Raw genomic sequence first — 57,671 nt, forward strand, 5'->3', positions numbered from 1 at the left:
GAATCAACTGAAGAAAGTGAATTACAAGTTTTAGATTTGTATGAAGAGTTTATGGTTGAATACTTCAATAATCAATTTACTGTAGATGAATTACGAGAAGGTTTAGATGCTAGACATTATCAAGAAACTTTAACACATGCATACAATAGTGCGTTGGGAAACCCTACGGTAGAAGTGAAAGTAACACAGAAGTAGATGACGATGAAGATGAAGAATTAAATCATGATGAAGTATTAAGAATCATTGATAAAAATATAGGAATGATAGCGAAATACTTTAATATTAGCCCGATGGATATTATGGAAGGTGATTATCATTTCTATATTCATCAGTTCAATTTAGCAACTGAAGATGAATATGAAGAAAAATCAGAACCAAAATCGAAAAAACAAAAAATAGAAAAAGTAGACAGCCTATTCGAAGCGTTCGGAAGTAACTGAGCCGAATAGGCTCTTTTTTTATGGAAAGGAGAGTGAAATATGGATGAAATAGCTGGTAAAGCCGTCGTCAAAGTTGGTTTAGATGATACTCAGATTAAGCAAGGATTGACTAATTTAAATGCTAAAATGAAGCTTGCAGATGAAACGTGGAAATCTTCTTTAGCTACTTTTAATAAATCAGATCGTTCAATAGAAAAATTAACAACAAGTATTAAAGGTATGACTGATAAATTAAAAGTACAAGAAGAGATTGTAGAAGCTCATAAAAATCGAGTAGCTAAACTGACAGCTGAATACGGTGAGAACCATACTAAAGTGCTTAAAGCGAGTGCCGACTTGAAAAAACAAGAAGGTATATATGGAAATTTGCAACGATCTATTAAAGAGATGAACAATGAAGTTAAATTGAATACGCAAAAAATGAAAGAGAATGCTATTCAACAAAAGGTTGTTTCTGGCCAACAAGAAAAGTTGATGAAAAATACAACTATGATGGAGAAAAAACAAGCCTCACTTTCATCTCAATTGAAACTCGTTGATGTTGAGTGGCGTAACAATGTTGCAGCTATGCAACGAACAGGAAAATCTATAGACGTTGCTAAAGCAAATTTAGATGGGCTTAATAAAAAGTATGAACTTCAGAGAAAAGTAGTTATCCAACACTCTAAAGAACTACGAGATTTAACAAAAGTTTATGGAGAAAATGATGATCGTGTAGTTAGGGCGACTGCTGCGCTTAAAGAGCAAATGGGCGTCTTTAAAGAAATGAAAGGAAACATCAATAATGTTACACGTGAGATTCAAGAACTCAATCGTGCCGAACAGATAAATAATAATCCGTGGACTCAACGCACTAAAGATTTACAAGCATACAGTGATAGAATGCAAGCCATTGGAGATAAAGCGACTGGGATAGGTCAAACTATGACAATTGGTGTTACAGCACCAGTAGCTTTAGGAATGGGATTTGCTATTAAGAAATCTATGGAATTTGAGACATCGATGTCTGAAGTACAAGCTTTAACTCAAGCTACTGGTAAAGATTTTCAAAGACTTAAAAACTATGCAATTGAACTGGGTGAGAGTACAGCATTCAGTGGTAAAGAAGCAGCAGACGGAATGGCTGTTTTAGGTCAAGCCGGTTTTAAAACAAATCAAATTATTGATGCAATGCCAGGATTGTTAGATTTAGCAGCTGCTTCTAAAATGAGTTTAGCAGATAGTGCTGATATTGTAGTGTCTTCATTAAATTCATTTCAGTTGAAAGCTAAAGAGTCAGGAAGAGCTACAGATGTTCTAACTATGGCTGGGGCAGAAACCAATGCTTCACTTAAAGATATGGGTGAAGCAATGAAATATGTTGGTCCGGTAGCGGGCTCACTTGGATATACCTTAGAAGATACTTCAGGAGCTATTGGTTTACTTTCTAACTATGCGATAAAAGGATCACAAGCAGGTACTTCATTGCGTATGGGATTAATGCGAATGAATGCGCCAGGTAAGAAGTTAGCGAAAGAAATGGATAATATGGGCATTAAAGTTCATGACTCATCCGGAAAAATGAAAAATATGGCTGGCATCATAGATGAATTACAGACTTCTATGGCAGGAATGTCTAAAGAAGAACAAGCAGCTTTAATTACACGTATAGTCGGTGTTGAAGCTTCAACTGCTTGGATTGCTTTAATGCAAAAATCACCAGCAGAAATAGATAAATTCACAAAATCATTAAGTAATTCTAATGGATATGCAAAAGAATTTGCTAAAACCATGCGTGATAATCTATCCGGTGATTGGGATAACTTTACTGGTGGATTAGAGACGTTTGCATCGAAAATATATGATGACTACACACCAGCACTACGAGGCATTGTAAAAGCTGGAGATTCATTAGTACAGACAATTAGTGAAGCACCTAAACCTATAAGAATGTTAGCAACAGGCATGGCAATATTAGCAGCGGCGACGGGTCCAGTATTAATTGGATTCGGAATGGTGGCAAATGGTGCATCTGCAGCAAGTAGAGGTTTATCTGTATTAACAGGAAGATATGCGATCAACACGGCAGCAGCTGAAACAAATGCTGCAGCAAACATAGCCACAGGTACTACTTTCGGCAAACAAGGGAAATTATTAGGTGGTGTAACTGGACTTTTCACTAAGTTTGGTAAAGCATCTGGAACAGCTGCAACATCCACAGGATTACTTGCTAGAGCAGGTGGATTACTAGGTAATGGTCTTAAGTTGATGACTGGACCTGTTGGTATTACTTTGGCAGCAGTTACTGCTTTATATGGTGGGTTTAAACTGGCATATAAACATGTTGATTGGTTCAGAGAAGGCGTTGATAATACTGGAAAGTTGCTTGAAGAAATTGCTGGAAGCATTGATTTTCAGTGGGCTAAGGATATGGGTACTACTTTTAAGATTGGTGCTGGATATGCAAGAGATTTAGCAGGAGGTCTTGGTGATGTAATTAAAAAGGAAATTGAAATGGCACCAGGCACTCAGTTAATTAAGTCAGGATTTGGTGTAATTAATGATGCTGTTTCTAAAGCTACTGATAAAGTATCTATCTATGGAAATGGAGTTAGTAAATCTACAGAAAAAGCTTTAAAAGGATATACTAATTTATCTGATAAGGCAAAGTTGGAATTAGAAAAACTAAGATCGTCTCATAAAATTATAGGTGATAAACAGTATAATGACCTCGTTAATATTTATGAAAAAATGACGAATACAGCTGTTAATAAAATTAAACAACGACAAACAAGAGAAGTCAGTGGATTGAAGAAATTGTTTGCAGAAACGAAAGGTTTAAAAGCGGCAGAAGAAAATAAAATTTTAGCAGATATAAAATCAAGAAATAATAAAGAAATACAAGATGTAAAAGATCTTGAAAGAAAAAAGAACGCAATTATTGCAAAAGCTCATAAAGAAAAGCGAGCTCTAACAAATATTGAAGAAAGTAGAATTGTGGTTCTTCAGCAGCAAATGGATAGAAAAGTTGTGGCATCTTTAAGTAAGAGTGAGAAAGAACAACGAATCATTTTAGGTAGATTAAGGGATAACAAAAAAGCATTATCAATTCAAGCTGCTGCCGAAGTCATCAAAGCATCAGCTAAAGAACGAGACAAGACAATAAGTGACGCAAAGAAGAAAAAGAAAAGTATTATCGATGAAGCAATTTATCAAAGAGATGTTACGAAAAAAATTTCTAAGGATCAAGCTGATAAAATCATCAAAGATGCAGAGAGACAGTATAAAGGTTCAGTAAAAAATGCGAAAGAACAACATAAAAAAGTTGTTGATGAAGCGGCAAGACAAAATAAAGGCGTTAAACGCGAGATAGACTCACAAACAGGTCATGTATTAAGTAAGTGGCAAAAATTAAAACGTCAAACAGGACCAATTCTAACAGGTATAAAAGTTGCTACTGTCAAATCATATGAAGATGCAAAAAAAGGTGTTGCAAAATGGATTGGGCAAACTGCATTAGATACCTTAAAACGCTGGAATGGCATAAAAAAATCTACTATAGGTGTAACAGAATCGATACGTAAATCAACAGTAAAAAAATACGAAGATTTAAAGTCAGGTACTGTTAAATGGCTAGGAGTAGCATCTACACAAATGTCTAGTAAGTGGGGTTCTATTAAGAAAAATACAACTTCATTAGCTGAGGGTGTACGTAAAGTTGCAGTTGATAAGTTTGAGCAAATGTACAAAAAATCTACTGGTTGGGTTACTTCTATTGGTACATTCATAGACAAAGCTAAATCAGGTATATCTGCAAAAGCGAGTCGACTTGGTGAAAGTATTTCTAAAGCTGCAATCGGTGGCCTTAATAAGATGATTGATGGTGTGAACTGGGTAGCTAATAAGTTGGGAATGGATAAACTTCCACATATCAAGTATTCAACAGGTACAATTGGTAAAAAACCTCTTTACGATACAAGAAGTGGTGGACATCCTGGCGGTTTAGCAACTGTAGCTGATAAAGGACCAGGGAACGGTAAGGGTGTTCGTGAATTAGTGCAATTCCCAGACGGACGCACAGCGTTGTTTGAAAAAGAAACGACGTTTAATATGCCGAAAGGTACTCATGTTTATAGTAATAAAGAAACTGAGCCAATTTTAAAAGGTATCAAATATTCAACAGGTACAAAAAAGAAAAATTTAGTTGAACAAATTGGAGATGCAGCGAACTGGACTAAACACACAGCTTATGGCGTTGCTGCTAAAACAGGCGCAAATGCATTTACTAATTCATCTAAACTTGTGGGTGGCAAGAAAACAGCGAATGCTTTAAAATCTACTGCAAAAGTTGGAGAAAGTGTCGAAGACATTATGAAATATGCAGCTGATCCAAATAAGTTAGTAGACTTTATACTAAAAAAATTCGGTGTAGATTTTTCTTCAATCAAAGCATTACCAAAACAGATATTAGATAGTCAGTTTAAGAAGATTAAAAAAGGTGTAGCAGATAAATTCAGCGAATGGTTTGCAGCTCAAGATGGTGGTGAAGGTGGCGATGGTCGTTACATCGATTTATCTCATGGTATCAACTTCGGATTCATGCCATCAGCAGCACAAGCAATGGCCGCAGGATATCCATTCCCACGCCGACATTTAGGTCTTGATATTGACTATCCGTATGGAACAAAAGTTTACAGTACGGTTAGCGGTACGGCTACAGGAGCATCGGGTTGGAACGGTGGATTTGGTCAAAATGTAACGATTAAGTCAGGAATTTTAGAAGTTATTTTTGGCCATTTAAGTAAATTAGCATTCCAAGGCACTAAACAGGTTAAACCAGGTGATTTCTTAGGACTTTCAGGTGGTGACCCAGCACGTCAAGGTGTAAACGCTGGTAGTTCATCAGGAGCCCATTTACACTATGAAATGCGTAAAAATGGAGTAGCATTTGACCCGACCAACTGGTTGAAACAAAATAACGGTGTTCGTAAAGGTGCAAGTAGTGGACCATCTGGTGTAAGTGGCAACGCTTCTTCATGGGCATCAGTAATTCGTAAAGCTGCTGCACAAATGAATGAAAGAATTACAAATGCAGATGTAAATGCAATTGTTGCACAAATTCATAGAGAATCTGGTGGTAATCAAACCATTGTGCAAGGCAATATCGGTGACATTAACAACTTAAGAGGAACACCAGCACGAGGACTACTTCAATATGTACCAAGCACATTTGCTAATTATGCGGTTAAAGGTCACACAAATATTAATAGTGGCTATGACCAATTATTAGCCTTCTTTAATAATAGAAATTGGCGTGCTAATAATCCTGCTGGAAGAAGTGGATGGAGTCCGAATGGGGCTAGAAAATATGCTGATGGTGGAATCATCAAGAAGCCTCACTACGGTTTAGTTGGTGAAGATGGACCAGAAGCAATTATTCCATTAGATCCTAAAAAGAAAACTAGAGCTCAACAATTATTAGCTTATGCGAATGGCGTAGTTAATAAAGATGGTCGTAATTACGTAAAAGAACCACCAAAAACACATACGGTTAAATCTGGTGATACATTATGGGGAATCTCACAAGCAAATAAGATGACTGTAAGTATGTTAAAACAACTAAACAATTTGAAGTCAAATCTTATTTTCCCTAAACAGATTCTTAAATTAAGTACTGGTGCTTATAAATTAGTGGGAGCAATCAAGGAACATGCTACTGCTATCAAGCAATCAATCACTAAAAAACCAACAACAGTTAAACCTAAAGTTCAAATGACCTCAATCACTGGTGTAGTAAGTAAGTTTGCTGATGGTTTAATTCGTTCAGGTACAATCTTTAAAGACTTAAAAACATCGAAAACTGATTTAGCGTTCGGTAAATTCTTAGAGTCTAAACTAAAAGGATTAAACTCTAGTAATGTCAAAACGGTCATGACAAATGTTTCGGACATTAAGAAGAAACTAACTGAAATTGATAAGAAAAATGACAAACTAATCAAAACTAACACAGCAAAGATTAAATCAGCGACTGTTAAAAACTTTGACGAACAATTAAAGATAGATAATTATAAAGCTGAGAAAGCATTGAACGGTAAAAAAGGTACGATCACTGTTAAAACTAGAATTGCTGCAAGAGATACGACGATGATTGATAGAAATCTTGCTAAATCTAAGTTAAATAAAGCAGCACATGAAAAGGATTTAAAAACATTACATGCTTATGAAGATAAGCTTCTTAAAAAACGTGCTACTTTAAAGACTAAGAAAGAAAAAGAAAACAATGCTAAGTTATTAGCTAGCACTAAAAAGCGTATAGCTGATGAACAAAAGCAACGTGATAAAGAAGTAGCAAACATCAAGAAGTATGAAGCACAACGTGCAGATGCTTTAAAACTTAAGTACAAAACAGAAAAGAAATATGTAGCAGGTCGTTCTGCATCAGCGTTAGATAAATTAATCAATACATCTACTAATAACATTGGTAAGAATAATACGTTGATTAAAAACCTTAAGTCAGAAAATGCATTGTATGCTAAACAATCAGCAACTCTAAATAAAATTAAAGGTGCTGAAATACTTAAATCTGATGTACTTAAAAAGATTGCTGCAAGACGTGAGCAACTTGTAAAAATGATGGAAGCTCTGAAAAAGAAAGAAACATCATTAAAAGAAGAAAAACAAGGCTTTGCTGATAGTATTAGTGAGAACTTACAATCATATGCTGGTTTTGGTGGCGCAAGAGGACATACTGCTCGTGATTTTGTAAGCTGGATGCGTTACAGATTAGGTAAAATGCGTACATTTGCTTCTAATGTTCAAAAACTTAAAGGAATGGGCTTAGATCCTAAACTTATTCGTGAAATGTTAGCAGGTGGAATTGAGAATGCTATACCTAAAGTTGAAGCTTTAGTTAAAGGTGGCGGCGGATATATCAGTCAGATTAACTCACTTCAAAAAGAAATTGATGGAGTAGTTAAGTCGATTAGTACTGAGCAATCAACTAGCTTATTTGCAGATGAATTAGCAAGTAATAAACGTCGTCAAGATGTCGTTACTAAAGCTATGAAAGATAATGAAGTAAGACTTGATAAATTTAGAAGTGGTAAAGATAAAGTCATCAGTATGAAATCATATACTGATTTAGAAAATAAAACTTCTAAATATAAGTATCAAGCTAAGCCATTACCTAAGAAAACAACAACTAGCAAAACACTTGCAACATCAGGTAAGTATAAAGTTAAATCTGGTGATAGCTTATGGTTAATCGCTAATAAGTATAAGACTACTGTAGATAACCTTAAGAAATTAAACGGTTTAAAATCTAATCTTATACATCCTAACCAGACTTTAAAAGTACCTGGTGCAGCAAAGTCTCAAAAAGTTGTTAATCTTGAAGCAGCTAAGAAGAAACGTGAAGACGAATCAACTAAATTAATCGTTAATACTGCCAAGAAATTGAATGTGGTTGGTAAAAACGATAAATATGCTGCTCAACTTCAAAAAGAGATTGCTGACATTAGAAAAACTACAACTAAGAAAGATGATGCACTTGTAACGAAGTTAGAAAAAGAGATGAAAGAGAATAAAGCATTAACAAAAGAAATGGTAAATCTTTTATCTCAAATCCTTAATAAGCCAACTAATGTTATTTTAGATGGTCAGAAAGTAAGTAAGACTGTAGAAAAGAATATCGTTACAAAAGCTAAGACTACAGCTAGAAAGACAGTAACACCTAAACCAAAAACACCAGTTAGGAGGAAAGCTTAATGAGTAATAATATAAGGGTTGGATTTTACTTCAATGATAAGCATAGTAGTGATTTTGATATAAGAATCGCTGGTGTGCTTTCACCTCCTCCAGAAATTAAGAAAATAACAGATAGCGTTCCTCATATGAATGGTGAGTACGATTTTACTTTCGTGTATGGTGCACCCAAATATAACAATCGGCACATTGATGTCGATTGTTTTATTTTATGTGATCATAATCAAAACATGGCTCAGACAGAAAATGAAATAATAAATTGGTTATATGGTACACCTTTTATAAAGTTGACCTTTGACCACCAGGAGAACAGAGAATATACTGCAAAACTTGAAAGTATAAGCTTTGATGAACCTGATTATAATATGAGAAAACTCTCATTCAAATTACAGTTTGAAGCTAAGCCTTTCGCATGGGATGTAGTCCTCGAGAAAGAGGTGTTGTAGTTGTATACAGTCAAAGTTTGGAACATGAATGAAGATCCAAAATATATTTGGGACTATCGTAAATCAGATAATCTGATGAAAAGTAGTACTTTAGATAAAGAGTTGGAAGCTGTTGACCAATTTAATTTTGAGTTGATTGATAGTGACATTAAGCTGAAGTCGTTTGTATCATTTGTTGAAGTGAAAAATGAAGTTAAGAATAATGTAGTATTCCGTGGACGTATAATGACACCAACAACACAAATGAATGAGGATGGAACATATAATACATCTTATACTTCAGAAGGTGCAATGGCATATCTTGATGACTTCATCCCATCTAGTGATATGAAAACAGACTTAACGCCACAACAACGATTTACTGAATTAATCAATATTCACAATAGTTTATTAGGTGCTGATACTTATAAGAGAATCAATATTGGTACTGTATCGGTTACGCCAAAGATACCTGAATCTGAAACTGCTGAATATGATGATACTGCTTATTTCATATTAGATCCTGAGAAATCTATTCTTACTCACATTAGAGAATTGATATTAGGGGTATACGGTGGTGAAATCGTATTAAGATATGAAGCTGATGGTAATTATATAGATTGGGTTGATAAAATCGGTAGCAAGAAATCAACTGAATTAAAAGTTGGAAAGAACATGAAGTCATTCCAGCGACAGATTGACCCGACAGAAGTAATCACAAGATTGATTCCGTTAGGCTCATCTGAACCAACAGCGTGGGAAGGTAGTAAACGATTAGAGATAATTGAAGACCCAAGAAGTGGCGGAAAGAACTATATAGATATACCGGAACTCATAGCATTGTATGGTATTCAGACAGGTGTAGCAATATTCGATGACGAATACACCCCAGACACTCTGTATGACCGTGGAATGAAAGAGAAGATAGAAATTATGAAGAAGTATGCAAAGATGACAACTGAAATTCAGTTGTTAGATTTGTTTACGATTGGTTTAGATCCAGATGATTTTGAGCGTGGGAATTTCTATCATACGATATTACCTCGTTATAGTATTGATGAAGATTTGAGAGTTGTAGGAACATCATTTGATGTTATTCACCCACAAAATAAATCGTGTCGAATCGGTGATAAAGATCTAGGAATATTAGATGTGTCTGATATTAATACATTGAATATTATTAATGAAGCTGTTCCACCCATGCTGGATAAAACAGTCAGCGAAATCAGACAGGAAATAGAATCAGCTGAAAGTGAGGCTGTAAAAAGTGCCGATGATTTAGCTAGGCAAAGAGTTGAACAGTTCAAAAGAGATTCATTCGAGCCTTTTAAATTGTCTATTCCTGATGTTATGAACACAAAATTATCAGACTTCAAAAAAGGTGAACTAGGAACAATCATCAACAATACGATTACCACTAATGGTCAATCTATCACTAACGATGTAGTGAATAAGATTAATAGCAGTACAAATGTAATTCGTAGTGATGCTATCGTAGTGGACGCTGCAATGATTAATAAAATAGCTGCTGACCAGACTTTCACAGATAAGCTAGTCGCAACTGATGCATTCATAAGAAATATAATGGCGTCAAACATAGTATCTGAAAAGATTAAGGCGACTGATATTGATGCTAGTCAATTAAATTTGTATTCTATCGCTGATGGAACCGGGAAAATCCCTGGCGCTATTACTATTACTAGGCCAGATGGTGCGAAGTCTGTAATCAATGGTTTACAACAGTTTGGGTTATCGATATGGCGTTATCATCCGCAATTTGTTAATTCTAAGGTAAATATTTCAGGTGTTTATTTTACAACTACTTCAACTGATTTAGTTACTTTTGATGCTTTTGCTTTCAAACATGATAGCCGTTTTGTAAAAATAAGATTAGAAGCATATACAAGTTCTAGTAATGGTTATGGGATTCTAAATGTTGAAGGTTTTTCAGGAACTAATTTTCAGAGAGGTTTGACTATTTGGGGTAGCGAAAAACAAACGTATGAACTAGTTATCGATGCTGGTATACCTACAGGCGAATTGAAGTACTTTTACTTGAGGTTTTCATCTTATAGCGCCAGCTATACTATGAACGCGCGTGAAATTATTATTTATCAGGAGGGATAACATATGTGGGCTATAGGAATTAAAAACGGAATGGTAACTACGGGTGGATTAAATTTAGTGATTGACGGAACGTTTACAGAATTTATTCCAGTCCCTGAAAATGTAGCTAGACAAATTTGGAAGTTAGAATACTTAGGAGAAGGTAAATATAAAGTTAAAGAAGGGCAGATATTATTATCAGTAGAAGAATTAAATTATCAACGTGATAATGAATTTAATATTGAAGAGCCTGCACCAATTGAAAAGATTAACATTATCGAACCAATCGAACAAAACGAACTGCAACAACTAAATAAAAAAGAAGATGAAGTCGTATCTGAATAAGATGCGGCTTTTTAATTTAAAGGAGGGTATCAATGGATATTAATAGTATCAAAACGAAAATTAAACAGCACAAGCACATAACCCTTAAACAGAAAGATAATACATCACCTATTGAACTATATCTATGTGGTAATGACGGAAAAGTAATGAGCACGTTAAGCGGACAGGCAACAGTAACTTTACTTGATACAGTGGATAAAGTAGTAAGAGCCACGATCAACGCAAATGTTTCTGGTGGTAGTATCTCATTTGTTGTCACACAACATTTAAAAGCAAATCCACACAATTTAGAAATTACGATTGATGGTCGTAAATTTCCCTCAGATGGTGAGTTTACTATTCAAGTTGCATCAACACATGATATGGCCGAACTAAATATTATTAGTGGTATAACTAAAGAACAGATTATTAATAATTTAACAAGCGATGTAAAAGTATATTTAAGTCCAATCGTAACGGGATATATGAGTGAGAACGCATCATTATTTAAAGGCGAACCATTTAGATACACCGACTTTACATCTACTCAATTGGCAGCATTAAAAGGAGCAAAGGGTGATACCGGCGCACCTGGTGCTAAAGGTGAACCATTTAAGTATAGTGACTTTACAGTAGAACAATTGAATAATCTAAAAGGCGATAAAGGAGATACAGGTATACAGGGGCCGCCTGGTGAAAAAGGGGACGGACTTCAAATTGATGGTGTTGTTGCTACAGTTGATGAATTGCCTACAGGGACTACTAAAAACACTTACTTAGTAGGCACTACACTTTATTTTAGAAACTCTGGCAGTTCTACGTGGGTTAAAGGTCCAGATATAAAGGGAGTAGACGGTAAAGCCGGAACTGTGGTGACAGTAGCGAATGGTTATCTAGTTTTGGATGGTGTACAAACTAATACTAAATTAGATTACAATCCTGACTTCACAACGTTTAATAATCATATTAACGATAATATTAAACATATTACTGCTGCTGAACGTACAGCATGGAGTGGTAAAGCGAATGCAACGCATACACATGTAATTAGTGATGTTACAAATCTTCAATCAGCGTTAGATGGCAAAGCATCTGCCGAACACAGTCACGATACTGTATATAGCAAATTAGGACACACACACGCTATTTCAGAAGTAACAGATTTACAATCAGCATTAGATGGTAAATTAACTAAAGCACAAGCTGATACGTTATATGCGCCTATAGGCTCATCAACAGGTACACCAACCGCACCATACAATGTTTTAACTTACATTGATGTCGTTGCAAAATTCGGATTGAAAGATACTTCATTAGCTGAGAATGCATCATTTGATAACTATGACGGTATCAAAGCGTGGGCTAACCATGTAAATAACAATAGTGGCTATGATTATTACGTTGATCCACGCGTAAAAGAAATTCGTTCGCGTAGATACAGACAAGTAGACAATGAACAAAACACGTTAGCGGGTACACCGGACGACATCATTTGGAAGGGTAAAAACTTCCGCATTTTCGGTAACGGTGTAAAATTCGTATCAATGCCGACGGAAGGGTTTCAGCGTGGTTTTGATTATATTGTCGGTGATTACTACCGTTCAAAAAATTGTCATTTAAATTTATTTAAATTTGTTGGTTGTGAAAGTTTCAGCATTGAAGGGTTGATAGTTGACGGTGAAAGCCAAAATATCACGTTCCCGACAACAGCAACACAACAAGAAAACGCCAATATTAAATATAACGGCAAGACTTTAGCAGAAACACATGGACACATGGCTGAATTTACAGGTTGTCGATTCTTTGATGTGAAACGTTCAAAATTCTTAAATGCATCTGTAGACTGTGTAAACATCTCATCACTTATGAATATGTCTACATTTAAAGCTAAACATACAGACTTCTTCACGTTCGATGAATGTGTATTTTCTGGTGGTGGAAGATTATCGTTCGCAATGATTGGTGGTACTAACTTTGAAATCACTCGAAGTGAGTTCACTAATGCCGGTACAATTAAGAACTCACAAGGTAAGCAAATCTTCTACAGTCCAGCAATGGGATTAGACATTGAACCACATTTCAGTGAGATTGCAGGAGATAACGACACAGCAAGTAAGTGGCGCTCAGACAAATGGAATGGTCATGCGAAGATACGACAATGTCTATTTGATAACAACGCCGGTGGTGGTGTAGCGAATACATCAACAATGCTTACGAAATTCTTAATATTTGAACAGAACGTATTTAAACCTGGTACTGCTGGTAAAGGTAACTACTACATGATTAACTCATCGTTACGTGGATGTAAATTCATTGATAATGATTTTAGAGGTGGCATGACAGATGGTAACTATGCGAAGATTATTCCTTTCGGCGCAGGATTGGTAAATGAACAGACTGGTGTTATTAACGGTGAACCATCAAATGCAACAACTGAATTCATCGGTAATAGCTTTGAAAAGTGTGATTTCTGGACAAATTACGATGGAACACAGACATATAATGATGTCAACGCTGGGCAGTACGGTTTACACAGAGTATTCTTTGAACGTAATAACTTCTTAGACTGTTTAGTTCAATATAAAAACAGACGACAATTCACATTCATTAACAACGTGTTTAACTGGTCATCATCAGAAAGTAAGACGACACAGTTATTAATGCGTAACAGTATATTGAAAGATAATATCTTCAAATCTGATAAATCGGGAGCAATCACATTTGATTTCGGTAGTGGCGATCAATTATCAGTCATCGAAAATCTAATGGCACAAGTTGGTAAGTTTACGATTGTTAGCACATCTAAAGCTACTAAAGTTAAGACACGAAACGATGAAAACTTGGACATCTACTATCAGACACCTTTAATGGATTATCTACTTGCTAACGGTGGCACAGGTGGTACACCAACACAACCAACTGATACGACACCACCTAACGCACCGACAGTAAATACGGTATACGCTAACAGCACAACAATAACAGGTACTGCTGAGGCGAATAGTACCGTATTATTCACAGGTGGATTTACAGGTCAAACAACTGCAAATAGTAGTGGTTCATTTACGATTGTTGCAAGTGGTTTAGTAGCAGGTCAGACAATCACAGTCAAAGCAAGAGATGCAGCAGGAAACATTTCAACAGGAACGACTGTAACGATTCAAGCAGCGCCATCTAGTGATACGACTAAACCAGTAATTAATGATGTAGGAAACTTCACAACATACTTATTAATTACAGTAAGTGAACCAAGTACAGTAACTGTAACAAGACCAAACGGCACATCATCTACTGTAAATACTGAAATCGCAGGTTCGACTCATGTAGCGGAATATAATTACACTTCACAAGATACATCAGGAACATATAAATTTATAGCTAGAGATGCTGCAGGTAATGTGAGCACTGAATTTAGCGCAAGTTTACCAGGATATACTACAACTACACCAACAACAGGAAACTTATGGCCTACAACATCATTTAACTTCACAGGTAAAACGATTCCACAAGCCGGAGGTAGCGCTAGTAAGTTAGCTGTAAACTCAGCGTTCACAGTATCTAATAACGAGGCTCACACGTTAGATATGACTGGTAGTGGAGATACAATCACATTTAATACTGTGGCTGATAGAACGAAATGGGGATTCTTTACATTAGAACCTAACACGCAATACACAATCAGAGTGAAAGCAAGTGATACAATCGCTAATGCATCAGACTTAGTGACAATGATTGGTGTAGGCAACTACATCTGGCCGAACCCACGCGTGGTGGATATTACATTTACTACAGATAGTGCTGGTAAGTGGGGTTATGACTTTAACGGTGTGACTTATGGTAATGCAACATCGTCATTTGTATTCCATCGCTCTAACGGTGGTAAGGCTTCTGTTACGACATATAAAATATGGTTAAATAAAGGTTCTGCAAGTACAGCGACATGGTCCTCATAAATTTATGACACCTCATAATGAGGTGTCTAATTAAATTTAGAACACACATTCTCTTATCATTTTCTTTTGGATAGAGTATATTTAAAAGAAAAATTAAGGGGATATTTGAATGGATCAATTTGTAAGAATGCCTGGTTATTGTGATATATGCGGTAGAGTTTATCAACCAAATGGAATAGGTCTTGCAGGTGATGTTCGAGATGCAAATTTCGGTAATATCATTTTAGGAACTTGCCCAGTAGATGGTGGTGTAATTAGAGGGATACCTGGGCGTTATGATTTGATAGATGGAATATTGAATGTTAAAGCAACTTCGAATATTAAAGAATTAAATGCAATAATTAAAGTTTTAAAGAATGTTAAAGCTTATGAAAGCATTGAAGATGTAGAGCGAAAACTAAGTGTGGTTGGTGAGGATTACTCGCTGGTAATTGATTTTATAAAATCGATAATAGCACACCCACATATAAAGAATATTCATATTGCTATAAATATAGTATTGGGTTTAATTGCAATAGCTGGTTTTGGATTGCAAGTTAAAGATGAACTCACAGAATCAACTACCGACAAAAATACTACTGAATTAGTTAAGATAGAAAAAGAAAAATTAAAAGAAAAAAAGAAACAAACAAAAATTTTGGAAAATATTCAATGTAATAATGACGAAAAAAGAATGCCGCATTTAGAGAGAAAATCTAAAATTAAAGAAAAAAAGAAATCAAAATATAAAAAAGGAAGAAAGTAGGTTATTTCATGTTGATATTTTTAATGATAATGATGATCTTAATATTTTTTTCTTCAACTTTATTTAGCATTGGCCAAAATGCAAGGATACGAAAACTAGAAGAAAAATTAAAAACAAAATAATATCCAACCTCTAACTTTAATTAGTTAGGGGTTTTTATTATACAAAAATTTAAATTACAGGAGTGATGGAATGCATATAGACGCAGATGGTATAAGTTTTGAACACTTATCAATATTAAAATTTTATTTATTAGGTACGGATTTAAGAATGATTTACATTTTATTAGCGTTTATGACGTTTGATATTATGACAGGCGTTTTTAAAGCGTGGCAACAGCATAATTTATGGAGTAGAAAATCTATGTTTGGTTATTCAAGAAAACTATTAATTTTCGGAATAGTTATTATGGCTAATCTAATGGATCAAATACTTGAGCTAAACGGAGTATTGTCGATTGCTACAATTCTTTATTACATAGGAAATGAAGGATTAAGTATAGTGGAGAACCTTGTGATATTAGGAGTACCAGTTCCTGAATTTTTAGCAGAAAAATTAGCAATATTAGCTAATGGTAAACGTTCAATCACTACTGATATTAAAGAAGAGTTTAGCACTAAAAATTCACCTGATTTACCTGGAGGCGAATTAGAAGTAAAGGTAAAAGTTGAACCGGAAGAAATTAAGAATATGAATAATAACTATGGTCCGGAGGTATACAAAAATGGCAGATAAACCAATCATGAAATATAAGATTCAAACAAAATACGTTGGAGCCCCAAAATATCGTTATAGAACTGGTAAACCGACGTGCGTTGTTTTGCATGATACAGGTAATGATCGCAGTAATATAAATGGTGAAATTTCATGGATGTCTAGAAACATAAATGCTGCTTTTGTTCATGCATGGGCAGATGGCGATAATATCATTGAAACAGCCGATACTAACTTTTTGTGTTGGGGAGCTGGCCCAGGAATCAATAGTGATGCGTTACAAATTGAATTAGTACACGAGCACACTAAAGAACGTTTCTTTGAGTCTGTAGATAGATGGATTTTTTGGGCAGCGTATCAGTTATACTATTATGATATTAAACCGTCCGATGCAACTGATGACGGTGTAGGAACTATTTGGACTCATGAAGCAGTATCAAAATTCAAAGGACGTACAGATCATGTGGACCCTATGCCATATATTAAATTGCGTTCGAAGGCGTTAGGATATGAGATAACTTGGAAGATGATTTATCTAAAGTTAGTAGAATATTATAACGTTCTTGAAGCTGGTGGAGATACATCTGAGATTGAACGAATTGATGAACCTATTAAAACTAAAACTACTTCAGTTAAATCGACTAAAACTGAGAAAATACCTAACTCAATCAAAGTAGAGAACACAAAATGGCTTAGCACTATTGCGAAAGAATATAATGTTTCGCTAGACCATCTTATAAAAATTAATAGATTCAAAAAGAATGAGCGTATCAAAAAAGGTACGCTTATTTATTTAGTCAAAAATACTAGTGATGAAAAGAAATCGCCTAAATCTACTTACAAAGTAAAAGAGAATGATACATTGTGGGGCATAGCAAAGAAACATAATCTTTCATTAGAAGAGATTAAAGCGTTAAATAATTTAAAAACTAATATAATTTTTGAAAATCAAATCCTGAAGATTAAAAAAGATAAAGTAATTAAAAAGAAAGCACCTATTAAATCAAATAAATTAGTAGGACTAAAAACTAAAGAAGAAATGTTAGCATTCGCAAATGCTTCTGTAGGACACTATTTCGATTACGATGGAGCCTTTAAATTTCAGTGTTTTGATTGGGCTAACGCCTATTGGCACCAAATGTTTAAACATGGTTTTACTGGCATGCAGGCAGCAAATATTCCACAAAATAATATGGCTCAACTATTAAAAGAAGGTAAAGTATATAAATTTGGTGGAGATATAAAAATGGAAGAAGGGGACCTTCCAATTTGGGATTGGGACCCTAATAGCACAGAAGACTTTGGTCATGTAGCAGTTGCAATAAAAGTTGGAACTACAGGTATGACGGTTGTAGAACAAAACGTAGATGGCACAGCAAGTAAACCAGTGAACATTAGAACGTGTAATTTTAATGGTGTAGCGTGGTTTATTAGACCGAACTTTAAATAAATATGTATTTAGCCACAAGATATAAACCCTTACTGTTTTGATAGCAGTAAGGGTTATTTTTTATTTGTCACAAATTAGAAAAGATGTTATATTATTTTTAGATATGGTAGACGAGTATTCATATTCGTTAACTTTCCACCCTGTAATACCTTTTGGTGTTGCAGGGCTATTTTTATGGCTAAATAGCCGAATTATATTAACTTCGTTCATTTTACCGAATCAAATAACCTCGACAATATATTTAAATTCCAACTTCCTTTTCTCTCTTGTATAACAATCAAACACTTCTACTAATTTCTCGTGTTCAATTATCTTTTCAATTACAACATCAAATTCATGTATTTGATGATCTTCAAAGTATTTAACGATACAAGCTGATGGAAAGATTGCATAGTGATGTATTTTGATATTTATCTCTATCAACTGTTCATCAGATAAGTAGGGCATATATTGATACATCTGAGATTTAATTTGTCTTCTTACATCTTCATATTGCTGTGGCATCGTAGCAAATGGGGCCCACTTAATCATGCCGCGTCCTTTCGGAATATTACGTTCCAAGTACTGTGGTGGAATATTTTTATAATTAGTTTCATTTAACATACTGTTAGGGACTTGTGGGTGGATTGGATTAAGATTATGGCACTTCATTTTCTATCATTACTTTCTTGTATGATGCAATATACCTTATCAGGATCATTGTCTATTCCGTTTTCAATCGTGATATTGATTGGTAATAAAGAAAATTCACGCTGATTTGACTCTGTAATTAAATCATCTTTATATAACATATGATAGATTTTAGTTTTTGGAACAATTTCATCAACCTCTTTTAAACCAAACTTTCTTTCTTGATATTGATCTTTAATAATTGAATAAATAGTTTCATCAATAATTGTACATTCTAAACAGTTCACGTTAATCATCTCCTTTCAAATATTATAGAACATATGTTCGTATTATTTCAAGGTACTTATGATTAAATTAATTAATGGATAAAGTAAAAATCACTTCAAAGAATATTGAAGTGATTAAGTACCGTGCCCGCATAATTTAAAAAGTTCCACCAAAGTTCCACCAGTTTCATACTAAAACATACTATAATATGCTAAGTTGATAAAAAATAGAGAAAAATAAAAAACGCTACACCCCTTGATAATAAAGGGATTGTAGCGTTTGATGATTAATAAGATATAATCTATCTTATTAACGAGAATAGTACTCAACGATTAATTGTTCGTTAATTTCAGCAGATAATTCGCTACGTTCTGGAACGCGTACGAAAGTACCTTCTAATTTTTCTGCATCGAAAGTTAAGTATTCAGGAACATGGTTAGATAATTCAACTGACTCAACGATGATGTTTAATTTTTGTGATTTTTCACGAACTGAAATCACTTGACCAGGTTTTAATTGGTATGATGGGATATCTACGCGAGCGCCATCTACCATGATGTGACCGTGGTTAACTAATTGACGTGCTTGACGACGTGTACGTGCTAAACCTAATTGGTATACTACTGCATCTAAACGAGATGCTAAAAGTGCCATGAAGTTAGCACCGTGAATACCTTTCATTTTACCAGCACGGTCAAAGATTGTGCGGAATTGACGTTCGTTGATTCCATACATGTAACGTAATTTTTGTTTTTCTTGTAATTGTAAACCATACTCAGATAATTTTTTACGTTGGTTAGGACCGTGTTGTCCTGGTGCGTAAGGGCGTCTTTCTAATTCTTTACCAGTGCCGCTTAAAGAAATTCCTAAACGACGAGATTTTTTCCAAGTTGAACCTGTAAAACGAGCCATAATGTGACTCCTCCTCTTATTTTGTTTTTTATGTAAAAAACAAAAATATGATAAATGCTTAAGTCGATATGGTGTCATTCCGTGTCTTCGCCTTATAGCTTCAGTTACACAACACGCCAACATAGGGGACACTATAGAGCGCCTTAATATTTATCTGCTATCTTCGTTTATTCACATAGATGTTATTATAACATGTTAATATGTATTGTCAATAACGAATTAAACTAATTTTGATACGTGTTTCTCAAGTATTGATACGAAATTTTCTAAGCCTGCCTGATCTTCAGCAGTAAAGCGATCTTTAATTGGCGCATCGATATCCAGCACGCCAAAGACACTATCGTTGATGATGATCGGTACAACGATTTCAGATTGACTTGCCGCATCACATGCGATATGACCAGGAAATGCATGGACATCTTCGATACGCATCGTTTTTTGTTCGCTCACTGCAGTACCACAAACACCTTTTCCGACAGGGATTGTTACACATGCTGGTTTACCCTGGAAAGGTCCAAGTTGTAATTGACCATTTTTCATCGTGTAGAATCCAACCCAGTTTACGTCAGTAAGAAATTCATTGAGCAGTGCACTCGCATTTGCCAGATGACTTACAATATCATCTTCTCCTTCAAGCAAAGCATCAAGCATTTGATTGAGCGTTTTATAATTATTGATATGACTAATTTCAAACATACTATCACTCCATTTTTAAAATTCTTATTGTTAGTATTCATTAGTGTAACGAATTTGAGAACTTTTCACAATTAATTGTTTTTGTAATACCTATTTTACGTTATAATAGGTAAGAGTACTTTGGAAGGAATGAAAATTGATGATATATGCCATAGTTGGAATAATCGTATTAATACTAATTGTTATTGGTATTTTGTTTTATTTAAGAAATCAAAAAAGAGCAAGTGTTGAGCGTGTTGAAGCAAGAAAAAATGAAATCAAAAATTTACCGTTCCAGGATGAACTCGTAAAAGTGAAAGTTTTAAATTTATCAGGTCAGGCAAATAACCGTTTTGATAAATGGAAAAAAGAATGGCAGACTGTTTTAAATGAAGATATTAAAGCTTGTGAGTTAACTATAAATGATGCGGATGAAGCGCTTGATAAATTTAAGTTTAAAGAAAGTGAAGAGAAGGTTGCAGAAACCCATCATTTACTGGATCAGATTGAAAAGAAATATCAGCATTTTACTGAAGAGATTAATAATTATCTATCTTCAACAAAAGAAGATGATAGAAAGTATGATGACTGTAAGATTATTTATAGAGAAGCTAAACGTGATGTGTTAGCGAACCGTCATCAATTTGGAGAAGCTGCTGATCCGCTGGAAGCTCAAATTGAAACGTATGCACCAAAAATTGAAGTATATGAAGGTTTAGTTGCAGCGGGAAATTATGATGATGCACATGAACATATTACTGCGCTACATAATGAAATGACACGTTTAAAAGAAGATATGGAAGATATCCCATTACTTATTCGTGATGTCCAAAAAGAATTGCCGGGACAGTTTCAGGATATTCGTTTCGGATGTCGTGATCTGAAGATTGAAGGTTACAATTTAGAGCATGTTAAAGTGGATAGTAATCTACAAACATTAAAAGGTAAGCTTAATTTAGTAGAACCATTAATCGCAAGACTACAATTAAATGAAGCAGAAGCGATTATTAATGAAATCAATGACTCACTTGATGAAATGTTAGAGTTAATCGAATATGAAGTGAAGGCTAAGAATAACGTAGAGACAACGAAAGAAAGCATTACCGATCAGTTATTCCATGCAAAAGATATGAATTATACTTTACGCACTGAAATTGAATACGTAAAAGAAAGCTATTATATCAATGAAGAAGATATTCAAAAAGTTCGTCAGTATGATAATGAGATTCAAAGTTTAATTACAGTTTATGATGAAATCTTAACTGAAACAGCTAAATCGAGTATTCGCTATACTGAAGTTGAAGATAATCTGAAATATATCGATGATCATGTGAAAGTTATCAACGATAACCAGGATAAGATTCAGCAGCATTTAACAAATTTACGAGAAGATGAGCAGGAAGCGCAAAAGAACATATTAAAGATTCAGGCTAAGAAAGAAGAGATTTATCGCCGATTACTTGCATCGAACTTATCAAGCGTACCTGAACGTTTTATTATCATGAAGAATGAAATTGATATTGAAACACGTGAAGTGCACCAACTATTCAATAAACGTCCGATGAATGTGACACAAGTCCGTGATAAAGTAAACAAAGTATTAATTACGATGAATACATTTGAAGCAGAAGCGGTTGACGTCTTAGAAAATGCGAAGTATGCTGAGAAATTGATACAGTATGGTAATCGATACAGAAAAGAAAGACCAGATGTAAACAAAGATTTAAACGAAGCAGAGCGATTATTTAGTAACAACCGATATAAGCGTGCGGTAGAGATTGCAGAAGCTGCGATTGAGCGTGTTGAACCTGGTGTTACGGAAAAGATTGAAGCAAGTGTATTAAATCAAAGACAATAATAAAGCATTAAAAGACTTGAATTCGTTCAAGTCTTTTATTCATTGAGGTGAATTTATGAATTATTTAGATAATTGTGCAACAACAAAACCAGATCCGGAAGTATTAAATACTTTCAATACAGTCAATACGAAATATTTCTATAATCCAAGCAGTCCTCACGGCAAAGGTATAGAAGCGAGTAAATTACTTGAATCCGCTCGAGATCAGATTAAATCATTATTAGGATTAACCCATCAATCAGTTATTTTTACGAGTGGTGCAACAGAATCAAATAATCTAGTGATAACTGGTATGGCACGCAGTAAGAAACAGTTTGGAAAGACAATCATCACTTCTAAACTTGAACATCCATCAGTGTTAGAAACAGTAAGAGCACTGGAAGAAGAAGGTTTCAATATTAAATATGTTCAGTTTAATGATGATGCCACGCTTGATTTAGTCCATTTTAAATCGATACTTGATCAGGATGTCATTATGGTTTGTTTAATGCATGTTAATAACGTGATGGGTGCAATTTTACCGATAAAAGAGATACATGATATTATTCAGGAATATCCAAAGATTCATTTTCATGTAGACTGTGTTCAGTCCTTTGGTAAACTGCCAATCGATGCTGAACTGATGGATAGTTTTGTATTAAGTGGTCATAAATTTAATGGCCTAAAAGGTCAAGGGATATTGGTGTTTGATCAACTCGTAACAATTACTCATACATTGTTCGGCGGTGGTCAGGAATATGGTTTTAGAAGCGGCACAGTAAATGTTGCAAGTGACGTATCTTTGGCAAAAGCGATGCGTATCGCTTTAAATGAACAAGATGATAATTTTGAACGTATGAAAGCATTTAAAAATACTCTAGAATCTAAAGTGAGTCAGTATCCTTGCATTCGTGTAAATTCAGTAAAAGACGGTGCACCGCATGTTGTTAATATTTCATTTGTCGGAGTAAAAGGTGAAGTTATCGTCAATAGTTTTTCGAAACATGGTATTATGATATCTACAACGAGTGCCTGTTCATCAAAGCGAGCAAAGTTAAATGAAACATTAACTGCACTCCATGTACCAGAAGATGCGATTACTGGAAGTGTACGTATTTCTTTTGATAAATATACGACTCAGGCACACATTGAAGCATTTTTGAAAGCATTTGAATTGATCTATGAAGAGATGAAGGAGCTATTAAAACGATGAAATTTGATCATATTTTAGTAAGATATGGTGAACTGACATTAAAATCAGGTAACCGTAACACATTTGTTAACCAGTTAAAAAGTAATATAAAATATGCTTTAATCCCTTTAGAAGGATATAAAGTATTAGCGAATAGAGATAGAATGTATGTTGAAGTAACAGAAGATGCGAACGTTGAAGAGATTATGCGTCGTATTTCTAAAGTATTTGGTGTGCACTCAGTAAGTCCTGTCGTTAAAGTAGAAAAAGATATCGAAGCAATTAAAGAAGCGGCTGTTGTATTAGCTAAAGATATTGATGAACCAGGCAAAACATTTAAAGTGGATGCGAAACGTTCTGACAAAGGGTTTCCGTATGAAACGTTTGATTTACAACAAATTCTAGGTGGAGAGATATTAAAGCACATCGAACATTTAACTGTAAAAGTGAAAGATCCAGATTACAAGCTATTAGTAGAAATTCGTCGTGATGCAGCATACCTTTACTCACGCGTTATTAAAGGCGCAGGTGGATTGCCGGTTGGTACAGGTGGAAAGACATTATTAATGTTATCTGGAGGTATCGATTCACCGGTTGCAGGAATTGAAGTGATGCGTCGCGGCGTTACAATTGAAGCAATACATTTTCATTCTCCACCATTTACGAGTGAAGAAGCGAAGCAAAAGGTTATAGATTTAACTCAGATTATGGCGGAAACTGCCGGTGAAATTAAACTTCATCTCGTACCGTTTACTGATATTCAGAAGATGATTCATAAGACAGTGCCTGAGAATTTAACGATGACCTCAACGCGCCGTATGATGATGCGTATCGCTGATCAATTTGCCCGTCAAATTGATGCGAAAGCACTTGTCAACGGAGAAAATTTAGGACAGGTAGCTTCTCAAACATTAGGCAGTATGTATGCCATTAACGCGGTTACAAACCTACCGATTCTACGCCCTTTATTAACGTATGATAAAGAAGAAATCGTAATTAAAGCGAAAGAAATTGGTACGTATGAAACGTCTATCTTACCATTTGAAGATTGCTGTACAATATTTACACCGAAAAATCCTAAGACTAATCCTAGACTAGACAAAGTTGAAAGCTTTGAAAGTAAAGTTGATTTTGATGCAATGATCAAAACTGCGATTGAAGGTATAGAGACAATCACACTTTCAAAAAATAATCAAAAAACAGAAAGTGACTTCTCTGACCTTTTATAAGGAGGTAGTTTGATGTTAGATAAAAATGTTGTAATTGCTCATCGTGGAGCGAGTGCCTATGCACCTGAGCATAGTTATGCATCCTATGATTTAAGTCACTTTGATATGCACGCAGACTATATTGAGCTGGATGTACAGATGACCCTGGACGGAGAAATTATCGTGATGCATGATGAAACGATTGAACGGACAGGACTCACGCAAGGAACAATCAAAGAAATGACACTTGAAGAGATTAAGCGTATACACATCGGCCAATGGTTTAATGACAAATTTCCTGAACTTGCACGTGATTATTATGCCGAACAGACTGTCCCGACATTACGAGAAGTGTTTATGCGTTATGGACTAGCGAACTATTATATAGAAACAAAAGCGCCAGATATTTATCCAGGTATGGAAGAACAATTGACGATGATTCTAGAAGATTTTAATTTGTTAACGGAAGAGCGAATGGCGAATTACCAAACTGTCATTCAGTCGTTTAGTCTGGAAAGTTTGATAAAGATGAATCAGTTAAAGCAAGGCATCCCATTACTCTTGTTATGTAAGAAAGGCATGCTGCGTGATATGAGTGATGATGATCTCAAGAAGATTCATCAGTTTGTTTATGCGGTTGGTCCTAACTATAAAGATTTAGATCAAGCGTTAATTGAACGTATGCACAGAATCGGCTTTCTTGTCTTCCCATACACTTTAAATGATGAAGTGGATATGGAGCGACTTATCAATGAAGGCATTGACGGTGCATTTACGAATTATCCGGACTTACTTAGAAAGCAATTTCGAATGGATAATGGAGAAGTGTTTGAAAGTTAATGTGAAAAAGCTAGCGACTTTATTTGTCGCTAGCTTTTTTGATACTTAATTAAAGAATGCTTCTCGCTTGAGTTCTATCCATTCATCAGCTTCGGGGTTCTGTTCAACAAGCTGATTTACAAGTATGTCATGCCAGATAAAGTTCTGCATTAAATAAATTTGTTGTGGATCAATTGAGTAATAAGCTTGTGACTGAATATTTAGATCACTCCCATAAATCATCTCGCCTTGATCATTGATGATAATAAACCATTGTTTATCTTCGATTGTATCTGTATAACTTGTGTGTCTATGGACAAAAAGTTGGTTGTTTTTGTGGTTAAAAGTGTGATTATCATTGAAGATAATACCTTTTATAGCAATATTTCTGTCTTTTAATAAATCTTCAATATTGCTGAGTGTACCTGGCCATAAAGAAACATATAGTATTTCTTTCGTATTGTTGATAATCTCTTTTACTTTCTGGATAATATCTTCTTTTGTTTGGTAAGTCTTTATAATAATATCTTCTGGTGTAACTGTATTAATATTGTTTAAATTAGTCTGTAAGTCATTCATCGTATTTTCATATTCATGTCGTTTACGATCAATAAAAGTTTGATATGGGAGTGCTACATAATAGATTTGTTCAGCTTCATCAATTTTTGTAACAATTTCTTTTTCAATTAATTTATCAAGCGTATCGTATATTCTGGCACGTGGTACTGCAGAGAGTTTACTGATTTGATAACCGTTTGCTTTACCTAATTTGATACATGCTAAGTAGCATTTTGCTTCATAGCTACTTAATCCAAGATGCATCATTTGTTTAATAATATCTTGTTCCAAAAAAACACCTCTTTACGTCATTTTAATTTTGTTTTATAGTTACTATTATAGTAGTAACTAAAGGAGCATTCAATGTGGATATTCAAATTTTACTCATTTTAATTATTTTCGGATTTTTAGCTGCATTTATCGATTCCGTGGTAGGTGGCGGGGGACTGATTAGTATTCCTGCATTACTCGCCACAGGTATGCCGCCATCTATGGCATTAGGCACTAATAAACTCGCATCATCATTTGGATCATTTACGTCTGCGATTTCATTTATCCGTTCCCGTAAAGTGAATTTTAATATTGTTGCAAAACTGTTTCCGTTATCATTTATTTTATCTATTATTGGTGCATTTGTTGCAACAAAGCTGCCGCCAGAATATTTAAAGCCACTTGCAATCATTATGTTATCACTCGTATTAATTTACACGTTATTTAAAAAAGATTGGGGCGATATTTCAACGTATCATAAACTTACAAAGAAAAAACTGATATTATTTATTATCATCATTGGTTTAATTGGATTTTATGATGGTTTTTTAGGCGGGGGAACTGGTAGTTTCCTGCTGTTTGTCTTTTTGATTATCGGATTTGACTTTTTAAGTGCTGCAGGAAACGCGAAGGTCTTAAACTTTGCGAGTAACTTAGGTGCGTTATTATTATTTATTGTATTAGGGCAAGTCAATTTTACATATGGACTAAGCATGGGCGCTGCGATGATTGCTGGTAGTTATGTTGGTAGCCAGTTTGCCATTAGAAAAGGTGTATCATATGTTAAAGTACTATTTGTATGTGTGACTGTATTATTAATCGGTAAAAATATATTTGATTATATTAAGGAATACCTATAGGTGACTATTAGGTATTCTTTTTTGTAAAGAATCTTAAAATTACCTTAAAAGCGAATGGATATTCTTCTCTGCTATTAATAATCTGTTATGATTAAGTAGAATAAAAATATTGGAGGATGAATTGATGAGTAAAAGAGTTATTGCAATGATTATTGCGGCAGTTTTATTTATTTTGGGAACATCTGTAAGTTTCTTTACAAGTGCTGTAACAACGAATTTTTCGAAATCATTTGAAGAAGCTACAAGTATGAAAAGTGATGAACTAAGTACTACAGTACTTGAAGGTACAGATGGATCTAACCAAATTGCACGTGTTGAAGTAGACGGTGTAATCCAGGATACTGGGGTTCCAGGTTTGTTTGATGAAGCAGGATACAACCATACGAAGACATTACAGACATTAGAACAAATTAAAGACGATGACAATATTAAAGGTCTGATGCTTGTAGTGAACTCACCAGGTGGTGGCGTGTATGAAAGCGCTGAAATTCATGACGCAGTAGAAGCTATAAAAAAATCAGGTAAAAAAGTGTATGTTACGATGAAAAATATGGCTGCTTCTGGTGGATATTATATTTCTGCACCAGCTGACAAAATTTATGCTTCAAGTGAAACAATTACGGGTTCTCTTGGTGTAATTATGCAGTCTATGAATTATAAAGAATTAGCTGATAAATATGGTGTTAAATTTAATACGATTAAAAGTGGGCCACATAAAGATATTATGAGTCCGACAAAAGAGATGGATGAAGAAGAGCGCAAGATTTTACAGAGCTTTGTTGACGAAAGTTATAATGCATTCGTAAAAGTAATCAGTGATGGTCGAAATATTGATACTGCACAAGTGAAAAAAATAGCTGATGGCCGAATTTATTCTGGATTACAAGCTAAGAAACTAAATTTAATTGATGAAATCGGTATGGAAAAAGATGCATTAAAAGCAATGAAAGCAGATTTGAAAGCGAAGCATGCAGAAGTCATCGAATTTAATGCGGATGATTCATTTTTCGGTAAAGATTTCTTTGCAGCAAATACATTCGTTAAACAATTCATGGGACAAAGTGATGTTGATCGTGTTCAACAAATCCTGTCAAAACGTCAAGGTTTAGAGCCGATGTATTTATATGGGGAGTAGGTGAGGAAAATGACAGAACATTTTAATGAAAGTAATACAGTCCGTCAATATTCTCCAGTCGATAGTGGTCAATATGTAAGCGAAAGAGCTAGCGGTACATATACGCATAAGCGTAAACTTGAAGATGAAATTTTAGCGTTGACCCATGCGGGATTCGGTATTCGTCTAATAGCATATCTTATTGATATCATCCTCATTTCAAGTATTAAAGGGATTATCATTGGACCGATCGTTGGACTAGGCGGATTACAGGATACTTATTTTGGCATACGATTATTCTCGGTAGAAAATATTTTAAGTGCGATCATTTATTTCAGCTATTTTGTATTGATGACTTACTGCTTTAGAGCGACTTTAGGTAAGATGATACTTGGACTAAAAGTGTTAAGTTTGAAAGAGGAAAAGCTTTCTATCGGTACAGTACTTACAAGAGAATTATTCGGTCGATATATTAGTAATTTCTTTTGGTCACTGCTTTATCTTGTTGTATTATTCAATCCGAAGAAACGTGGGATTCACGATTTACTGAGTGATACATTTGTTGTAAGAGAAGATAAGGAGCCAATCAGACAATTTATTTTAAATGAAGGCGTCCGTTAAAATAATGCTTTTAGTTTTATAATTTGTCCTGTTCATGGTAAATTATTAAGTGAATAACACTTAAGGAGGAAGACAAATGACTCAAGTAACTTTTAAAAATAACCCGGTAACATTATTAGGTGAGCAAGTAACTGTAGGTACAGCAGCGCCTGATTTTTCAGTATTAGATACAGATTTAAATGTTAAGACACTAGCTGACTTTGAAGGTAAGAAAAAATTAATCTCAGTTATCCCTTCAATTGATACTGGTGTATGTGAACAACAAACACGTAAATTCAACGAAGAAGCTAGTAGCATTGATAATGCAGTTGTAATCACTATCTCAGCTGACTTACCATTCGCTCAAAAGAAATGGTGTGCAGCGAACGGTTTAGATAACGTCGTTACATTAAGTGACCATAAAGATTTATCATTTGGTACAAACTACGGTGTAGTGATGGAAGAATTACGTTTATTAGCACGCTCTGTATTCGTATTAAACGATGCTAATGAAGTAGTTTACACTGAAATCGTTTCAGAAGGAACGAACCATCCCGATTATGATAAAGCAATCGAAGCTTTAAAATCAATCTAATTTACAATAATAATGTATAGATGCTGCCCCGAGTGGGCAGTTTTTATTTGAAAGGAAACAATGATGATAGAAGAATTATTTAAACTTATAGACGATAAAGCCAAAGCTTTTCAGAAAGAAAATGGACACAGTTTCATTGAGAATTTAGGTCTCGCACTTGAAGATATTTATATGAATGAACGTGAAACTTTAGAACGTAGTACGGTTATTGACCGACGTAAAGCATTTCAATTCAGCTATTTAAGCATGTTAAAAGAAGAGATGATTCAACCAAATCATCAGATGACACCGGACAGTATTGGTTATTTAGTAGCATATGTCATTCGTTTATTTATGCAGGATAATAAAGAACTAAAGATGCTTGATCTGACGAGTGGTACTGGACACCTTTCAGCGACAATACATGAACAAAATCCGGAAACGACATTTGATCACGTATTAGTAGAAGTAGATCCTGTATTATCAAGATTAAGTGTACATTTAGCGAACTTTTTAGAAGTGCCGATGGATGTTTTCCCGCAAGATGCCATCATGCCATTACCAGAAGGTGATTTTGATATAGCTGTAGGAGATTTTCCGATTGGTTATTATCCGGTTGATGAGCGCAGTCATCAAATGAAGCTTGGCTTTAAAGAAGGACATAGCTATAGCCATCATCTTCTAATCGAACAAGCGATTGCTTCATTAAAACCAGGAGGTCTTGCATTTTTAATCGTTCCAAGCATGTTGTTTGAAGGTGATAATGTAGAACAGCTTCAAAAATTTATTGCTACAGAAACAGTTATGCAGGCATTTTTAAATTTTCCAACCAGTCTATTTAAGTCAGAAAATTTGCGCAAAAGTTTATTAGTGCTTGAGAATAAAAAGGTGACAGATTCAAAGCCAGTGGAAGTTTTGCTGGCCAATATACCGGATTTTAAAGATGAAAGAAAAATGAAAGCCTTTTTAGATGAACTTGATACATGGTATTCAGAAAATCGTAATAAATAATTACTGTATTATTGTTGCTTTAAACCTGTATTAATGATTAAATAAGAGTGTTAAAAATTATTTAGGAGGATTTTCATGAAGAAAATTATGGCAATTAATGCCGGGAGCTCGTCTTTAAAATTTCAATTATTCGAAATGCCATCAGAAAAAGTACTAACTAAAGGTTTAGTAGAAAGAATCGGATTGAAAAATTCAGTATTTACAATTACGGTTGATGGTGAAAAACGTACAAGAACTCTAGATATTAAAGATCATGAAGAAGCTGTTGATATGATGTTAGCACGCATGATTCATTACGATATTATTAAAAGTGTCAATGAATTAGATGGAACAGGACATCGTGTTGTTCAAGGTGGAGATTTATTCCCGACTTCAGCATTAGTGAATCGTGACGTAGAAGAAAAAATCGCAAAGTTAATTGAACTTGCGCCATTACACAACGCAGCAAACTTAATGGGTATTCAGGCTTTCAGAAGAATGTTACCAGATATTCCACATGTTGCAGTATTTGATACTTCATTCCACTCAACAATGCCTGAAAAAGCATTCTTATATAGCTTGCCATACCAATATTATAAAGCACATAAAGTACGTAAATATGGTGCGCATGGTACAAGTCATAAATATGTAGCACAACGTGCAGCAGAAATGATGGATAGAAAACCTGAAGAAGGTTTAAAGATTATCTCTTGTCACATCGGTAACGGTGGATCAATTACAGCAGTAAAAGATGGTAAATCTGTAGATACTTCTATGGGCTTCACACCACTTGCTGGTATTACGATGGGTACTCGTACAGGTGATATTGACGTTGCTACAATTCCTTATTTAATGGAAAAATTGCATAAATCAGCTGAAGAATTATTAAATGTATATAATAAAGAGTCTGGTGTATTAGGTATTACAGGTATTTCAAGCGATATGCGTGATATTGAAATCGCAGCTGAAAAAAATGAAGGACGCGCTCAACTTGCATTGGATATCTATGTAGATAGAATTCAAAAATATATCGGTCAATATGCAGCAGTTATGGGTGGTGTTGACGGTATTTTATTTACAGCTGGTGTAGGTGAGAACTCTGATACAATCCGTGAAGCAGTATGTGAAAAATTAGAATTCTTAGGCGTTAAAGTAGACCCTGAGAAAAATAATGGCTTACGTGGTAAAGAAGCAATTATCTCAACAGATGATTCTCGTGTAACAGTAATGGTTATTCCTACAGATGAGGAAGTAATGATTGCGCGTGACGTTATGGAATTCGGGGAGTTAGGTGAATAGATTTAAGATGCTACCTATTTGTATTGAATAGGTAGTTTTTTTATTGTGGCAGCGTTAGCTGTACCGAAAGCGGTAGTAAATACAAAATACAACCGTTTCCGAACATGCATTTATTATATACACCAACAAAAATAGAGCTAAAATGACGATGATCATTTTAGCTCTTTTATTTTCGGAGGATTGTTATCTGGGTATCTTGTGATTTCTCTGTAAATCAACGAATGCACAATAGAAGCAAGTTGCAATTGCTAAAATAATTGCAATTTCCATTTTACACACCTCCGTATTGATTCATTCTATTTATTCTGGTCCATAAATTCCTTCGTAGCTACTTCAGGTTCAAAATTATCCGGCATTGTTTCAGTTCTAACAACTAACACATCACATTCAGCATGACGCACAATTGCTTCTGAAACTGATCCAATGATGAAGCGTTCAACTGCATTTAATCCAGTTGAACCACACATGATAAGGTCAGCATTTAATTTCTGAGCAATTTTCTTAGGTATAATTGTTTTTGGAGATCCATACTCAATTAAAGTTTCAACGTTATTTACACCGCGAGACCCAGCAACTTTCTTGTACCCATCTAATAATGATTCAGCAAACTGTGTTGCACGTTCAGAAATAGAACGGTCATATGCTTCAACACTTGCATAACTTCTTGTATCAATAACATTGATGATGTGAAGTGTTGCATCGTTACGTTTAGCAACCTCGACTGCTTTATTAAATGCCCATTCCGCTTCGCTTGAACCGTCAACTGCAATTAAGATGTTTTTATATACTAACATAAATATCCCTCCATTTTTTATATATTGCGAATCTTTTCTACACTTTAATTATAACACTAATTCTGGATAATGTATGTGACACCGTCGTTAAATTTTTCATCCTAATGATTTAAATATAATTTAAAACAAAAGGGTTTGCGTTTTAGCATCAAAGTGCTAATATGGTGATGTAAGCGTTATTATTTATATATTAAGGGGATGAATTTTAATGATTATCGGAATTCCAAAAGAGATTAAAAACAACGAGAACCGTGTAGGTTTAACACCAGCTGGGGTACACGCTTTAATAGAAAATGGACATACTGTGCGCGTTGAAGCAGGTGCAGGTATGGGTTCTTATTTCACTGATGAGGATTACAAAGAAGCGGGAGCTGAAATCGTTTCTGTTGAGCAAGCGTGGGATACAGATATGGTGATTAAAGTAAAAGAACCGTTATCAGCAGAGTTTGGATATTTTAAAGAAGGATTAATCTTATTCACTTATTTACATTTAGCACCTGAAGTGGAACTGACAAAAGCTTTATTAGAGAAAAAAGTGGTTGGTATTGCTTATGAAACAGTTCAATTACCTACTGGTGGACTTCCATTATTATCTCCAATGAGTGAAGTTGCAGGACGTATGGCAACTCAAATTGGTGCACAATTCTTACAAAAAACAAACGGTGGTAAAGGGATTTTATTAGCAGGTGTTCCTGGTGTTGAAAAAGGTAAAGTGACTATCATCGGTGGTGGACAAGCTGGAACTAACGCAGCGAAGATGGCTGTAGGTCTTGGAGCAGATGTTACCATCTTAGATTTATCTCCAGTTAGATTACAACAATTAGATGATCTATTCGGTAGTCAGGTTCAAACGTTAATGTCTACACCTTTAAATATTGCAGAATCAGTTAAAAACAGTGATTTAGTAATTGGAGCTGTATTAATTCCTGGTGCTAAAGCCCCTAAATTAGTAACTGAAGAAATGATTAAAACGATGAGTCCAGGTTCAGTTGTAATTGATATCGCGATCGATCAAGGTGGAATCTTTGAAACTTCAGATCGCATTACGACGCATGATGATCCAACATTTATTAAACATGATGTTGTACATTACTCAGTAGCAAACATGCCTGGAGCAGTGCCTCGTACTTCAACAATGGCGTTATCGAATGCTACGATTCCTTATGCATTACAAATTGCAAATAAAGGCTATAAACAAGCAGCTTTAGATAATGAAGCGATCTTAAAAGGCTTCAATACTTTAGATGGTAATGTTACTTTCAAAGCTGTAGCTGATGATCAAGGTTTAGAATATGTTGATGCAAAATCATTATTAGAAAAGTAATTAAATGTTGTATGTAAAAGAGGAGTGCCATTTCGCACTCCTCTTAATCTTTATACAATTTTTGTACCATGGACTTCCTGAAAAGGAATAAGTTCAAGTAAATCATTTAGGTTATCTTTATTTAAACCGCCACCAGGCATAATTTCTATATTTCCTTTTGAATGTCTTAATAGTCGTCCTAATTGATTAACATTATCAAGTATTGGTGTTGATTTGTCTTCACTACCATGTGTTAATATACGCTTGAAATTCATATCAATTAAAGCATCCATTGCTTTTAGTTGCTGCCTTAATGGAATCTGATCAAAAGCCATATGCATCACACAGGGTACTTCCTGTGCTGTCTTTCTTAAATCATGCATTGTTAACGTATCCAGATCATTATCTTTTGTTAAAGCACCAAAAACGAATGCATCAACGTTTAATGATTGTAATGCGATAATATCTTCGCGCATCACTTCTTTTTCAAATAAGTTATAGGTAAAATCACCGCCACGTGGACGTATCATTACTGCCACTTCGATATTTAGTGGATGACAATATTCTATAGCAAGTTTTACAAGACCGAAACTTGGTGTTGTACCACCAACAAACAGATTATCACAAAGTTCAATACGATTTGCACCATGAGTTGCTGCATAGATGATTTCATCAAATGTTTCAACTACCGCTTCTTTTATCATTTTTCATACCTTGTCAATACTTCATAACCATCTTCAGTCACTAAAATATCATCTTCCACACGTACTCCGATTTCACCATGTAAATAAATACCCGGTTCAATTGTAAAGCACATACCTGGTTTCAATATATCATCATTGGCAGAAGAGATATCTGGAAATTCATGCACAGTTATACCTAAGCCATGCCCTAAACGATGTGGGAATGCTTCACCATATCCTTTTTCAGATATATAATCACGAGCGAGTGCATCGATTTCACTAATTTTTACACCAGGTTTAACACCTTCTATTGCACGTTGATTTGCTTCTGTAACAATCGCATGAATTTCCTGATGAAATGCTGGTGGATTTCCAAAAGCAATCGTTCTTGTAATATCTGAGCAGTAACCATTATAAATAACACCTAAATCAAATAATACATACTCATCATTTTTTAGCTCACGGTTACCTGGTGTCCCGTGAGGACTTGCTGCATGGTCGCCGAAAAGTACAGTCGTATTGAAACTCATACCGCTGATACCTTCAATTTTTAAAATTTCCGATTCTAAATATTGTGCCACTTCTTTTTCTGTAATACCTTCTTTTAAATGAGAAACACCGATTTGCAATGCTTTATCAGCAAATTGCGCAGCATTTTTTAAAATTTCAATTTCATCTGCTGTTTTAATATTACGCATATCTTTAATGATTTGATCTATTGCATTTAATTGGGCAGCTTTAAAAGTATCAAGTAAAGCTTTTTCACGCTTGACAGTAACATGTTCTTCTTCAATATATAACGGTGCATTATCCGGGAATCTCGTATTTTGCTTCGCAACTATAAATGCATCTTCAGTGTCAGAGTAACCATAAGCAGTTAGATTTGATGCTTTCTTTGCATCTTCGACTTCCATATTTGGTACTATGAGGAGAGCTTTGTTTTGAGTTACATATAAAGCAGTAAGTCGTTCATGTGGATCTGACAAGAATCCACTGAAGTAATTAATGTTATCTGGTGTCGTAATCCATGCATATTCAATGGATTGAGATTGCATCAATTGCTGTAAATTTTTTAATGTTTGTTTCATAATCATGCTCCTTTTATTTCTGAGTAACTCTAGTTTATGAAAGATAAGAACATTATTCAATCAATAGTATCTTACAATCTTTTTAAAACATTCATTAATAATGTATAATGAACTTAATAAAAAGGAAGAGGTGCTAAATATGGAAGTATATTTTCATGGACAATCTTGTATTTCTTTTGAAAGTAATGGAAAAAAGGTTTTAGTAGATCCTTTTATTACAGGTAATAAATTATCAGATTTAGATGCTTCAACTGTTCAAGCTGATTATATTTTACTAACGCATGGTCATGGTGATCACATTGGTGATACAGTTGAGATTGCTAAAAGAACAAATGCGACAGTCGTTGCAACACCAGAAATTGTTTCATATTTAGGTGGGCAAGGGATAGAGCATGCACATCCGATGAATATCGGTGGTAAATGGATGTTTGATTTCGGTTCAGTAAAGTATGTACAAGCATTTCATAGTAATTCCTTATATGATGACGAAGGAAATATTATTTATTTTGGGATGCCTTGCGGACTTATTATTGAAGTAGAAGGTAAGACAATTTATCATGCGGGAGATACTGGCTTATTCTCGGATATGAAGCTTATCGCAGAACGTCATCCAGTTGATTTATGTTTTATACCGATTGGTGATAACTTTACGATGGGGATTGATGATGCAGCATATGCAATTAACACATTTATTAATCCGAAATTGACTGTGCCGATTCATTACAATACATTCCCGTACATTGAAGTGGATCCAAATGAATTTAAATCACAAGTTAAAAGTCCAGTAGAAATTCTGGATGCAGGACAATCAGTAACACTTTAAGCATTAAAAGTAATGGAAACTAGGTGGCAAATTGACAAAACATGAACAAATCATCGAGCATATATCAGGTCTAGCAGTAGGTAGTAAGATTTCGGTTAGACAGATTGCAAAAGATCTTAATGTCTCAGAAGGTACAGCATATCGTGCAATAAAAGAAGCTGAGAATAACGGTATCGTTTCAACGATAGAACGTGTTGGAACTGTTCGAATCGAAAAGAAAACAAGAAACTCAATCGATCGCCTGACATTTGCCGAAATTGTTAATATTATAGATGGACAAGTATTAGGTGGCAGAAGTGGTCTGCACAAATCGCTGACGAAATTTGCGATTGGTGCTATGGAAGTAGAAGAAGTCAGTAAGTATATCGGAGAAAATACACTGCTGATTGTAGGTAATCGAATCGAAGTTCAAAAGCTTGCTTTAAGTAAGGGTTCTGCAGTTTTAATTACAGGTGGATTTGATACTGCTGAAGAAGTTAAGAATTTATCTGATCAATTAGGATTACCGATTATTTCATCAAATTTTGATACATTTGCCGTTGCAAATATGATTAATCGTGCGATTTACGATCAATTAATCAAAAAAGAAGTGCTGACAGCACAAGATATTTTAATTAAATTAGATGAAACACGTTACTTAAAGGAAAATGATTCAATCAGCGATTGGCATGCATTATCAGAAAGCTCTAAACATACACGTTTTCCAGTGTTAGATGCAAACAATAAGTTAAGCGGTATGGTGACAAGTAAAGATATCTTTAATCAAAATCCTTCTGAAAAGATTAAGAAGGTTATGACTAAGTCACCGGTTACTGTTAACTTAAATACGACTGTCGCAAGTTGCGCGCATATTATGATATGGGAAAGTATCGAACTGTTGCCAGTCGTATCGCGTTATAATAACTTAATCGGTGTTGTTTCTAGAGAAGATGTGTTAAAAGCGATGCAATCAGCGGACAGACAGCCACATATGGGCGATACATTTAATGATCAGATATTAAAGAAGATGAAGTTTAATAATGATCAAATTTCAATACAGATCACACCTCAAATGTCTAATCAGTATGGTAGTTTAAGTAAATCTGTATTTCTTGCAATTATTGAGGAATCAGTTAAATTTCATATGAAGAAGTTAATTCGTGGAGATGTACTGATTGATAGTATCAATATCTTTTTCATCCGTACAGTCCAGATAGATTCTATTCTGGATGTTGAAGTAAAGTTACTGGATATGGGACGTAAGTTTGCAAAGATTGAAATTGCGATTATGCAGAATAATAATGCGGTGGCAAAAGCAATGACAATTCTTCAGGTGATTGAACATTATTACTAATCAAAAAAGACAGTGAGACAATAGTCTTAGCTCTCTTCTGTTTAACAGCTTAAACGGCGGAACAGAAGTTGCCCCTACGACAAAAACCGAACAAAAACTATAAATCAAAGCGCGATTTATTAGTTTTGTCCGGTTTTTGCTTGTGGCAGAACACTTCTGTCCCAGCCTCTCTTTTAATCATAATTATTATCTTCTGCTTTGCTGTTTTTTACGTAATGCTTCCCATGCTGCATCTTCTTCATCAAAGTGATTTTCAAAATACTTTTTAGCCTTTATTGCATATTGATAATTATATATTGCATATGCAATCAAAAGGGTACATATGATATATGTGAAAGTAGCTGGGAAATTTAAAATCTGAGTTACAGCAAATGCTACCATAAATATAGAAAAGCATTGACGTGCACGTGCTCTATACCAGGCACGTCGTACATCTTTGACTTCTCTAAAGTATTTCGCAATATTATAAATAGTAAAAATAAATGCGAAAATCATTATTGTAACAAATGTCATAAGAATATAAGGGAAAATTGTTTCCATCTTTAAACCTCCAGTCTTAAAGATTATAGCATATCTTTAAGACCTGTAAATCTATCAAACAAAGGAGAAATTATGAATAAAACTGAAATTGGTGCATTGATTGAAAAAATTAATGCTTTTGACACGGTTATAATATTTAGACATGTACGTCCTGATCCGGATGCACTAGGTTCTCAACTAGGATTTAAACATGCAATACAGAAGCTATTTCCAAATAAGAATGTGTATGCAGTAGGAAGTTCAGTTGACAATTTAAACTTTATCGGTGAAATGGACGAAATAAATGACGAGATATTTACAGATGCACTTGCCTTAGTGTTAGATACGGCAAATGCACCACGTATTGATGATGAGCGCTATCAGTTGTGTAAAACTATTATAAAGATAGATCACCATCCGCCGGTAGATCAATATGGTGAAATTAATATCGTTAATACGGATAGTTCATCTACAAGCGAAATAATCTATGAAATTCTGTTAAATATCGGTTATGGTACGGACTTAATTACACGAGAAGTTGCGCGCTGTCTTTATATCGGTATCGTAGGTGATACAGGGCGTTTCTTATTTAATAATACAACGAGCAAAACGATGGCGATTGCTTCAGAACTATTAAAATACGATATTGATCATACGCAGATGATCAATCAAATGCAGCAACGTGATTTAACTTCTATTCGATTTCAGGGATATGTGCTACAACATTTTAAACTTGAAGAAGGCGTAGGGTATATATTCATTACGAAAGAAATATTAGAACAATTTAATATATCTGCCAGTGCAGCATCTTTATTTGTTAATAGTCTTGCGGATACACAAGGCATTAAAGCTTGGGCGTTTGCGATTGACGAAACAAGTGAGATTCGAGTACGTCTGAGAAGTAAAGATGTAGTGATCAATGAACTTGCAGCAGAATATAATGGTGGTGGCCATCCATTGGCGAGTGGTGCATCTGTTTATAGTGTAGAGGAATTAGAAAGATTAATCGCGCAATTAAAAGCGTTAGTAAATGCTTAATAAAATGAGGTGAATAACTTGGTAGTACATTTAAATATTCATACGTCATATGATCTGCTTCATTCAACAGTTAAGATTGATGACTTGATTAATCGTGCCAAGTCGCTTGGACAAAAAGCAGTTGCGATTACTGACTTAAATGTACTTTTTGGTGTGCAGTCATTTTATTCAGCTTGCATTGATGCCGGTATGAAACCGATAATTGGTATGGAAATCATCCTGACAGACGGTATTGAAGATTGTTATACAGTTTTATTAGCCAAAAATAATGACGGTTTTAAAAGCCTGATGCAGTTGTCTTCACGTATACAACTGAAAAATCTACAAAAAATATCAACTGATATACTGCGTCAATATACTGACCAGTTAATCGTTATCTACAAACAATTAGATGCGAATCAGGAACATTTTGTGTTGGAAGATGCCGATTATTATGTCAGTCACGATAGTACAATTGAAGCTAGGCGTGTATATATCGATGATGTGCGATATTTATCGCCGGATGGTATCGTAGATTTAAGCATCTTAAATGCAATTGATGATAATAAAAAGATACCGCTAGAGACCATTCAATTAAAGTCTGGAACAAAGTATATTAAATCAGATGAAATATTATTAGATTTGGGTATTTCTGAGCGTACCATTCAAGCGACAGAAGAAATTGCTGAAGCATGTAACGTTACACTTGAGAAATCAACGCATTTACCAAAATATCCGGTACCTGATGATTTATCAAGCGATGCTTATCTTTATAAACTCCTACAAAAGCAAAAAGTAAAGTTTCCTCAATTTGATGAAAAATATGAAGAACGATTAATGTATGAATATGAAGTCATTCAAAGCATGGGATTTTCTGATTACTTTTTAATCGTTAGTGATTTAATCCATTTTGCTAAGACAAATGACATATTGGTAGGTCCCGGACGTGGATCATCAAGTGGTTCTCTCGTAAGTTATGTGCTTGGGATCACTACTATTGATCCGATAGAGCATGATTTACTTTTTGAGCGTTTTTTAAATCCCGAACGTGTAACGATGCCGGATATTGATATTGACTTTGAAGATAAAGAGCGCGATAAAGTAATTGAATACGTCATTCAGAAATATGGTGCATTCAATGTGAGCGGTATCGTGACATTCGGTCATCTGTCTATGAAAGCAGTGATGCGTGACGTCGGACGCATACTGCAGTTTTCAGAAAGTGAGTTAAAAGAAGCAAGTTCAATATTGAGTAATAAAAGCTTTAATAATTTAATCGATGCATATGAAGATGATACATTTTCAAGCTTTATTGATTACAATGAACGACGCAAAAAATGGTATCAGATTGCAAGGTCGCTGGAAGGTTTACCACGTCATACATCGACACATGCTGCAGGTATCATCATTCATGACCAGTTACTTACAGATTATGTACCTTTATTGATGGGTGAAGAATACCCACTTACCCAATGGAATATGACAGAAGTAGAAGCGGTTGGATTACTTAAAATCGATTTTCTTGGTTTACGTAATTTAACGATTATACATAATATACTACGTTCTATTAAGGCACAATATGGTAAGACGATAAATATTGAACAAATTCCGATGGATGATATAAAAGTTTACGAGCAGTTATCCAGCGGAGATTCAATGGGAATATTTCAATTAGAATCAGACGGAATACGCAATGTGTTAAAACGATTAAAACCAGAAAATTTCAATGATATTGTTGCAGTTTTAAGTCTTTATCGTCCTGGTCCGATGGAACAAATACCGTTATATATTGAAAGACGTCATCATCAGCAAACAGTTCACTTACCGCATGCTGATTTAGAGGATATACTATCACCTACTTATGGTGTAATTATCTATCAGGAGCAGATTATGCAGATTGCAAATCGGTTTGCTGGATTTAGTTTTGGTGAGGCGGATATTTTAAGACGTGCTATGAGTAAGAAGAACCATCAGACATTACTGGCTGAACAGGAGCATTTTGTATCGGGTAGCATGAAGAATGGTTATTCAAAACAAGATGCGACGGCGATTTATGAATTAATCTTAAAGTTTGCTAATTATGGATTCAATAAAGCACATGCTGTTGCGTATGCAAAAATATCATATATTATGATGTACTTTAAAGTGCATTTCCCAAATATATTTTATGCCGCGACACTCAGTAATCAAATTGGTGTTGAGCATAAAACAAAAGAAATTATCGCTGAAGTTAAATCAAGAATGATCAATATATATCCCGCTGATATTAATCAGGCTGGCTGGTATTACAAGGCGCAAAAGACAGGTATCATGATGTCACTCGGTATGATTAAGGGCGTAGGGTATAGAAGTGTGGTTGAAATTGTTGAAGAAAGAAAAAAAGGACCATTTAAAGATATCTATGACTTTTGTGCCAGAATTCCGAAACGCGTTAAATCTAAAGCATTGCTGGAAGCATTGATACATGTTGGTGCTTTTGATCAATTTGAGCAAAATCGTGCAACTTTGCTTGCTTCACTTGATGCGATTCTTGATGTTGAGAAAGAAGCTTTTGGTGAAATGAACTTTCTCGAGTCTTTAGGACTCAATAAGAAGAAAATCTATCATTATCATGAAGAGATGTCGGATGATCAAAAGGCTAGTTATGAGCTGGAGTATCTTGGTTTCTTTATTTCAAGACATCCAATCGAATCAATGTTTAATGAACTACAGTATTTACCCCTATATCGTATGAGTCAGAAGGTAAATGACCAATATATTTTACTCTGGATTGAAGGATTAAGAAGAGTTAGAACAAAAAAAGGTCAACCAATGGCATTTGTACAAGCAATGGATGGTATACAGCAGATGGATCTTGTAGTTTTTCCAACAGTATTCGACCGATACGAGCCATTGATTCAAACCAATAAGCCCCTTATTGTAAAAGGAAAATTTGATGTTAAGAAAGATAATCAAATCATTGTAAACGAAGTCATTAAAGTTGATGAATTTATTAAAAATATTCATTTGAATGCGAAGCAGTTATTTGTGAGAGTGCCACTTCAAAACGCAGAACAAATTAATAAACAAGGTGATATTGAAGTGATTCAGTTTGAGCAGAATGAAATGAAATCGTTAGGATTTATTCAAAGAGACAAGCTAGATGACTTTATGTCTCGATACGATAAAGCAGATATTCGTCTAATTTAACATTTCAAATCATTTTAATATATGGTATAGTATTCCTTAGTGGTCTGACCACTAAGGTTTTTTTATTGATGCGAAGGGGGAAAAACCTTGAATCCAATACCAAACAAAGGATTTAATGCAGTAATAACTGCGATTAATGAAATTATAAAAACTAAAAATTTAACTGCTGGCGATAAGCTACCTTCTGAACGTTATTTGAGTGAAAATCTTAATATTAGCAGATCAAGTGTTCGTGAAGCACTTAGAGCTTTAGAAATGCTTGGTGTGATTGAAACACGACGTGGTGAAGGTACTTATTTAACAGAAATGGATAATAATCAATTTATAGAAATGATAGCAGGCTATGTTGTGACAACAGAAACACAGCAAGCTGAAATTACTGATTTTATACATATGATAGAATCAATCGCAACTGTTGAGGGTACGAAAGTACAACATTTAAGTGATGCGATTGAATCACGTAATACCATCATGTTTCGTGTATGGAAATTATTGAAACAGTTTGAAAAGACATATGATGTTGAGGAGTAATGGATATGTTCAAAGATATATTTAAGCGTAATAAGAAGAAAAAATATGTAGCTGTACAAAACATGAAAGATACAGAAGTTCCTGAAGGTATCATGGTCAAGTGTCCTAAATGTAAGAAGATTATGTATACGAAAGAATTAAGTACGAACTTAAATGTTTGTTTTCATTGTGATCATCATATGGCATTAAGTGCATATGAACGAATAGAAGCAATTACTGATAAAGATAGTTTTGAAGAATTTGATGCAGTGATTGCTTCTCAAAATCCACTTTCATTTCCAAACTATGCAGAAAAGTTAGAAAGCGATAAAGAAAAGACTGGATTAAATGAAGCGGTTGTAACTGGTGTTGGTAAAATAGATAGAAATCGATTCGGTATCTGCGTGATGGATTCTAGATTTAGAATGGGGTCTATGGGGACAGTAGTCGGTGAAAAAATAAGCAGAGTGATCGATTACTGTACGGATCATGAACTTCCATTTGTCATCTTTACTGCCAGTGGTGGTGCACGTATGCAGGAAGGTATTCTGTCTCTGATGCAGATGGCTAAAACAAGTGTAGCGATAGAAAGACATAGCGAAAAAGGACTCTTATTTATTTCATATATGACACATCCGACAACTGGCGGAGTTTCTGCGAGCTTTGCTTCTGTAGGTGATATCAATTTAGCTGAACCAGAAGCGTTAATTGGTTTTGCGGGTCGACGTATTATTGAACAGACAATCAATGAGAAACTACCTGATGACTTTCAAACAGCTGAGTTTCTGCTTGAACATGGACAACTGGATAAAGTAGTACACCGTAAAGCAATGAAAGAAACGTTAAGTAAACTCATCGCGATACATACGAAAGGAGTATAAATATGGGGCTTGAATTTGAAAAACCGTTAATCGAACTTGATAGGAAAATTGAAGAATTAAAGAAATATATGGCTACTGAAGGTGTAGACTTAAATGATGAAGTAAAGACATTACAGATTACGAGAGAAGAAAAATTCAATGAAATCTATGATAACCTTACACCTTGGCAGCGTGTTCAAATTGCACGACTTACAGAACGTCCAACAACACTAGACTACATTCATTATTTATTCGAAGATTTTATTGAACTGCATGGAGACCGCAATTTTAGAGATGATCCAGCAATTATTGGCGGAGTAGCACGATATAAAGGACAACCTGTTACAGTGATAGGACATCAACGCGGAAAAGATACAAAAGATAATATATATAGAAATTTCGGAATGGCACATCCGGAAGGATATCGTAAAGCATTGAGATTAATGAAGCAGGCAGATAAATTTAATCGTCCTATTATACTATTTATTGATACGAAAGGTGCATACCCTGGTAAAGCAGCAGAAGAACGTGGACAAAGCGAATCGATAGCCAGAAACTTGGTTGAAATGGCGGGTCTTTCTGTACCGGTTATTTCGATTGTTATTGGAGAAGGTGGTAGTGGTGGTGCTTTAGGTTTGGGTATATGTAATCGATTATTAATGCTTGAAAACTCAACGTATTCTGTTATCTCACCAGAAGGTGCCGCAGCATTGTTATGGAAGGATAGTAGTTTAGCACAGCTCGCTGCAGAAAGTATGAGAATTACGGGACCAGACTTACTGGAACTAAATATTGTAGATGAACTGATTACCGAAGTTAAAGGTGGCGCACATTTAAATATCGCTGCTCAAAGTGAACATATTGATATTTCTATTGAAAAACATTTAAATGAGTTATTGCAATTAGATAAACAGGCATTAAAAAATCAACGCTATAATAAATTCAGAAAAATTGGAAGTTCAATGTAAATTTACATGTCGGTGAATGATGTAATGTAAATTATTGAAAAACAATGAAAACGCTTAAAATAAAACCCGTAGATGCTTATTCTAACGGGTTTTTAATTTGTTCAAAGATAAAACGTTTACATCTGTTATAATACATGATTTTAATGGATATAAATATTGGATTGTGTTAATTTAAAGGTATCAATAGACAAAAGGTGAGGAAAATACTATGAAAAAGATAGCAGTATTAACAAGTGGTGGGGATGCGCCGGGCATGAACGCTGCAGTGCGTGCAGTCGTGCGTAAAGCAATGTACCATGATATTGAAGTTTATGGTGTTTATCAAGGATATCAAGGCTTAGTGACTAATAATATTCATAAGATGGAACGTGGTACCGTCGGAGATAAAATTCAACGCGGTGGTACTTTCTTGCAATCTGCACGTTGTCCTGAATTTAAAGATCCGGAAGTGCGCCAAAAAGGTATTGATAATTTAAAACAACTCGGCATTGAAGGATTAGTTGTAGTTGGTGGAGACGGTAGTTACCGTGGTGCACAACGTCTAAATGAAGAAGGTATTAAGACAATCGGTATTCCGGGTACTATTGATAATGATATTAACGGAACTGATTTTACAATCGGTTTCGATACAGCGTTAAATACAATTATAGAAGCGATTGATAAAATTCGTGACACTGCGTCAAGTCATGAACGTACGTTTATTGTTGAAGTAATGGGACGAGATGCAGGTGATCTTGCTTTATGGTCAGGACTTGCAGGTGGAGCTGAGACAGTATTAGTTCCTGAACATAAGAAAGAAATTAAAGAGATAGCAGATAAAATACAACAAGGTATTGAACGTGGTAAGAAACACTCAATCATTGTTGTTGCTGAAGGTGTTATGAGTGGTCACGAATGTGGTGAACAGCTTAAAAAATATATCAACGTGGATACGCGTATTTCTGTGTTAGGGCACATGCAAAGAGGTGGATCTCCATCAGGATTAGATAGAGTATTAGCAAGTAGACTGGGTGGCTATGCTGTAGAATTATTAATGAATGATGAAACAGGATTAGCCGTTGGTATTCAGAATAACAAATTATCTAAAACATCATTTGATGATATCTTCTCTGCAACGCATACTTTAGATGAACAAATGTATGCTTTATCAAATGAGTTATCAATTTAAAATAACTATTTAATATAATTGTTTATTATCACTGTTGAATGAATACTGAATTAGAATTAACTTTCTTAATTGAATAGAATAAAAAAAGTTACCGGAGGCTCATAGACATGAGAAAAACTAAAATTGTATGTACGATAGGACCAGCATCAGAATCGCCAGAAATGTTAGAGAAATTAATGAATGCTGGAATGAACGTAGCACGTTTAAACTTCTCACATGGTAGTCATGAAGAGCATAAAGCACGCATCGACACGATTCGTGAAGTGGCTAAAAAATTAGATAAAACAGTAGCGATTCTTTTAGATACTAAAGGACCTGAAATTCGTACCCATAACATGGAAAATGACAAGATCGAATTAGTTAAAGGTTCTACAGTTGCAATTAATATGAAAGAAGTATTAGGAACGCCAGCAGAATTTTCTGTAACATATGAAGATTTAATCAATGATATACATGTTGGTTCAACGATTTTGTTAGACGATGGGTTAATCGAATTAATAGTAAAAGATATCAAACATGAAGAAGGAAGAATTATCTGTGATGTGATTAATGCAGGTGAATTAAAAAATAAAAAAGGTGTTAATCTACCAGGTGTTAAAGTGAATTTACCAGGTATTACGGATAAAGATGCGCAGGATATAATATTCGGTATTGAACAACGTGTTGACTTTATTGCGGCATCTTTCGTTCGTCGTGCAAGTGATGTTTTAGAAATTCGTAAAATTTTAGAAGATAGAAATTGTGACTTCATCAACATCATACCTAAGATTGAAAATGAAGAAGGTATTGAAAATATTGATCAAATATTAGAAGTTTCTGATGGATTAATGGTTGCTCGTGGAGACATGGGTGTTGAAATCCCGGCAGAAGAAGTACCATTAGTACAAAAAGATTTAATCCAGAAATGTAATGTTGTGGGTAAACCAGTTATAACTGCGACACAAATGCTGGATTCAATGCAACGTAACCCACGTTGTACACGTGCAGAAGCAAGTGACGTTGCAAATGCGATTTACGACGGAACAGATGCTGTGATGTTATCTGGAGAAACTGCAGCAGGTTTATACCCTGAAGAGTCAGTTAAAACGATGCATAACATTGCTTTTGCAGCAGAAGAAGCTCAGGATTATAAGCGCTTATTATCTGACAGAACGAAATTAAATCAGCCTTCAATGGTCAATGCAATTGGTGTATCTGTAGCACATACTGCATTAAATTTAGATGTTCAAACGATAGTTGCTGCAACTGAAAGTGGAACAACTGCACAAACAATTTCAAAATATCGCCCACATGCTCATATCATTGCAGTAACACCTTATGAAGAAACTGCTCGTCATATGGCACTTGTCTGGGGTGTTATCCCAGTAATTAAGACAGGGAAATCAACGACAGACGAATTATTAGATAAAGCAGTTCAGGCAGCAATAGAAGTAGGAACAGTTGAAAATGGTGATTTAATTATTATCACTGCAGGCATTCCTACAGGTGAAGCTGGTACAACAAACTTAATGAAAATCCATTTAATTGGAGATGTGATTGCAGCTGGACAAGGTATTGGACGTAATGCAACAGTTGGTAAAGTTTTAGCTGTTAGATCTGCAGAAGAATTAGCTGATAAAGACTTATCTGATAAAGTCATTGTAGCTCCATCTACGGATGCTGACATGGTTCCATACATTGAAAAAGCTTTAGCCATTGTAACTGAAGAAGGTGGCTTAACATCTCATGCAGCAGTTGTAGGTTTAACATTAGGTAAGCCAACGATTGTAGGCGTTGTAGACGTTATGGAAAAACTTGAAACTGGTACTTTAGTAACAGTAGATGCAGAACACAATAAAGTTTATGTTGGACATGCAAAAGTAAATTAATTGTTATATAACTAAGTGAATTTGAATATAAAATAAGAAGCACAGGACATTATCCTGTGCTTCTTATTTTATATTATTTATTATCATAGTTATGTGGATCAAAACTTCCTTTTTTAAATCCACCTTGTGCTGCGTACATAATTGCTAATAATACAAACCACAATGGCGATACGAATAATCCCATTCTTGTATCTTCAGCCATAAACAATAGACCGAACATAAATACAAAGAATAAAAGAATAGCGATAGCAGAAATTTTGCCTCCAGGTAATTTGTATAGACTTGATTGATGTAACTGTGGTCTACGTTTTAAGTAAACAAGATATGCTGCAAGAATGATAGACCATACAACGATAAAGAATACTGTCGCAACGGTTGTTACTAATGTAAATACTGCGTTTGCATTTGGCATAAAGTAATTCAGTAATACAGATAATAATAACAACACGCTAGAGAATACTACTGCGTTGGCAGGTACACCTGCTTTATTCGTACGTTGGAAGAAACTATCGTTTCCTTTTGAATAGTTCTTACTTAAACCAAATAACATACGGCTGTTAGAGAATATACCACTGTTACAAGACGATGCCGCAGAAGTAATTACAACAAAGTTGATTAAGCTTGCTGCAAATCCAATTCCGATTAATCCGAAGAATTTAACGAATGGACTTTCGTTTGGATCGATTTTATCCCAAGGCGTGACACTCATAATGATGATCAATGAACCGATATAGAACAATACGATACGCATCGGTACACTGTTAATTGCTCTTGGCAAAGTTTTTTCAGGGTCTTGTGCTTCACCAGCTGTTACACCGATTAACTCAATCCCTACAAAACTAAATATTGCCATCTGGAAGCTTAATAAGAATCCGTTTGTCCCATTTGGGAAGAATCCACCATGTGACCAAAGGTTTGTAATCGTTGCTACGCCAAAGTTTGTTTTAAAACCGATGACAATAAGTACGATCCCTGTAATGATTAATGCAATAATTGTAATAACTTTAATCAATGCAAACCAGAATTCTAATTCACCAAATAATTTAGCAGTTAATAAGTTTAAGAACATTAACACAAGAATACATAAAAGTGATGATAACCATGTCGGAAAGTCGGGCCACCAGAACTGTACATACTTAGCAATCGCTGTAACTTCCGCCATTCCAGTTACGACCCAACAGAACCAGTAAGTCCAGCCGGTAATATATCCTGCGAAGTCTCCTAAGTAGTCTCGGGCTATATCTGTGAAAGAATGATAGTTGGTATTAGATAATAATAATTCTCCTAATGCTCTCATAAATAAAAATAAAAAGAGTCCGATAATTATATAAGTAAATAATATGGATGGACCCGCCAGGTTGATTGATTTTCCTGCGCCTAAGAATAGTCCGGTACCAATTGCGCCCCCAATCGCAATCAGTTGAATATGTCGATTTGACAATGAACGTTGTAAATCATTTCGTTCTTCGATACTACGATTATGATTTGCCATACTAAACCCCTTTTCCTTTTTAGTACCTATATTATCTTACTAAAATCTGAAAATTACAAACATTTTTTAAAATATTCTTAATATTTTTAAGAATTAATTAAATGATAAAATAAAAATTTAAATATAAGTAAAAGTTATCACGTAAGATAAAAATTTTCTAAGTTCCTAATTCATTCACAAAAGTGAGGACATTAGATATAATTGAGTTGTGAAAGCCATTACATTTGGCATAACAAAAACTATGGTGCAAAGGGGAGTCAAAAATGGCAGAATTAGTGAAAGGCCTTGAAGGTATTGTTGCTTCAAACACTAAAGTAAGTTCAATTATTGGTGATCAACTTACTTATGCAGGATATGAAATAGATGATTTAACAGAAAACGCACAATTTGAAGAAGTTGTCTTCTTATTATGGAACTTCCGTTTACCAAATGCGGAAGAATTAACTGATTTTAGAAAACAGTTATTTGAAAATATGACTTTGCATCCAAGAATGTACAGTCACTTTGAAGATTATGCAGCAGATCATGTACATCCTATGACAGGGTTGCGTACATCTTTATCTTATTTAGCACATTTTGATCCACGTGCTGATGAATTTAATGAAGATGCGCATATGAACAAAGCGATTCGTATTCAGGCTAAAGTAGCGTCACTTGTAGCAGCATTCGCTCGTGTTCGTCAAGGTAAAGAAGTCGTGAAACCGAAAGAAGACTTAAGTTATGCAGCTAACTTCTTATATATGTTGTTTGGTGAAGAACCAACAGCTGTACAAGAAGAAGGTTTCAATAAAGCGTTAATTCTTCATGCGGATCATGAATTAAACGCATCTACATTTACTGCACGTGTTGCTGTTTCTACATTATCTGATATGTATTCTGGTGTAGTCGCTGCAGCTGGCGCATTAAAAGGACCATTACACGGTGGTGCTAATGAACAGGTTATGAAGATGTTGAATGAAATTGGTTCATTAGATAATGTGGATAGCTATGTAGCAGATAAGATTGCTAAAAAAGAGAAAATTATGGGCTTTGGTCACCGTGTCTACAAAAATGGAGATCCACGTGCTAAATACTTAAAAGAAATGTCTAGAAGAATTACTGATGAGACTGGTCAAAAAGAATTATTTGATATGTCTGTACGTATTGCTGATATTTTAAAAGAAAAAAAAGGTTTATTACCGAATGTTGATTTTTATTCAGCAACAGTTTATCACTCAATGGGTATTGAACATGATTTATTTACACCAATCTTTGCAGTATCTCGTACTTCTGGCTGGATTGCGCATATTTTAGAGCAATATAGTGATAACAGAATTATTCGTCCACGTGCAACATACGTGGGTGAAGTTGGTCGTAAATATGTTCCGATTGAAGAAAGATAAAATGATTAAAAATGCATTTATAAGGTAAACTAAAGTAAGAAATATTAATAATGGAGGCAAAATAAAAATGGCTGAAAAAATTACGAATAATAATGGTGTTTTAAACGTACCTAATCATCCAATCGTACCTTTTATTATCGGTGACGGAACAGGTCCGGATATTTGGAATGCTGCTGTTCGCGTATTAGATGCTGCAGTAGAAAAAGCATATAATGGTGAGAAAAAGATTGAATGGAAAGAAGTTTTAGCAGGTCAAAAAGCATTCGATAACACAGGTGAATGGTTACCACAAGAAACTTTAGATACTATTGAAGAATACTTAATTGCGATTAAAGGTCCATTAACTACACCGATCGGAGGAGGTATCCGTTCTTTAAACGTAGCATTACGTCAGGAATTAGATTTATTCGTATGTCTTCGTCCAGTGCGTTACTTTGAAGGTGTTCCTTCACCTGTTAAACGTCCTGAAGATACTGATATGGTTATTTTCCGTGAAAATACTGAAGATATTTATGCAGGTATTGAGTATAAAGAAGGATCTGACGAAGTTAAGAAAGTGATTGAATTTCTGCAAAATGAAATGGGTGCTAAAAATATTCGTTTCCCTGAAACTTCAGGTATCGGTATTAAACCAGTTTCTAAAGAGGGAACTGAACGTTTAGTTCGAGCAGCATTAAACTATGCGCTTGAGCAAGGCCGTAAGTCATTAACATTAGTACACAAAGGGAATATCATGAAATTTACTGAAGGTGCCTTCAAACAGTGGGGATATGATTTAGCTGAACGTGAATTTGGTGATAAAGTATTTACATGGAATCAATACGATAAAATTAAAGCTGAACAAGGTGCAGAAGCGGCAGATAAAGCGCAAAATGAAGCGATTGCTGCTGGCAAATTATTAGTAAAAGATTCAATCGCTGATATTTTCTTGCAACAAATTTTAACGCGTCCTGCTGAGTTTGATGTTGTTGCAACGATGAACTTAAATGGTGACTATATTAGTGATGCATTAGCAGCACAAGTAGGTGGTATCGGTATTGCACCAGGAGCAAACATCAACTACGAAACTGGACACGCTATCTTTGAAGCGACACATGGTACTGCACCAAAATATGCTGGCTTAGATAAAGTAAATCCATCTTCTGTTATTTTAAGTGGTGTGTTAATGTTAGATCATTTAGGATGGAAAGAAGCTGGAGAATTAATCACAAAAGCGATGGAAAAATCAATCGCTTCAAAAGTCGTAACATATGACTTTGCACGTTTAATGGATGGTGCAACTGAAGTGAAATGTTCTGAGTTCGCTGACGAATTAATTAAAAATATGTAATTAGAAAAGTAGTCTAACTTTTAAGGATAGTATTATGAATGAAATTCATAGTTACTATCCTTTTTTTAAAAGATTAAGGGGGAGTTATCATGACAAAGAAAAAGATTTCAATCGTAGGAAGTGGATTCACAGGTTCAACAGCTGCATTTATTGCAGCGAGTAAAGGAATAGCTGATATTGTCCTTGTTGATACTTATGGTAGTCTAGATCCCACAACAGGCAAGGCATTAGATATTATGCAGGCAATGCCGATATTACATCAAAATGTCGACATTAAAGCAAGTAATGATTATGCCGATACGAAAGATTCTGATGTTGTATTGATTACATCAGGTATCGCCCGTAAACCAGGTATGACGCGTGATGATTTAGTGCAAACCAATCAAGGTATTGTAGAAGCTGCGACGAAAGAAATTGTAAAATATTCACCGGACTGTATTATTATCGTGCTTACGAATCCGGTAGATGCAATGACTTATGCTGTGTATAAAGCATCTGGATTTGAACCGAATCGTGTTATCGGTCAATCAGGTGTGCTGGATACAGCTCGCTTTAGAACATTTGTAGCACAAGCATTAGATGTGGCAGTGACTGATGTTACTGGATTTGTGTTAGGAGGACACGGTGATACGATGGTGCCATTAATCCGTTATTCATCGGTGAGTGGCGTACCGATTGGAGACTTAATGGATGAAGCAACAATTGATGGCATCATTGAAAGAACACGTAATGGTGGTGCTGAAATTGTAAACTTATTAGGCACGGGATCTGCTTATTATGCGCCAGCTGCTGCGATGGTTGAGATGGCTGAAGCAATTATCAATGATAGTAACCGTGTATTGCCAGCTATTGCATATTTAAATGGCGAATATAAACAGGAAGATATTTATATCGGTGTACCAGTTAAGTTAAATAAAAATGGAGTTGAGCACGTCGTAGAATTGCAACTTACAGATGATGAACAACAAGCATTTAATAAGTCTGCTGCTGCAGTGAAAGATACAACCCAATCATTAAAGTCTTCAAATTAATATGAATATATTAAACGATAGATTGATAATCCTTCTAATTGTAAAGAGAATGTAAATTATTCTGTTATAGCTTGAAGAATGTTGATTTGTTGTAGCATTTCAATATTCTTTTAATATATAATGAATATGATAATTGTTTGGAGGGATTGGATGAGTCAGAAGGTTCTGGTAGTAGACGATGAACAATCTATCGTAACTTTACTACAATATAATTTGCAACAATCAGGATTCGAAGTTGTAACAGCTTATGATGGTGAAGAAGGTCTAGAAAAGATTTTCAGTGAAAAGCCAGATATCGTAGTATTAGATTTAATGTTACCTAAAATGGACGGCGTAGAAGTATGTAAATCTGTTAGAAATGAAAAAAATCAAGTGCCGATTTTAATGTTAACTGCAAAAGATGATGAATTTGATAAAGTACTTGGGTTAGAATTAGGTGCAGATGATTATATGACGAAACCGTTTTCTCCAAGAGAAGTTATTGCGCGAATAAAAGCGATTCTTCGTCGCTCAAACACGATTAAGACAGTCGAAGATGAAAAGGATAATAAAGAAATTATTATCGGTAAGATAAAAGTATTACCGGAACATTTTGAAGCATACCGTAATGATGTATTGCTTGATTTAACACCTAAAGAATTTGAATTATTAATATATTTGATAGAACGTCAAGGAAGAGTAATTACACGTGAACATATGCTTAATTCTGTATGGAATTATGAGTTTGCTGGTGACTCCCGCATTGTTGATGTACATATAAGTCACTTAAGAGAAAAGATAGAAGATAATCCAAAACAGCCACAATACATTAAGACTGTTCGAGGTCTTGGATATAAATTAGAAAGTCCAAAACGCGAATGATCAGTTTTAAAAGTAAATTGTTATTAATACTTACAACAGTTATTGTTGTAAGTTTTCTTTTACTGGGAACACTATTGTATCTTACGCTTGCGAAGCAATTTATTGACAGAGATAAAGCAGGATTAACTAAAGATGCAAAAATCTTTGAAGCGTATGTAAGTGGCGACAAACGTGTGGAAGATTTAATACATGAATATGAAAAATCATACAATTCATCAATTCTTATTCTCGATAAAGATCAGCATGTTATTTATAAAACAATCGGTACATCAAAAAATGAATTTGATCGTTTTATTACAAAATACACATTAGAAAATAAAGATATGGTTAATTACCGTTATGATGGTTCAAACGAGAAAAGTTTACTACGTTATAAAAATAAACAAACTGTTTATATTTTAAGCGAAATAAAAACAATCAATGACATTGAAGAGATCATCATAAAATATTTTGGTATCGGATTATTATGTATGCTTCCGATAATATTTATCATTGTACGTTATATCAATAAAAGCTATATCCAGCCGATTAAAGAAGTAACATATGCTTCAAAGTTATTATCTGACGGTAATTATAAAGTACGCGTACCTGAAAGTAGCGTTACTGAGACAAAAGATTTATTTAGATCAACAAATATTCTTGCCAGAACACTTCAGGATCTAAATAATGAGCAGAAATTGCAACGTAATCGATTAGAAACAACATTACAGAATATACCGAGTGCAACAATGCTCGTAAACAATCACGGAGAAGTGGCAATTGCTAACGAAACGTATATTAATCTTTTTAATAAAGGCCAACCGATAGCGCATGGGCATTATGAAACAGTGATTAAAAATCAATCGATCAAACAAATGATTAAAGAAGCAATAGCGATAGAAAAACCAGTCAACGATACATTGAATATTACAGTCAACGTTCACAAGAAATATTTTGATGTTGCAGTAGTACCAGTGCTATCAAAGAAACGAAAGAAAATAGAAGGTATCGTTATCGTATTACACGACATTACTCAACTTAAGTCTTTAGAACAGATGCGTAAAGACTTCGTGGCAAATGTATCTCATGAATTAAAGACACCGATCACAAGTATTAAGGGCTTTACTGAAACATTAATCGATGGAGCTAAAAATGAGCCTGAAACACTTGATATGTTTTTAGAGATTATTTTGAAAGAGTCTAATCGTATCCAGGTGCTTGTAAGTGAATTACTCGAATTATCTAAAATTGAACAGGCGAATCATTTTGAAATGACGAAAGTCAATTTACCTCAAAAAGTATTTAACAGTGTTGAAGTTGTGCATCCACTTGCAGAAAAGAAAAATATTAAATTTAATCTGGATTTTGAAAAAGATTTATTTGTATTAGCTGAACCAAGTAAATTAAAACAAGTTGTAATAAATCTCTTATCGAATGCGATCAATTATTCATACGAAGACGCAACGATTACGGTAAAAGTATATCAGAAAGATCGTAACTGTATATTAGAGATAACGGATGAAGGCATCGGTATTGCGCCAGAAGAACAACTACGTATCTTTGAAAGATTCTATCGCGTAGATAAAGCTCGTAGTCGTGATTCAGGTGGTACAGGATTAGGACTCGCGATCGTAAAGCATATTGTAGAAGTCTTTAAAGGCGAAATTGAAGTGGAAAGTCAAGTAGGTATAGGAACTACTTTTAGAGTGATATTAAAACAACATTTATATTAATATTTTATAATTTATACTAATATTTTATTTTACAACTTGAAACTTTACTTCATATTTACTTCGTCTTTACATTAAATTAACAATGTTCAACTATAATTGCACATAGACCCCTTCATTTTAGAAGAAGATAAACACAAGTGATCCTGAAGCAATCACTTGTGTTTTTTTTATTTTCAAAATGATGTTCCTATAAATATGTCCTGAATTCAAGATGTGATAGACTATAAGAGACATACGATGGAGGTAGAAGAATGAAAGAAAAACTAATATTAATTGATGGAAATAGTATCGCGTTTCGTGCCTTTTATGCATTACCTTTACTAAAGAATTCATCAGAGTTACATACGAATGCAATTTATGGTTTTACGTTAATTTTAGAAAAGTTAATTAAAGAAGAAAAACCAACGCATTTCTTAATCGCATTTGATGCAGGGAAGACAACATTTAGACATGCAACGTTTGGAGAATATAAAGGAGGACGTCAGAAGACACCTCAGGAATTAAGTGAACAATTCCCGCACATTAGACGACTTGCAGAAGCTTACCAAATAAAGCATTACGAATTAGATAATTACGAAGCAGACGATATTATCGGGACACTTTCAAAAGAAGCAGCCGAACAAAAGGTGGAAACAATTATCGTAACCGGTGATCGAGATTTAACCCAGCTCGTCAATGATTATGTAACCGTTTATTACACTAAAAAAGGTGTTACAGACATTGATAAATATACACCTCAATTCATTCACGAAAAATATGGATTTGGTGCAGAGAAAATTATCGATCTTAAAGGCTTAATGGGTGATAAGTCGGATAATATCCCTGGCGTACCTGGTGTCGGAGAAAAGACAGCGATTAAATTATTATTAGAATATGATACTGTTGAAGGTGTAATCGCGAATTTAGATAAGATTACTGCGAAGAAACTCAATGAAAATCTTACAAATCATCAAGAGGATGCCATCATGAGTAAGCAGCTTGCAACAATTGAGACGAATGCACCGATAGAAGTAACATTAGCTGATACTGTAATTCCGGATAAAGATGAAACGAAAAAAATTGAACTGTTCAGAGAATTAGAATTTAAGCAAATGCTGGAAAATCTTGATACAACAAGTCAAATTGAGAGCAGTAAAGAAATCGCAATTAATAACGATTATCAGTCATTTGAATTCAAAGCGATCGATGCAATTGCCTTACACTTGAAATGCTATCAGGACAATTATTTGAAGAATGAAATATTAGGATTAGGTATTATAAACAATGACGAAACATTTGTTGTACAACCTGAAGATATTACGAAGAATAAGTCATTTATCACATTGCTGGAAGATGAAAATGTAAAAAAACATGTGTATGATGCAAAAGCAGTTAAAGTAATGTTCGAACGCTTATCCATAAATATTGAAGGTATCGCCTTTGATACGATGCTGGCCAATTATTTATTGAATCCATCATCTACAGTGGTTGATGTAGCGCAACTCGGACATGATTTTGGATTAAACTATGTGGAATCTGATGATCATATTTTCGGTAAAGGTGCGAAATCGCATGTACCTGACAGAGAAATTTTGTATCAGCACATTGCAAATGAAGTGCATCTTATAAATGACGTAACACCTATGATTAAAGAAAAGCTAATTGCCCATGAACAACTCGCGCTACATGACGAACTTGAATTACCACTTGCCCTAGTACTTGCAAAGATGGAACTTCAAGGCATTAAAGTGAATAAAGAGACATTAATTGAAATGCAGGGTGAAATACAAGAAAGATTAGATGCTTTAACAGAAAGTATCTATAATCATGCCGGCAAATCATTTAATGTTAACTCACCGAAACAACTAGGTGTGATTCTATTTGAAGAGTTAAAGTTACCGATCATTAAAAAGACGAAGACAGGTTACTCAACCGCTGTGGATGTGTTAGAAAAGTTACAAGGCAGTCATGCGATTATCGATGATATTCTAGTCTATCGAACATTATCGAAACTTCAGTCAACGTACGTTGAAGGGTTACAACGATTAATAGGTGA

At 34.7% G+C, this 57,671-nt stretch carries 46 protein-coding genes (2 of these 46 cut by a window edge); 36 read left to right on the forward strand and 10 right to left on the reverse strand.

Translation table 11 applies throughout. From position 1 onward, the window contains the following. The 10 genes from gpG to JJJ02_RS01295 all read left to right on the forward strand — a co-directional run. On the forward strand, window positions 1–195 hold the 3' portion of the coding sequence (gene gpG / locus JJJ02_RS01250; protein WP_240836966.1) for a phage tail assembly chaperone G. It extends 258 nt beyond the left edge of the window; only the last 195 of its 453 coding nucleotides appear in the window; its start codon lies off the left edge, out of view; it ends in the stop codon at window positions 193–195. A gap of 65 nt (window positions 196–260) precedes the next feature. Further along, on the forward strand, window positions 261–440 hold the full coding sequence (locus JJJ02_RS01255; protein ID WP_240836968.1) for a hypothetical protein: 180 nt from the start codon (window positions 261–263) through the stop codon (window positions 438–440). Between the two features lie 39 nt (window positions 441–479). Beyond that, window positions 480–8,186 carry a phage tail tape measure protein gene (locus JJJ02_RS01260; RefSeq protein WP_240836970.1) on the forward strand — a complete coding sequence of 2,569 codons (7,707 nt, stop codon included), beginning with the start codon at window positions 480–482 and terminating at the stop codon, window positions 8,184–8,186. After that, a complete protein-coding gene (locus tag JJJ02_RS01265) occupies window positions 8,186–8,629 on the forward strand; it encodes a phage tail domain-containing protein (RefSeq protein WP_188017612.1) in 444 nt (147 codons plus the stop codon). The genes JJJ02_RS01260 and JJJ02_RS01265 overlap by 1 nt, the downstream gene beginning before the upstream one ends. Before the next feature lie 24 nt (window positions 8,630–8,653). Further along, window positions 8,654–10,735 (forward strand): phage tail spike protein, encoded by a 2,082-nt coding sequence (locus tag JJJ02_RS01270; RefSeq protein ID WP_240836972.1) that lies wholly within the window; start codon window positions 8,654–8,656, stop codon window positions 10,733–10,735. Window positions 10,736–10,738: 3 nt separating this feature from the next. Beyond that, on the forward strand, window positions 10,739–11,059 hold the full coding sequence (locus tag JJJ02_RS01275; protein WP_240836974.1) for a hypothetical protein: 321 nt from the start codon (window positions 10,739–10,741) through the stop codon (window positions 11,057–11,059). Window positions 11,060–11,091: 32 nt separating this feature from the next. Then, the gene (locus JJJ02_RS01280; RefSeq protein WP_240836976.1) at window positions 11,092–14,991 is read left to right on the forward strand and encodes an Ig-like domain-containing protein; all 3,900 of its coding nucleotides are present in this window, start codon (window positions 11,092–11,094) and stop codon (window positions 14,989–14,991) included. Between the two features lie 109 nt (window positions 14,992–15,100). After that, complete coding sequence (locus JJJ02_RS01285) at window positions 15,101–15,736, forward strand: hypothetical protein (RefSeq protein ID WP_240836978.1); 636 nt, start codon at window positions 15,101–15,103, stop codon at window positions 15,734–15,736. A gap of 192 nt (window positions 15,737–15,928) precedes the next feature. Next, window positions 15,929–16,471: a phage holin family protein gene (locus tag JJJ02_RS01290; RefSeq protein ID WP_240836980.1), complete on the forward strand. Its 543-nt coding sequence runs from the start codon at window positions 15,929–15,931 to the stop codon at window positions 16,469–16,471. After that, on the forward strand, window positions 16,461–17,900 hold the full coding sequence (locus JJJ02_RS01295) for a LysM peptidoglycan-binding domain-containing protein (protein WP_240836982.1): 1,440 nt from the start codon (window positions 16,461–16,463) through the stop codon (window positions 17,898–17,900). Before JJJ02_RS01290 ends, JJJ02_RS01295 begins: the two co-directional genes overlap by 11 nt. A 219-nt stretch (window positions 17,901–18,119) precedes the next feature. Here JJJ02_RS01295 and JJJ02_RS01300 read toward each other — a convergent pair whose 3' ends face one another. From JJJ02_RS01300 to JJJ02_RS01315, 4 genes are all read right to left on the reverse strand, one after another. After that, a complete protein-coding gene (locus JJJ02_RS01300) occupies window positions 18,120–18,551 on the reverse strand; it encodes a YolD-like family protein (protein ID WP_240836985.1) in 432 nt (143 codons plus the stop codon). Continuing rightward, window positions 18,548–18,817 carry a hypothetical protein gene (locus tag JJJ02_RS01305; protein ID WP_240836987.1) on the reverse strand — a complete coding sequence of 90 codons (270 nt, stop codon included), beginning with the start codon at window positions 18,815–18,817 and terminating at the stop codon, window positions 18,548–18,550. The genes JJJ02_RS01300 and JJJ02_RS01305 overlap by 4 nt, the downstream gene beginning before the upstream one ends. 289 nt (window positions 18,818–19,106) lie before the next feature. Next, window positions 19,107–19,709, reverse strand: a complete 603-nt coding sequence (rpsD, locus tag JJJ02_RS01310; protein WP_096076146.1) for a 30S ribosomal protein S4 — start codon at window positions 19,707–19,709, stop codon at window positions 19,107–19,109. Between the two features lie 219 nt (window positions 19,710–19,928). Continuing rightward, complete coding sequence (locus JJJ02_RS01315) at window positions 19,929–20,405, reverse strand: GAF domain-containing protein (RefSeq protein ID WP_239242542.1); 477 nt, start codon at window positions 20,403–20,405, stop codon at window positions 19,929–19,931. A 136-nt stretch (window positions 20,406–20,541) separates the two neighbouring features. On the opposite strand from JJJ02_RS01315, the gene ezrA reads away from it, so the two are divergent. Genes ezrA through JJJ02_RS01335 form a run of 4 tightly spaced genes read left to right on the forward strand, consistent with a single transcriptional unit; the run spans window position 20,542 to window position 25,461 of the window. Further along, window positions 20,542–22,242, forward strand: coding sequence for a septation ring formation regulator EzrA (ezrA, locus tag JJJ02_RS01320; protein WP_239242541.1), 1,701 nt, complete (start codon window positions 20,542–20,544; stop codon window positions 22,240–22,242). A 55-nt stretch (window positions 22,243–22,297) separates the two neighbouring features. Next, window positions 22,298–23,434, forward strand: a complete 1,137-nt coding sequence (locus tag JJJ02_RS01325) for a cysteine desulfurase family protein (RefSeq protein WP_240836990.1) — start codon at window positions 22,298–22,300, stop codon at window positions 23,432–23,434. Next, window positions 23,431–24,642, forward strand: a complete 1,212-nt coding sequence (gene thiI, locus JJJ02_RS01330; protein ID WP_240836991.1) for a tRNA uracil 4-sulfurtransferase ThiI — start codon at window positions 23,431–23,433, stop codon at window positions 24,640–24,642. The genes JJJ02_RS01325 and thiI overlap by 4 nt, the downstream gene beginning before the upstream one ends. A 12-nt stretch (window positions 24,643–24,654) precedes the next feature. After that, window positions 24,655–25,461: a glycerophosphodiester phosphodiesterase gene (locus JJJ02_RS01335; protein WP_240836993.1), complete on the forward strand. Its 807-nt coding sequence runs from the start codon at window positions 24,655–24,657 to the stop codon at window positions 25,459–25,461. 45 nt (window positions 25,462–25,506) lie between these two features. Here the strand turns inward: JJJ02_RS01335 and JJJ02_RS01340 are convergent, their stop codons facing one another. Next, window positions 25,507–26,289, reverse strand: a complete 783-nt coding sequence (locus JJJ02_RS01340) for a TrmB family transcriptional regulator (RefSeq protein WP_240836995.1) — start codon at window positions 26,287–26,289, stop codon at window positions 25,507–25,509. A 74-nt stretch (window positions 26,290–26,363) separates the two neighbouring features. Between JJJ02_RS01340 and JJJ02_RS01345 the strand changes: the two genes are divergently transcribed. The 6 genes from JJJ02_RS01345 (at window position 26,364) to JJJ02_RS01370 (ending at window position 31,705) form a co-directional block, all read left to right on the forward strand. Beyond that, a complete protein-coding gene (locus tag JJJ02_RS01345) occupies window positions 26,364–27,128 on the forward strand; it encodes a sulfite exporter TauE/SafE family protein (protein WP_240836996.1) in 765 nt (254 codons plus the stop codon). Window positions 27,129–27,252: 124 nt separating this feature from the next. Beyond that, window positions 27,253–28,263, forward strand: a complete 1,011-nt coding sequence (sppA, locus tag JJJ02_RS01350; RefSeq protein ID WP_240836999.1) for a signal peptide peptidase SppA — start codon at window positions 27,253–27,255, stop codon at window positions 28,261–28,263. Window positions 28,264–28,272: 9 nt separating this feature from the next. After that, window positions 28,273–28,863, forward strand: a complete 591-nt coding sequence (locus JJJ02_RS01355; RefSeq protein WP_111715459.1) for an RDD family protein — start codon at window positions 28,273–28,275, stop codon at window positions 28,861–28,863. 76 nt (window positions 28,864–28,939) lie between these two features. Continuing rightward, window positions 28,940–29,437, forward strand: coding sequence for a thiol peroxidase (tpx, locus tag JJJ02_RS01360; RefSeq protein ID WP_240837001.1), 498 nt, complete (start codon window positions 28,940–28,942; stop codon window positions 29,435–29,437). A gap of 60 nt (window positions 29,438–29,497) precedes the next feature. Next, window positions 29,498–30,427, forward strand: coding sequence for a class I SAM-dependent methyltransferase (locus JJJ02_RS01365; RefSeq protein ID WP_170122470.1), 930 nt, complete (start codon window positions 29,498–29,500; stop codon window positions 30,425–30,427). 75 nt (window positions 30,428–30,502) lie between these two features. Further along, on the forward strand, window positions 30,503–31,705 hold the full coding sequence (locus JJJ02_RS01370) for an acetate kinase (protein ID WP_240837003.1): 1,203 nt from the start codon (window positions 30,503–30,505) through the stop codon (window positions 31,703–31,705). 296 nt (window positions 31,706–32,001) lie between these two features. On the opposite strand, the gene JJJ02_RS01375 is transcribed toward JJJ02_RS01370, so the two are convergent. Further along, window positions 32,002–32,499 carry a universal stress protein gene (locus JJJ02_RS01375; protein ID WP_099579897.1) on the reverse strand — a complete coding sequence of 166 codons (498 nt, stop codon included), beginning with the start codon at window positions 32,497–32,499 and terminating at the stop codon, window positions 32,002–32,004. 208 nt (window positions 32,500–32,707) lie between these two features. Here JJJ02_RS01375 and ald point away from each other — a divergent pair, with 208 nt between their 5' ends. Beyond that, window positions 32,708–33,823, forward strand: a complete 1,116-nt coding sequence (ald, locus tag JJJ02_RS01380; protein WP_239242533.1) for an alanine dehydrogenase — start codon at window positions 32,708–32,710, stop codon at window positions 33,821–33,823. 50 nt (window positions 33,824–33,873) lie between these two features. Here ald and JJJ02_RS01385 read toward each other — a convergent pair whose 3' ends face one another. Further along, window positions 33,874–34,506, reverse strand: a complete 633-nt coding sequence (locus tag JJJ02_RS01385; RefSeq protein ID WP_111715452.1) for a copper homeostasis protein CutC — start codon at window positions 34,504–34,506, stop codon at window positions 33,874–33,876. Further along, window positions 34,503–35,573 (reverse strand): M24 family metallopeptidase, encoded by a 1,071-nt coding sequence (locus JJJ02_RS01390; protein ID WP_240837005.1) that lies wholly within the window; start codon window positions 35,571–35,573, stop codon window positions 34,503–34,505. The genes JJJ02_RS01385 and JJJ02_RS01390 overlap by 4 nt, the downstream gene beginning before the upstream one ends. 139 nt (window positions 35,574–35,712) lie before the next feature. On the opposite strand from JJJ02_RS01390, the gene JJJ02_RS01395 reads away from it, so the two are divergent. Together JJJ02_RS01395 and JJJ02_RS01400 are read left to right on the forward strand one after the other, a co-directional pair. Further along, window positions 35,713–36,396 carry a metal-dependent hydrolase gene (locus tag JJJ02_RS01395; RefSeq protein ID WP_240837007.1) on the forward strand — a complete coding sequence of 228 codons (684 nt, stop codon included), beginning with the start codon at window positions 35,713–35,715 and terminating at the stop codon, window positions 36,394–36,396. Window positions 36,397–36,427: 31 nt separating this feature from the next. Then, window positions 36,428–37,729, forward strand: coding sequence for a DRTGG domain-containing protein (locus JJJ02_RS01400; RefSeq protein WP_111715448.1), 1,302 nt, complete (start codon window positions 36,428–36,430; stop codon window positions 37,727–37,729). A 186-nt stretch (window positions 37,730–37,915) separates the two neighbouring features. On the opposite strand, the gene JJJ02_RS01405 is transcribed toward JJJ02_RS01400, so the two are convergent. After that, window positions 37,916–38,269, reverse strand: a complete 354-nt coding sequence (locus JJJ02_RS01405; protein ID WP_240837010.1) for a YtpI family protein — start codon at window positions 38,267–38,269, stop codon at window positions 37,916–37,918. 72 nt (window positions 38,270–38,341) lie between these two features. Here JJJ02_RS01405 and JJJ02_RS01410 point away from each other — a divergent pair, with 72 nt between their 5' ends. From JJJ02_RS01410 to pyk, 7 genes are all read left to right on the forward strand, one after another. Further along, on the forward strand, window positions 38,342–39,286 hold the full coding sequence (locus JJJ02_RS01410; RefSeq protein WP_240837012.1) for a DHH family phosphoesterase: 945 nt from the start codon (window positions 38,342–38,344) through the stop codon (window positions 39,284–39,286). A 9-nt stretch (window positions 39,287–39,295) separates the two neighbouring features. Beyond that, entirely contained in the window at window positions 39,296–42,454 is a 3,159-nt protein-coding gene (locus tag JJJ02_RS01415; RefSeq protein WP_396614710.1) for a DNA polymerase III subunit alpha, read from the forward strand. Between the two features lie 87 nt (window positions 42,455–42,541). Continuing rightward, window positions 42,542–42,985, forward strand: coding sequence for a FadR/GntR family transcriptional regulator (locus JJJ02_RS01420; protein WP_239242527.1), 444 nt, complete (start codon window positions 42,542–42,544; stop codon window positions 42,983–42,985). 5 nt (window positions 42,986–42,990) lie between these two features. Next, window positions 42,991–43,845 (forward strand): acetyl-CoA carboxylase, carboxyltransferase subunit beta, encoded by an 855-nt coding sequence (accD, locus tag JJJ02_RS01425; RefSeq protein ID WP_111715442.1) that lies wholly within the window; start codon window positions 42,991–42,993, stop codon window positions 43,843–43,845. Between the two features lie 2 nt (window positions 43,846–43,847). Beyond that, on the forward strand, window positions 43,848–44,792 hold the full coding sequence (gene accA, locus JJJ02_RS01430) for an acetyl-CoA carboxylase carboxyl transferase subunit alpha (RefSeq protein ID WP_240837022.1): 945 nt from the start codon (window positions 43,848–43,850) through the stop codon (window positions 44,790–44,792). Window positions 44,793–45,000: 208 nt separating this feature from the next. After that, a complete protein-coding gene (gene pfkA / locus JJJ02_RS01435) occupies window positions 45,001–45,960 on the forward strand; it encodes a 6-phosphofructokinase (RefSeq protein ID WP_239242526.1) in 960 nt (319 codons plus the stop codon). A 107-nt stretch (window positions 45,961–46,067) separates the two neighbouring features. Then, the gene (pyk, locus tag JJJ02_RS01440; protein WP_111715437.1) at window positions 46,068–47,828 is read left to right on the forward strand and encodes a pyruvate kinase; all 1,761 of its coding nucleotides are present in this window, start codon (window positions 46,068–46,070) and stop codon (window positions 47,826–47,828) included. 73 nt (window positions 47,829–47,901) lie between these two features. Here pyk and JJJ02_RS01445 read toward each other — a convergent pair whose 3' ends face one another. Next, entirely contained in the window at window positions 47,902–49,320 is a 1,419-nt protein-coding gene (locus JJJ02_RS01445; protein WP_111715436.1) for an amino acid permease, read from the reverse strand. A 263-nt stretch (window positions 49,321–49,583) separates the two neighbouring features. Between JJJ02_RS01445 and JJJ02_RS01450 the strand changes: the two genes are divergently transcribed. The 6 genes from JJJ02_RS01450 to polA form a co-directional block, all read left to right on the forward strand. Beyond that, on the forward strand, window positions 49,584–50,702 hold the full coding sequence (locus tag JJJ02_RS01450) for a citrate synthase (RefSeq protein WP_240837024.1): 1,119 nt from the start codon (window positions 49,584–49,586) through the stop codon (window positions 50,700–50,702). Window positions 50,703–50,763: 61 nt separating this feature from the next. Then, a complete protein-coding gene (icd, locus tag JJJ02_RS01455) occupies window positions 50,764–52,032 on the forward strand; it encodes an NADP-dependent isocitrate dehydrogenase (RefSeq protein WP_240837217.1) in 1,269 nt (422 codons plus the stop codon). Between the two features lie 89 nt (window positions 52,033–52,121). Next, a complete protein-coding gene (gene mdh / locus JJJ02_RS01460; RefSeq protein WP_239242523.1) occupies window positions 52,122–53,063 on the forward strand; it encodes a malate dehydrogenase in 942 nt (313 codons plus the stop codon). A 150-nt stretch (window positions 53,064–53,213) separates the two neighbouring features. After that, the gene (locus JJJ02_RS01465; protein WP_099579930.1) at window positions 53,214–53,924 is read left to right on the forward strand and encodes a response regulator transcription factor; all 711 of its coding nucleotides are present in this window, start codon (window positions 53,214–53,216) and stop codon (window positions 53,922–53,924) included. Then, on the forward strand, window positions 53,921–55,636 hold the full coding sequence (gene pnpS, locus JJJ02_RS01470) for a two-component system histidine kinase PnpS (RefSeq protein WP_239242522.1): 1,716 nt from the start codon (window positions 53,921–53,923) through the stop codon (window positions 55,634–55,636). The genes JJJ02_RS01465 and pnpS overlap by 4 nt, the downstream gene beginning before the upstream one ends. 251 nt (window positions 55,637–55,887) lie before the next feature. Then, window positions 55,888–57,671: the 5' portion of a DNA polymerase I gene (gene polA, locus JJJ02_RS01475; RefSeq protein ID WP_239242521.1), read on the forward strand. It continues 838 nt past the right edge of the window; 1,784 of the gene's 2,622 nt are visible here — the first part of the coding sequence; the start codon lies at window positions 55,888–55,890; the stop codon falls past the right edge of the window.

The sequence above is a fragment of the Macrococcus sp. PK genome (assembly GCF_022501545.1).
GTDB classification, from domain to species: Bacteria; Bacillota; Bacilli; order Staphylococcales; family Staphylococcaceae; genus Macrococcoides; species Macrococcoides epidermidis.

What these genes read in the sequence shown, in the direction of transcription:
- JJJ02_RS01255 (WP_240836968.1), top strand. Translation starts at nt 261, where the DNA reads ATGATAGCGAAATACTTTAATATTAGCCCGATGGATATTATGGAAGGT.
- JJJ02_RS01260 (WP_240836970.1), top strand. Translation starts at nt 480, where the DNA reads ATGGATGAAATAGCTGGTAAAGCCGTCGTCAAAGTTGGTTTAGATGAT.
- JJJ02_RS01265 (WP_188017612.1), top strand. Translation starts at nt 8,186, where the DNA reads ATGAGTAATAATATAAGGGTTGGATTTTACTTCAATGATAAGCATAGT.
- JJJ02_RS01270 (WP_240836972.1), top strand. Translation starts at nt 8,654, where the DNA reads ATGAATGAAGATCCAAAATATATTTGGGACTATCGTAAATCAGATAAT.
- JJJ02_RS01275 (WP_240836974.1), top strand. Translation starts at nt 10,739, where the DNA reads ATGTGGGCTATAGGAATTAAAAACGGAATGGTAACTACGGGTGGATTA.
- JJJ02_RS01280 (WP_240836976.1), top strand. Translation starts at nt 11,092, where the DNA reads ATGGATATTAATAGTATCAAAACGAAAATTAAACAGCACAAGCACATA.
- JJJ02_RS01285 (WP_240836978.1), top strand. Translation starts at nt 15,101, where the DNA reads ATGGATCAATTTGTAAGAATGCCTGGTTATTGTGATATATGCGGTAGA.
- JJJ02_RS01290 (WP_240836980.1), top strand. Translation starts at nt 15,929, where the DNA reads ATGCATATAGACGCAGATGGTATAAGTTTTGAACACTTATCAATATTA.
- JJJ02_RS01295 (WP_240836982.1), top strand. Translation starts at nt 16,461, where the DNA reads ATGGCAGATAAACCAATCATGAAATATAAGATTCAAACAAAATACGTT.
- JJJ02_RS01300 (WP_240836985.1), bottom strand. Translation starts at nt 18,551, where the DNA reads ATGAAGTGCCATAATCTTAATCCAATCCACCCACAAGTCCCTAACAGT.
- rpsD (WP_096076146.1), bottom strand. Translation starts at nt 19,709, where the DNA reads ATGGCTCGTTTTACAGGTTCAACTTGGAAAAAATCTCGTCGTTTAGGA.
- JJJ02_RS01315 (WP_239242542.1), bottom strand. Translation starts at nt 20,405, where the DNA reads ATGTTTGAAATTAGTCATATCAATAATTATAAAACGCTCAATCAAATG.
- JJJ02_RS01325 (WP_240836990.1), top strand. Translation starts at nt 22,298, where the DNA reads ATGAATTATTTAGATAATTGTGCAACAACAAAACCAGATCCGGAAGTA.
- thiI (WP_240836991.1), top strand. Translation starts at nt 23,431, where the DNA reads ATGAAATTTGATCATATTTTAGTAAGATATGGTGAACTGACATTAAAA.
- JJJ02_RS01335 (WP_240836993.1), top strand. Translation starts at nt 24,655, where the DNA reads ATGTTAGATAAAAATGTTGTAATTGCTCATCGTGGAGCGAGTGCCTAT.
- sppA (WP_240836999.1), top strand. Translation starts at nt 27,253, where the DNA reads ATGAGTAAAAGAGTTATTGCAATGATTATTGCGGCAGTTTTATTTATT.
- JJJ02_RS01355 (WP_111715459.1), top strand. Translation starts at nt 28,273, where the DNA reads ATGACAGAACATTTTAATGAAAGTAATACAGTCCGTCAATATTCTCCA.
- tpx (WP_240837001.1), top strand. Translation starts at nt 28,940, where the DNA reads ATGACTCAAGTAACTTTTAAAAATAACCCGGTAACATTATTAGGTGAG.
- JJJ02_RS01365 (WP_170122470.1), top strand. Translation starts at nt 29,498, where the DNA reads ATGATGATAGAAGAATTATTTAAACTTATAGACGATAAAGCCAAAGCT.
- JJJ02_RS01370 (WP_240837003.1), top strand. Translation starts at nt 30,503, where the DNA reads ATGAAGAAAATTATGGCAATTAATGCCGGGAGCTCGTCTTTAAAATTT.
- JJJ02_RS01375 (WP_099579897.1), bottom strand. Translation starts at nt 32,499, where the DNA reads ATGTTAGTATATAAAAACATCTTAATTGCAGTTGACGGTTCAAGCGAA.
- ald (WP_239242533.1), top strand. Translation starts at nt 32,708, where the DNA reads ATGATTATCGGAATTCCAAAAGAGATTAAAAACAACGAGAACCGTGTA.
- JJJ02_RS01385 (WP_111715452.1), bottom strand. Translation starts at nt 34,506, where the DNA reads ATGATAAAAGAAGCGGTAGTTGAAACATTTGATGAAATCATCTATGCA.
- JJJ02_RS01390 (WP_240837005.1), bottom strand. Translation starts at nt 35,573, where the DNA reads ATGAAACAAACATTAAAAAATTTACAGCAATTGATGCAATCTCAATCC.
- JJJ02_RS01395 (WP_240837007.1), top strand. Translation starts at nt 35,713, where the DNA reads ATGGAAGTATATTTTCATGGACAATCTTGTATTTCTTTTGAAAGTAAT.
- JJJ02_RS01405 (WP_240837010.1), bottom strand. Translation starts at nt 38,269, where the DNA reads ATGGAAACAATTTTCCCTTATATTCTTATGACATTTGTTACAATAATG.
- JJJ02_RS01410 (WP_240837012.1), top strand. Translation starts at nt 38,342, where the DNA reads ATGAATAAAACTGAAATTGGTGCATTGATTGAAAAAATTAATGCTTTT.
- accD (WP_111715442.1), top strand. Translation starts at nt 42,991, where the DNA reads ATGTTCAAAGATATATTTAAGCGTAATAAGAAGAAAAAATATGTAGCT.
- accA (WP_240837022.1), top strand. Translation starts at nt 43,848, where the DNA reads ATGGGGCTTGAATTTGAAAAACCGTTAATCGAACTTGATAGGAAAATT.
- pfkA (WP_239242526.1), top strand. Translation starts at nt 45,001, where the DNA reads ATGAAAAAGATAGCAGTATTAACAAGTGGTGGGGATGCGCCGGGCATG.
- pyk (WP_111715437.1), top strand. Translation starts at nt 46,068, where the DNA reads ATGAGAAAAACTAAAATTGTATGTACGATAGGACCAGCATCAGAATCG.
- JJJ02_RS01445 (WP_111715436.1), bottom strand. Translation starts at nt 49,320, where the DNA reads ATGGCAAATCATAATCGTAGTATCGAAGAACGAAATGATTTACAACGT.
- JJJ02_RS01450 (WP_240837024.1), top strand. Translation starts at nt 49,584, where the DNA reads ATGGCAGAATTAGTGAAAGGCCTTGAAGGTATTGTTGCTTCAAACACT.
- mdh (WP_239242523.1), top strand. Translation starts at nt 52,122, where the DNA reads ATGACAAAGAAAAAGATTTCAATCGTAGGAAGTGGATTCACAGGTTCA.
- JJJ02_RS01465 (WP_099579930.1), top strand. Translation starts at nt 53,214, where the DNA reads ATGAGTCAGAAGGTTCTGGTAGTAGACGATGAACAATCTATCGTAACT.
- pnpS (WP_239242522.1), top strand. Translation starts at nt 53,921, where the DNA reads ATGATCAGTTTTAAAAGTAAATTGTTATTAATACTTACAACAGTTATT.